Consider the following 55174-nt stretch of genomic DNA (forward strand, 5'->3'; position numbering starts at 1 on the left):
CCCCGGTAGAGTTCGAGACGCTGCACTACGAGGCCCTCACCCGAGAGCCCGCACCCACAAAGTAGCGGCAGAGAACCCGGGCCGATTCAGAGCGGTCACGAACCCGACCCACCGGTACGCCTTGAGGCCGGTGACGAGCACCAGCAAGTGGTATCCGCTGCCTGCGACGATCACCGGAACCACGCCGAAGGCCCAGCCGGTGCCGCCGTAGGCCGAGAAGTCGGCGTTGGTGCCGTTGTACTGACTCGAGTACGCCGCAGAGATCCAGAACCAGCCAATACCGAGACCGAGCACGGAACCGACCGCCAGGACGACGAACGCTGCTCGCCAGGCGCTCAACGATCGCCCCAGTGGCAAGAGGACGGCCGCGGGGCGGGAGGATGCCTCGGTCATGCGGGCATGATTCCACACACGACTCACGCGAGTAGCAGCCCGGTCTGACGCCGCCACCGACGTCCGTGTCGGAGCTTGTGCACACCGCGAGCTGCTGGGACTCGGAAACAGGTTGTCGTAGACACGCGACCTTCGGGCCCGACTTGCCAAGTCCGTCAATACTGGCAAGCGCTCGGGCGTGAGCCGGCGGCTGAGGAATCTGACAGCTCAAAGAGAATCTGAGCACGCCTCCCACCCATTACACCGCAGGTAACAGAGCCGTAGGTCTGACAGAACGCGCGAGAACCTACAACACCGGATAAACCGCGATTCGACTCCGAGCAACTCGCTCTCGAGGGCATCGCCCCGTCGATCAGGACCGTCGGCGACGCCTGCAACGCGCTCATGGAGACCGTGAACGGGCTCTCCGGCCGGAGATGTTCCGGTCCACGGCGGCCGCGGGCACTCACCCGAACACCCTTACAGGAAGCTCACCAACACACTCGCGATCACGACAGAGCCGGCGCTCACGGAGGTGAAGCCGCCCACCAGCATGGCCGGCAACATCGCGTCCGTCAGCTGCTTGCGCTCGGTGTCGTCGCGGCCCACCGAGCGGGCGACCTCGCTGGTGAGCAGGTAGTCCGCGGGGAACCCGTACATCGCGGTGAGCGCCACGGACATGCCCAGGCCTGGCTTCCACCGCAGCAGCTTCGTGGCGAGGTAGCCGCCCAGCATGATGCCCGACCCGCCGACGACCAGGATGACGACCATCGGGAGCAGCGCGGCGAGGACGTCGGACATCGACGCGCTGACCAGCGGCGCCATGACGATCGCGACGACGGCCGCCATCGCGAAGCCGAAGGAGCTGGCTTTCTCCAGCGCACGCTCCGGCGTGAGACCGATCGCGGTCGATCCCACGCCCAACAGCAGCGCCACGATCGAGGACGGGATGTGCGTGGGGATCGAGATGAGCGTGGCCACGGAACCACCGACCAGCACCATGAAGAGGGTGAAGAGCTGGTTCTCCCTCAGGAACGACGGCAGGGTGATGAGCTTCTTCCCCTTTCCCCTGGCCACAGCCTCCTCGGCCGCATGGGCCTTCTCCGCGAGCTCTGCCAGCTCTCCGCTCTCCCGCAGGCGGATGGCGTAGCGGCGCAGCAGGAAATTCGTCATGGGCATCGACGGCAGCGACTGCATCATCAGGACCAGGGCCGGCAGCACGATGATGGTGGAGGTGATCCCAGCAGTGATCAGCCCGTCCGTGGTGAGACCGGTGGCAACGATGCCGCCCGCCAGCGGGCTGGCGCCGGCGACGAAGTGGGGGAAGCTGAACAGCGGGATGACGACGGCCGCCAGCAGCAGCACCGCGACGAGCATCCCCGACAGCGCGATGATGACCGACCGCCACTGCTGCAGGAGCGTGGGCAGTGGGATGAGCGAGCCCATGTGGAAGAGGATGGGCCCGACCAGGATCATGTAGGCGGTCGGCAGCAGGGAGTCCTCGACGATGGTCGAGGGGATGAGCCCCAGCTGGGCGACGATGAAGATGCCGAGCATCGCCACGAGCAGGCTGGGCACGCGCGCCCTCGACCAGATCGAGATGAGCTCGCCGGCCGCGATGAACGCGAGCACGATCGAGACGGCATAGACCGGATTCATGGTGGCTCAGCTCTCGCTGTCCAGCGGCGCTGGAGTGGGCCGGGCATTGTGCTCCCAGGCGAGTGCCGCGAGGGATGCGGCCTGGTCGGCGAGGACCGCATCGTCGAACCGGACGTGTGGCGAGTGGTTCATCGACGCGGTCTCCGGGTCGATCCCCTCCGGGGTGGCGAAGAGGAAGTAGTATGCGCCGGGGACCTCGTTCAGCACGAACGAGAAGTCCTCCGACCCCATGAGCGGGTCCTCCGGTTCGACGACGCGGTCCGCGCCGAACAACCGAGTCAGTGTGTCACGGGCGAAGCGCGCCTGCTCGCGGTCGTTGACGGTCGGCGGGTACTGCGTATGCCAGTGGACCTCGGCGGTGCACCCGAAGCCGGCGGCCACCGACTCCGCGAGCGTGCGCGCATGGACCGGGAAGTCGCGCGTCGTCTCCGCGGACAGCGTCCTGACGCTCGCCCCCATCGACGCGGACGCCGGTATGACGTTCACCGCCTCGCCCGCAGACAGGTTGGTGATCGCCGCGACGACCGGGTCGAAGACACTGAATCGGCGGGTGATCATGACCTGCAGCGCCTGGCAGAACTCGACCAGCGGCGGGACGGGGTCCAGGGCCCTCTGCGGCTGCGAGCCGTGCCCGCCGGCCCCATGGAAGGTGACGCGCAGGACGTTGGAGCCGGCCATCGCCGGGCCGGGCCGGACGGTGAAGACGCCGCGCTCGCCCGGCAGCACGTGGACGGCGAAGGCGGCGTCGACCCGGACGCCCGCGGCATCCAGCACGCCCTCGGCGACCATCGGCTCCGCCCCACCTGGCCCCTCCTCACCCGGCTGGAACATGAGGACGACGTTCCCGGCCAGTTCGTCGCGGTGCGCGCTCAACAGACGGGCGGCTCCGACGAGACCGGCGGTATGGAGGTCGTGGCCGCAGGCGTGCATCGCGTCGTTCGCGGAGCGGTACTCGAGGTCGTTGTCCTCACGCACCGGAAGGCCGTCCATGTCTCCCCGCAGCAGCACGGTCGGACCGGGCCGGGAGCCGCGCAGGACGGCGACGACCGAGGTGAGCGACTCGCCGGTCGTGATCTCCAGGGGAAGGCCCTCCAGGGCCTCGAGCACGCGCGTCTGGGTCCGGGGCAGGTCGTTGCCCACCTCCGGGTCGCGGTGCAGCGCGCGCCGCAGCGCGACGAGGTCGGCCCCGATCTCGTCGGCCTCGCGGGGAAAGTCCAGTGCCATGGGTCGGCCTCCTCGAATCGTCCTCGCGTCCACGCGGTTGCGGCAGGCCCCGCGGTCAGGCTCGTCATCGAGCATCCTCGCGTGGCCCGTGGTCCGCGTCATGCTATCCGCAATCGCAGGGACCAGGACGACCAGTCGCGATGCCGAGACGAGTCGTGGGCCCTGAATCAGCGGCCTGCTCCCACGAGAGATCGCGTGAGAACTGACAACACCCGCCATTGGCGGGATCGAGTCATACCAAGGAGGTCGGCCATGACGGTGCGCAATGTGGCAGTGACGCTCCCCGAGGAGCTGTACAACATGGTGGAGAAGGCCCGTTCGATCGAGCATCGGAGTCGTTCGGAGGTCATCCAAGAGGCCCTGCGCAGTCACTTCGGCGAACCCACCTACCGGCCGACGCACGAAGAACGAGCAGCCCTGGTGGCAGCACTGGATGCCGCGCAGTCCGACCCCGAGTCGCTGCAGGAGTGGTCCGACGTCCGTCAGACGCTCCGCGGTCGGCGACGGTGAGGGTCCTCCTCATCCAGCACGCGGTGGGCGATGTCGACGATGGCGACATTCCCCCACGGGGAACCGGCGGTCGAGGGGTTCGACCGGCTCCGCAGAGCCCGGATGCGCCGCTTCCCCTACGGCATCTCCTATCGGCAGCCCCCGGTGACCTGCTCATCGTCCGGGTGCTGCGCTCCCGGCGCCGCCACCCCGGCGCCCGTCGCTGACGGCGCGCCCTGCTGCCGGAACCGAATCTGCCCCTCTATCATCGACGCTCCGGGACGAGTGACGGAGCGCGGGTGACCACAGGAACCACCACATCCGCATCACCGTCGGCACCGCCGCTGGATCGCGATTTCCAGCTGCTGTGGTCCGCCCGGGCAGCCTCCGACGCCGGGACCGCGATCGCGATGGGCGCGCTGGCGCTGATCGCCGTCCGCACTCTTGAGGCATCGACGTTCCAGGTCTCCCTGCTCACCGCCGTCGCCGGACTGGTCGGCGCGGTCCTGGCGCTCCCGCTGGGGCCCTTCCTGGAAGCACGGCGGAAGCGGCCGGTGATGATCACGGCCGATCTCGTGCGGGCGGCGCTGTTCGTCTCTGTGCCGGCGGCCGCCGCGCTCGGGATCCTCTCGTTCTGGCAGCTGCTCGTCGTCTCCGGGGTCGGTGCGCTCGGCGGCATCGTGTTCGGCGGCGCGTCCGCCGCGCAACTGAAGAACCTCGTCCCGCGGGAGCGGCGCACAGAGGCGCTGGGCAAGCTGGAATCGACGTTCTGGCTGTTGACCACCCTCTGCCCTGCCCTCGGCGGGGCGATCATCCAGCTGCTGGGCTCCACCGTCACCCTCGGTGTGCAGGCGCTGGGGCTCCTCGCCTCCGCCCTCGGGATCAGCCGGATCCGACGCCCGGAGCCCGCTCCCCCGCCGCCGGGGACCCGGCACTTCCTGGCGGAGGCCGGTGCCGGATTCACCCTCGCCCTCCGGGACCGACGACTGCGCCCGCTGCTGCTGAACTCGACGCTGTTCGCGGCCTTCGTCGCCTGGATCGGGCCGCTCGAGCTCGTGCTGCTGCTGCGCGGTCTGGACCTGCCCGCCTGGCAGTTCGGGCTGGCCCTCGCGCTGCCGAGCCTCGGCGGGCTGCTCGGCTCCTGGATCGCACCGCGTGTGAGCGCGCGCCTCGGCGAGCACCACACCCTGGTGGGCTCCGCCGTGCTGCGCGGCCTGCCGCTGCTCGCCCTGCCCTTCCTCCCCGCCGGGACGCCGGGCCTGCTGATCTACGTGCTCTCGACCTTCCTGCTGCTGCTCCTGGCCGGGGTGTTCCGCCCGGTCTACACCGCCTACCGGATGGAGGCGACCGACGACTCCGTCATGACCCGCGTGACTACAGCGTTCACGCTCACCTCCCGGGGTCTCGCCCCGCTCTTCGCGCTCGCCGGCGGCCTGGTGGCCACGGGGATCGGGGTGCGCGGCGCGCTGCTGGTCGGGGTGATCGGTCTGGTGCTCTCCGGACTGTTCCTGCCATGGCGGGCCCCGGCCGCCGACACCGGGACGACCGCCGACGACGGCTGACATACTGCGCCCATGGACGATGTCGCCCGCATGCTCCAGGAACACATCGACGCCGGGACCCTGCCGGGCGCGGTCGCGCTGCGCCTCCGGGACGGACGCACTGAAGCAGTCCTCCTCGGCGTCCAGGACCTCGGAACCGGCGCCCCCATGTCGCGCCGCACCCTGTTCCACTGGGACTCCCTGGGCAAGCCGCTGACCACCGCCCTGGCCCTGACCTTCGTGGCGGACGGCTCCCTCGCCCTCGAGTCCCCCATCGCGCGCTAGCTGCCCGAGCTCTCGAAGCCACGGGTGCTGGCCGATGCGAGCGGGCCGCTCACGGATACGGTGCCCGCGGATCGTCCCGTCACTGTCCGTGACCTGCTGACCCTGCGCGGCGGTCTCGGATTCACCACGGATTTCGAGTCCCCGTTCACCGCCGCCCTGTTCTCTCGCCTCCAGGAGGGTCCTGCCCCTCGTACCCTGAGCCGGGAGGACTTCCTGCGGGCCGCCGCCGAGCTCCCGCTCGCGCACCAGCCGGGCGAGGGCTGGACCTACAACACCGGCAGCACCCTGCTGGGGCTCCTGCTGGAACGCGTCGCGGAGCGTCCGCTCGACGAGCTCATGGCCCGCCGCCTCCTGGAACCGCTCGACATGACCGACACGATGTGGTCGGTCCGCGCCCCGGAGCTCCCACGCTTCGCGAGCCGCTACGCCCCGAGCGGGGATCCGCAGCAGCCGCTCTCCCTCGTCGACCCCGCCGACGGGCAGTACGCCCGTCCCCCGTCGTTCCCGGACGGTGCCGGCGGCCTGATCGGCACCGCCGAGGACTGGATAGCCTTCGCCGCGATGCTGCTCGACGCGGGCACCCACCGCGGCCGGGAGGTCCTGCCCGCGCCGCTCGTGACCGCGATGATGACCGATCACCTCACCGCCGCGCAGCGCCGCCAGGCCGGGATCTTCCTCGAGGGCGGTGAGGGCTGGGGCTACGGCGGCAGCGTCCGGAAGGACGGCACCTACGGCTGGAGCGGAGGGGCCGGGACCACCACGCGCGTGGATCCCCGCCAGAGCTCGGCGCAGCTGCTGTTCACGCAGGTCGCGCTCGACGGACCGGAGGGCTCCCCAGTGCTGGCCGCCTTCGAGGACTGCTTCTCCTCGGACGGTTCCTGAGATCCGTCCGCTCTCCCTGTCGAATCCGGCCCTCCTCGCCCGTCGTGGGGAAGAGGCCGCACTCGCGGCCCGGGCACGGCCTGGACGGGTCGGCCCCCAGCAGAGAGGATCTGAGCCATGAACGAGCACAGGGTCGAGGACGACCTGGACCGTGCAGCACCCGAGAGGAGCACGTCATGAAGTACGCCCTGTTCCTGATGTCCCAGGGGGATCTGCCGCCCTGGGAGGAGATGAGCCCCGAGGCGCAGGCCGCGGCGATGGCACAGCACGACGACTTCGGCGCCGCCTGCGCGGCCCGCGAGGGCGTGGAGATCCTCGCCGGCGAGGCGCTGGACGGCACCCCGACGGTGGTGCGGGTGCGGGAGGGCCGGCGCAGCGTCAACGACGGGCCGTACGCCGAGGCGGTGGAGCAGCTGGGCGGCTTCTACCTGATCGAGACCCCGGATCTCGACACGCTCCTGGAGCTGGTCGAGCTGCTGCCCCCGTACGACCTGCAGTTCAGCCCGGTCGGGGAGGTGTGAGCGATGGCGCGCTATCTCATCCTCATCGCCTACGAGCCCTGGGACTGGTCCACCGCCTCCGCGGAGACCCGCGACGCGTTCTTCGCCCAGCACGGCGCCTTCTCCGCCTACGTCACGGAGCACGGGACGGAGGTGGCGAGCGCCGCGCTCGGCGACACCGGTACAGCCACCACGGTGCGCCACGTCGACGGCGAGGTGGTGCTCACGGACGGCACGTTCGCCGAGACCGCCGAGATGATCGGCGGCTACTACGAGGTGGAGCTGCCGGACCTCGATGCGGCGATCGCCGCGGCAGCGCTGCTGCCGCCGTCCTACACCCTCGAGATCCGTCCCGTCGTCTCCGTCGAATGAACTCGGCGTGAGCGACGAGGCCGTCGCGCAGGTGGTGCGCGAGGAGTGGGGGCGTCTGACCGCCCAGCTCCTCGCGCGCTTCCGGCGGCTCGACCTGGTCGAGGACGCCCTCGGCGACGCCGTCGAATCAGCGACGCGCACCTGGCGGGAGCGCGGCGTGCCCGACCGTCCCGGAGCCTGGCTCCTCACCGCCGCCTCCCGGCGGGTGCTGGATCATCTGCGGGCCGAGGCCGTGCACCAGCGTCGCGCTCCCCTGCTGGTCACCGAGGCCGAGCAGAACGGAGACCGGCGCTCGCCGATGGTCGATCCGGGCGGCCTCGTCGAGGACGACACTCTCCGACTGGTCCTGATGTGCGCCCATCCGGCGCTGAACCCGGAGGCGGCCGCCGCCCTGTCCCTGCGACTCGTGCTCGGTGTGAGCACCCACGACATCGCCCGCCTGTTCCTGGTCCCGGAGCCGACCATGGCCGCACGCATCACGCGCGCGAAGAAGAAGATCGTCGGCGCCGGCATCCCCTTCACCGTGCCAGACCAGGCGGTGCTCCCCGAACGTCTCGACACCGTCGCCCAGACCGCGTATCTCGCGTTCACCGCGGGATACGCCCCCGGCAGCGGCAGCGATCCGCTCCGCGCCGATCTCGCCGGGGCGGCAGTGCGCCTGGCGCGGGTGACGCTCGCCCTGCGACCCGGGGCGGCCGTGCTGCGGGCCCTGCTCGCACTCCTGCTGTTCCAGCACTCCCGCCGCGACGCCCGCAGCGGACCGGACGGCGAGCTCGTGCTGCTCCCGGAGCAGGACAGGACCCGATGGCACCGTGAGGAGATCGCGGAGGGGCTCGCCCTTCTGCGGTCGATCGCTCCCCGCGACCCCGTCTCCCCGCAGACCGCCGCCTTCTGGCTGCAGGCGCGGATCGCCGCCGAGCACGCCACGGCGCCGACGTCGGCCGAGACCCGCTGGGAGCGGATCCTCGCCCACTACGACGCCCTGCTGACCGTGATGCCCTCCCCCGCCGCCCAGCTGGCGCGCGCCGTGGCAGTCGCCGAGGCCGCGGGTCCCGAGGCGGGACTGCGGGCGCTGGCGGACATCGCGGAGGTCGGCAGCCACCGCCCGTCGGCCGTGCGCGCCGAGCTGCTGCGACGCGCGGGGCGGACGGCGGAGGCACGGGAGTCCTACCAGGAGGCGATGCGCCGATGCCGCAACGAGGCCGAGATCGCCCACCTCGCGGCTCGGCTCGACATGCTCACGCACGATGCGGGGTGAGCACGGAGACGACGCACCGGCCCGGTGCTCGGCGTCTCCGGGCGCTCCGATCCCTTAACCTCGCAGCATGCCCGCGACCGCCCGCCCGTCGGCCCCTGAGCCCCGCCCGGAGGACCACTCCGACGCCCCGCCCTCCTCGAGCCGCTTCCAGCGACTGGACGGGCAGGCGGTGCGGCGCTCCGCCGCCGCGCTCGAGCACCGGATCTCGACGCGCTTCCCGGACCGGAGCCTGTGGGAGGTGTGCCGCGAAGTGGTGGGGATCGTGGACGAGATCAACGCCGGCACCGGCATCAGCCGCCGCCGGGTGCGGCTCGCGCGCGTGCTCTCCCGCCTCGGCGTGGTCGCGATCGTGCTGTTCCTGGGCGGCGCGGTCGCGCTCGCGGCCGGGGACCTGCTCGAGGAGCGCGATTCGATCGGGCCGCTGGACATGCTGCCGCTGCTCGAGACCATCATCAACGACCTCGTGTTCGGGGCGATCGCGGTGTTCTTCCTGCTGCGGGTCCCGGAGCGGATGGAGCGGGCGCGCGTGCTGCGGATCCTGCACCGACTGCGCTCCCTGGCGCACGTGATCGACATGCACCAGCTGACCAAGGTGCCCGAGCGCCTCGAGCGGGGCTCCCGGGAGGACGGCGGGCTGGACCTGGACCGCACGGAGCTGACCCGCTATCTCGACTTCTGCACCGAGATGCTCTCGCTCGTGGGCAAGAGCGCGGCCCTGTTCGCCGAGCACACCACCGACGGCGACGTGCTCGACGCGGTCGAGGGGATCGAGGCGCTCACCTCGGACATGGCCCGCAAGGTGTGGCAGAAGATCGGGATCATCCAGCAGCAGGGATGAGAGGGGACGACATGGACGGGACCACCTTGCAGGAGATCGCGCACGCCCGTGCGCTCGAGCTGCCCGCGAGCGGCATGGAGTGGCCCTTCGGCCCGGGCGCCGAGGTCGCGAAGGTGCTCGGGAGGATGTTCCTGCTGCTCACCGAGGTGACGGGCGAGCATGTCGTGGTGCTGAAGGCGGAGCCGCGCGACGCCGAGGTGCTGCGCGCGATGCATCCGGAGATCACGCCCGGCTATCACATGAACAAGCGGCACTGGATCACGCTGCACCCCGGCGGCGCCCTCGAGGCGGAGTTCGTGCGCGAGCTCGTGACGGACTCCTACCTGCTGGTGGTGGAGTCGCTGCCGCGGGCGCGGCGGCCCGTGGACCCAGCGACCTTCCTGGCCGCTGAGTCCGGCGCATGATCCGCACCGCGCTTTGGGCGCTGGGCTGGGCGCTGCTGCTCGGCGGACTGCTCGCCGCGACAGCGCTGCTGGTGCTGCGGCAGGTCACCGTGCTGCACACCTGGCACGAGTACCTCATCGCCGCGGCATCGTTCATCCCGATGCTCTGGGTGCCGCTGCTGCTGGCCGCGCTCGGGCTGGTGCTGCGGCTGCGCGGCCGGTGGCGGCTGCTCGCCGCGACACTCACGCTCGCGGTCACGGCGGTGACGGCCTGGCCGATGCTCCCCGCCCCGGAGCGGTCGGACTCCCCGCAGCTCGCCGCCGAGGGCTCGCTCACGGTGCTCTCGTCGAACGTCGAGTACGGCGGGGCCGACGTCGACGTGCTCACCCGGCTCGCGGGTCCGGAGGTGGACGCGATCGCGATCCAGGAGATGACCCCCGACTTCGAGGCGTTCCTTGCGGAGGCCGGGCTGTTCGAGCGGTTCCCTCATCGCGTCGGCACCGCGCGCGAGGACGCGGGCGGCTCGATGCTGCTCTCCCGCACCCCGCTCGAGCTGATCGACCGCACGGAGGGCACCGCCTTCGACAACCTCCTGGCCACCACCACCCTCGACGGCACGCTCTGGCACCTCGCGGTGGTCCATACGGCGCCGCCCCAGGTGGGGGCCGAGGCGTGGACCGCGGATGCCGCCGCCGTCGGCGCGATGGTGGCCCCGTACACGCACGGCAACCTGCTGCTGGTCGGCGACTTCAACGCGATCGCGCAGCATCACACGATGCGGCAGCTCACGGCCGACGGGTCGCTGCGCTCCCTCGCCGCATACGGGCGGGGCCGCGGGGAGGGGCTGTGGGAGCCGACCTGGCCCGTCGGCCACCGCATCCCGCCCTTCGCCCGGATCGACCATGCGCTCGCTGGTCGGGAGGTGAGCGGGCCGCGTCCCGTCTATGAGACTGTCCCCGGCACCGACCACCGGGCGCTCATGGTCACCGTCTCCCCGTCGGCCTGAGCAAAAAGGCGCCGGGCAGGCGGAGCGGGGCTCAGCGCTGCTCGGCGCGGCGCACCATCTCGTCGATCCAGACCGGAGCAAAGGGCGAGGTGCAGTTCGGCGGGGTCGGGTAGTCCTTCAGCACCTCGAGCCGCTCGCCGATGTCCTTGGCGCGCTCGCGCCGGGCGGCATCGTGGATGCCGATCTCGGCGAGGCACTGGTTCATCGCCCACTGCAACCGCTCCGGGGCGTCCTTCATCTCCGCCTCGATCTGCTCGAGCAGCGCGTCGAGGTCGATCCCGTCGGGCGCCTCGCCGGCGGGTGCCTTCGCGATCCGGTCGCTGGTAAGCGCCCAGCCCGCGCTCGTGACGACGGGGTCGGCGTCGACGAACCAGGCCTCGCGCAGCGCCTCGCGGTGCGGACTCTTCTTCACCATGTAGCTGACCAGCCAGTCGTGGACCTTCGGGGTCGGGGCCTCGCGCAGCATCGCGTCGAGCTCGGCTTGGTCGTATTGCTTGGGGCGGGAGATCAGCAGGGCGAGCAGCTTCGGGGTGGAGTCCTTCGCGGGGGTGGACCACAGGGCGCGGGCGAGGTCCGGCCGGGTCTTCAGCCGCTTCGCGATCGCGCGGAGCTTCGTGAGGTTCACGGCATGGTCGTCGCCGTGCTTCCGGTTCACCGCGCGCATGCGGTCATCGGCGAGTGCGGCGAGCTCCTCGTGGAGGGCTGCGACCTCTGCCTCGAGCTCGGCGTCGGTGCGCTGCGTGGCGGCGGTGGTCATGGGAGGCGCTCCTTGCTCGCGGGGACGTCCAGGATACGACCGGGCGCCCGGGCCGTCGGCGCGTCTCAGCTCCACCCGGTCAGCTGGGCGAACACCAGGAAGCCGATCGAGAGCAGCACCCAGATGCCCAGCAGCGGCAGGTAGAAGCGCACCCAGCGGTTCCATGGCACGCGGCCCACGGCGAGCGCGGCCATGAAGTACCCGGAGGTGGGATAGATCAGGTTCGTCATGCCGTCACCGGTCTGGTAGGCGAGCACGGCGGACTGCCGGGTGACGCCCAGGAGGTCGGACAGCGGGGCGAGCACCGGCAGGGTCACCAGCGCCTGCCCGGAGCCGGAGGGGACGATCAGGTTGAACAGCGCCTGGGCGAGGAACATCCCGACCACGAACAGCACCGGAGGCAGGAAGCCCACGGACTCGCCGAGGCCGAACACGATGGTGTCCAGGATGCTGCCGTCCTCGAGCACGATCGCGACGCCGCGGGCCACGCCCACGATGATCGCGCCCGCGAGCACGTCGCGCAGCCCCTGGTCGAACGCTTCGGCCATGTCCCGGGTGCGCATCCCGGCGACCAGGCCCACCACGATGGCGATGAGGATGAACATCCCGGCGAACTCGGGGAAGAACCAGCCCTGGGTGATGATCCCCCACACCAACAGGCCCGCCAGCAGCAGCAGAGCGATGCCGGCGGCCTTCTGCCGCCCGGTGAAGCGCGGGGTCGCCTCGAGGTCGAGGACGTCCTTCTCCCGGACGGAGGTGTCCGCATGGCCGTGCAGGACGGAACGGGTGGGGTCGGCCTTGACCCGAGTGGCGTACCAGATGACGTAGCCGGTGCCGGTGGCGAGATACGCGATGTACAGCGCGATCCGCAGGCCGACGCCGGAGAACGGCTCCAGCCCCGCGATCTGCTGGCCCAGGCCCGTGTTGATCGGGTTGAGGAACCCGGCGGCGAACCCGGCCCCCGTGCCCAGCAGGGCGACGGCGGCGGCCACCACCCGGTCGTAGCCGAGGCTGAGGATCAGCGGCAGGATCGCCGGGATGTAGACCAGCGACAGTTCGGGCACCCCGATGAAGCTCGCGATGAGGGAGAACACCACCATCAGCACGGGGATGACGGCGATGCCGCGACCGGCGAAGACCCGGGCGATCGCGGCCAGGGCCACGTCGATCAGGCCTGTGCGCCGCACCACCTCGAACATGCCGCCGATGGTGAAGACGAAGAAGACGATCGCCCCGGCATCCACCAGGCCGCGCGGGATCGCGGTGAGCAGCTCGATCGCGGTGACCGGGGATTGCTCGACGAAGGTGAAGCTGTCCGGGTCCACGACCTCGCGGCCGTTGGGCCCCGGCACCCGCTCGTAGCGGCCCGCGGGGACCAGCCAGCTCAGCACCGCCGCGAGCAGGGCGAACAGGACCAGGATGACGTAGACGTGGGGGAAGCGGTCCTTCGGCGCGGACGGGTCGGTGACCGGCGCTTCAGAGGAGGGGGTGGTCATGGTTCTCCAAGACCTCCGAACAGAGGTGCATAAGTACGCCTACATGCTTGAAAAAGAACTCGTATGGGGCAGGAGTTTTCGGTCAGGTCCCGGGAAGTGGCGTAGCGATCGGATCCTTCGGTGTCGGCAGTTCAGGCGGTCAGGGATGGGGCCGTGTGGTCGGGGGTGGTCACTTCCTGGACGGCGGTCTCGGTGGTGGTGAGGTGGAGATGGGCGCGGCAGCGAGGTGGTCAGCGACCTCGGGCAGACGCTCATCAGGGTCGCCGCGATCGCCTCGACCAGACCCCGGTGGGCATCAGAGGCGAGCAGGCGCACCCCGGTCAGGCCGCGAGCGACGAGATCGACGAAGAACGTGTTCCACGCCGCGGCGACGAAGGTCAACGGGCCGGCGCGTGGTCAGCGGGTGCGAGTCAGGACGTCGACTTTCACGGACGCGCACAGATCCACGAGCCAGTCACGATCGGGCCCGGTGACGAAGACACGGCCATAGCTCGTCACCACGCGCAGATCGTCCTCGCGCACCCGGTCCCCGAAGAAGATGTACGCGCGGTCGGTGTCGAGGCGTGCCGACATCCATTCTGCGCCGTCCAGGCCGGCAGCATGCGCGGCTCGCGCCCACGCGACCGTCGCGCGGTACGTCCGGGCAGGGGAGGCGGTCAGCTGCACGGGCTCGACGCCGAGGCGGCGCAGCCCGAGCCCATGGAATACGGCCAGGCGGAGGTCTCGGGTGGTTTCCAATGCTCCGGTCACAGAGCGCTCGTAGTGCTCGGGCATGATCCGGCCACCGGTCAGCGGCACGTCGTGCAGCAGTGACTCGCACACCGCCGCGATCTCACTCTGGGCGGCATAGAGCACCGGCACGGGCGGGTCACCGAAGAAGGAGAAGCGGTGCGGGCCGCCGTATCCGGGGTTGAAGGTGGTGACATGCCGGTCGGGCGCCGCGGAGAATGTGCGGTACAGGCGGGAGCCGGCGGGCAGCACGTCGACGAGAGGGTCGAAATGCTCGGGCGGCGCCGGCACTGCCACCTCGAACCAGGTGTTCCGGTCCGGCGCCGAGGGAGGGTCACTCACCATTGCGGCGCCATCGCCAGCTCGGCCGAAGCGCGCACCGCGTCGGCGTCCTCGCGCAGGAACTCCACAGGTCGGCGGCCCTCCGGCATCCAGCCCGACGGGGAGCACAGCCACAGTACGACGGACTCATCACTCCAGTCGTGCTCGCGCGCGAGGGCGACGAGCTCAGCGATCAAGGGCATGACCTCGGGATCGAGCTGGAAGGCGGGGTAACGGTACGCCCCGCCACGCCGGACCCCGACCAGTTTCCCGGCCCTGCGCTGGGCGGAGGCCCAGGCACGGTTGCCGCCATAGCCCATACGCTCGGCCGCCTCAGTGCTGGTGAACAGGCCGAACTCATCCTCGATCTCACGCCAGACGTTCTCCGTGGCCTGGGCAGACCGGGCCAGCTGCGGCGACACCGCGATTTCTGCCCCGGCCATGGCAGGGGCGAGCGAGGACAAACCCTGAGCAGACTCACGGGCCCACCTGCGATACAGCTGAGCGACGCGGTCTCGCTCGTGCGCGGCCGAGGGGCTCTCGACGTCGGGAGCAGACATCACACACCTCCTTGACGCTTCTTACGTTACGAGGGGGCGTAAGAACTGTCAACAGATCCTGAAAGTTCGTCAGCGAGCAGGAAGATCGCCGCGCCACGTGCCGCCCATTCATCAGCCAAAGTCGGAGAGACCCCGGGCGGTTCTCGGCGAGGCGACCCTGCAGGTCGGCCGAAGGGTCCCAGGCCGTCCCGATCCGCCTCCCCGGCGGACGGGAACCGGGGACGCGCCCGTCCCGAGCCGGCTCACAGGCCGAACGCCCGCGACGAATCAGTCAGGATCCGCTCCCACTGCTGCGGTGACGGATGGTGGCCCATTCCTCCGATCTCCAGGAGCTCCGCATTCGGTGCCGCCGCCGCCAACCGCCGCCCTTGCTCCGGCGGCGTCATCGAATCCTCGGTGCCGACCACCACGAGCATGGGGTGCTCCAGGTTCGGCGCATGCGTCAGCGGGGACGACTCTCGCCACTGGTGCGCCTGCAAGGTGGCATCGAGATATCGCCGCACGCCCCCGAAGGCGGTATCGCGTGAGAACGAGACGAGATCGCTCGGAGCGCTCACGACTGTCAGCCCCGCCAGTTCGCCTCGCCGTTGATCCCGAGCAGCCAGGCTGGCCATGAGACAGCCCATCGAGAATCCCACCACCGACAGAGAGGAAACCTGCGGTCGTCCTCTGATCCAGGCCAGAAGGCGCCCGATGTCCTTCGACGCGCTGAGACCGTAGTCATCGACTCCGCTCGACCCCGGCCATCCACGCAGGGAGAAGCTGACGGCATGCCAGGCACGTGAACGAATCTGTCGAGCGACCGGCGCCATGGTCGATGCGTCCTCGCCCCAACCGTGCACCAGCAGGACCGCAGGGGCCCCGCAGTCGCTCCACCACGTGTACCCGCCCAGCTCCACATCGCCCATTGCGAGCGACATCGGCCGGGCGCCGTCGATGATGGGCAGACGATTCACCGCCGTCATCGGGCCCTCCCCTCCGGCGGTCGCTCGGGATCGAGGCTCTCACGGATGGCCTGCGTGACTCGGGTCGGCCCCCACATGAGCCGCGGTGAGAGCTCGTGGCCGGAGTCGAGGAGCTCGCTCACGATGGCATCACCGACCCAGTACCCGGCCCTGCTCGGCCACGGATGCTGGTCCGTCACGCCGCAGAACGAGTAGCTGATGACTGGATCGGTGGTATCGAGGTGGGGCAGGAGTCCCCCGGCGAGGCGGGGAAGTGCGGCGCGGCAGGCGTCGCCCCAGCCGTCGTCCGGGATGAAGAAGTAGGCCGAATCCGGCAATCCGGGGCGCAGTCGTCGTGTCCCCGCCACAGCGACGCCCTCGAGCCACACCCGCATTCCCACGTGGTGCTCCAGACCCGGATCGGCCTGGAGACGGGGAAGGAGTGCTCGGACGTGCACGACGTGGACGAGCTCGTGGAGCACCAGCAACGTATCCCGCTCCGGGTCTCCCAGCATCTCCAGCGCCACGAAGAGCACCGGCCTGTCGCCGACCACCGATACCCACGCGTCCGAACCGCCGGTGCCCACCATCAGCACCACGTCCAGGTCGTGATCCGCCCGCATCAGGCCGTGGGCCGTGAACTCGGCGGCGGCTTCCTCGAGCGCCTCACGGACGCGCTGCTCTCGCGCACCGATCTCCAGGACGAGGTCAGGTACGCGGGCTGCCGCCGCCTCCCGGCCGCCAGGACTCCCGTACCCGGCGTAGTAGACGTCGAACAGCTCAGCGTGGGCAGCTTCTTACTGATCGGCCCAGGCCTCCGCACGCGCTGCCGACGCGATATTCCGCAGCTGCAGATACTCCGGAACCGTCGACGTGATGTGCAGCATGCGACAACTGTAGGCAGTGCGACGGCGCGGCGCCGTCGCGCTCTGCATCTGCCCGCAGGCTGTTCCCGGCGCCTACGGCGGTCGGGTCGACGCGAAAGCGTGCGTGCCGATGGGAACGGACGGGCGGACGGAGGACTCATGGACCGTGACCAGCTCCAGCAGTGCGCCATTGACCGCGGCCTCGCGCTGCCGGAGGCGGAGGTGACTCACCCCGTCGGGCCGGAGTACGACGTGGCGAAGGTCGTCGGCAGGATGTTCCTGCTGTTCGTCGGGGTGCGCGTCCGGAGGAATCCTGCGCATAAGGTTCTCCCGTGGCATCTCTTCACAGCACAGACTCCCCCGATCGGGCCTCCGCGCTCGTCGCGCGGGACGCGCTCGCCTTCGTCCGGATCGGCGGCCCCGAAGCCGTCGCCTTCTTCCGCGCCGACGATCAGGAGGAGGCCGCCGCGGCCCTGGTGACATTCTCTGCGGCCCCGGCGAGCGAGCAGGACGAGGCGGATCTGTCGCGCCGTGGGCTGGAGTGCTCGACCGCCCTGCGCGATCAGGGCATCCCGGGGGTCGAGGCGTCGGTCCGGGCCGCCACGTGGCTGCTGCGACTCTTCGTCGCCTGCATCGTCGGTGCGGCGGCATGGGTGCTCGTCGCCTTCTTCGCGGGCGACCCCGACCGCGCCCCTCTCCTGCTCCCGCCCGAGGTCATCTTCCTCCCCTCCGAGGAGATCCTGCTGCTCGCCCCGATCGTCCTGATCGCGGTGTACGCCCCTGCCCACCTGGCCGTGATCTGGCGGGAGCGGACCACCGCGCGGGCGGTGCTGCGATGGGCGGCCGACGATCACGCGAGCAGGCAGCTCGGGATCCCTGCGATGTCCCCGTTCGCGGGGATCATGACCAGCTGGGAGCGGCTGAGGTTCTGTGCGGGCGGCGTCCTGATGATGGACGGCTTCCTGACCGTCTTCCTCTTCCTCGTCCGCCGACCCGATGAGCCCTACGGCCTCTTCCTCGCCCCCGTCATCTGTGCGCTGCCGATCCTCGCCGTCTACCTGCTCAGCGGTGCCCGGTCCCGCCTCGCCCAGCGCCGCCACGTGCTGGTCGTCGAGCGACTGTTCCGGATGCCCACCGATGACGCGGACTCCGCATGGACGGAGGACGAAGAGAACGTCGAGGAGTCCGTGGACGGGGACACCGAGTGGCGGACGAGCTTCTGATCCGGCGCGCCCCCGGCGCCCCATCACGTCGATCCAGAACAGCGCGAACGGTGAGGTGCAGCTCGGGGGCGTCGGGTAGTCTTTGAGCACTTCCAGACGCTCCCCGATCTCTCGTGCCCAGCCGGCGCTCGCGACCTCCGGATCGGAGTCGGCGAACCAGCCCTCGCGCAGTGCCCCGCGGTGCGGGCTCTTCTTCACGAGGTAGTTCTCCAGCCAATCGTGGACCGTGGGCGCGGCGATCGTCGCGGTGGGGCCGGTCGCCTCCTGCGCGGTGCCTGTCATGGTGCGTCCTTCGTCGTCGGTGCGATCACGACGAGTCAACGGTGCGCGCTCGCCCCGTCGGGGCGGACGCGGAAGCACCCGGTCCGACGCTCCCCCGTCGGCCCGGGCGCTGCGCTCTCGGGATCTGCGCGCTCAGCTCACGCTCGCGCGTGGCGCCCCGATCCCCGGATCGATCCTCGGCACCTCGCCGCTGCCGGGGCGGATGTCGATGTCGAAGATGTCCAGCGGCAGGTACACCGTCGCGCAGGCGTTGGGGATGTCCACCACACCAGAGAACCGTCCCTCGATCGGTGCGGCGCCGAGCAGCAGGTAGGCCTGCTCGGCCGACCAGCCGAAGGTGGTCAAGTACTCGATCGCGTGCAGGCACGCCCGCTGGTAGGCGAGATGGGAGTCGAGATAGCGCTGCTCCCCGTCGAGCGTCACCGAGGTGCCGGAGAAGCTCAGCCACTGACTGTGCTGCGGCGCAGTGTTGCCCGGCATGAAGATCGCGTTCTCGGCGACGTTGTACTTCTCCATCCCGCCGGGGATCACGTCGACGTGCAGGTCCAGGAACCCGCCCATCTCGATGCCGCCGCAGAAGGTGATCTCGCCGTCGCCCTGGGAGAAGTGCAGGTCGCCGACGGAGAAGTTCGCCCCGTCCACGAACACGGGATAGAAGATCCGCGTGCCGCGGGTGAGGTTCTTGATGTCCTGGTTGCCGCCGTTCTCGCGCGGCGGGGCGGTGCGGGCCCCCTCCCCCGCGACCCGGTCGAAGTCCTCCGCGGGCACACCGCCGAGGACCGCGCCGTCCGGCTCGGGCGGCAGTGCCAGGGCCGGCACCCGGTCCGGGTCGGTCGCGATGAGCGCCGCCTCGCGGGAGTTCCACTTCCCCAGCAGCCCCGGGGAGGGGGCCGTGCCCATGAGACCGGGATGGATCATGCCGGTGAACTCGACGCCGGGGACGTGGCGGGAGGTGGCCTTCTCCCCGCGGAAGTCCCACACGGCCTTGTAGGCGTCGGGGAACTCGTCGGTGAGGAAGCTGCCGCCGTTGCGCTTGGCGAAGATGCCGGTGTAGCCCCAGCCCTGCCCTGCCAGCGGCCCGTCGTCCTCCTGCGGGATGGGGCCCACGTCGAGGATGTCCACGATCAGCAGGTCCCCGGGCTTCGCTCCCTCGATGCGGAACGGGCCCGACAGGGTGTGGACGGTGTGGAGCGGGGCGGTGGCGATGTCCTCGGCGGAGTCGTCGTTCTTGATGTAGCCGTCGAACCATTCGCGGCAGTCGACGCGGAAGGTGTCGCCGGGCTTGACACTGACGGCCGGGGGGATGTCCGGGTGCCAGCGGTTGTGACCGAGGATGTTCTGCTCGGTGAAGGGTTTCGCGGAGTCGAGGGGGAACACGTTCTTCGGCATGCTTCTCCTTCCACAGCGACGGGTCCTCTGCACGGCCCCGCCGGGTCCTGGGCCGGTCTCAGGGACGCGGCAGCCGCGCGTGGCGCGGGTCGGTGGTGGTGCGTGCGGCGGTGGGACGGGCCCCGGGGATCCGGTCGACGACGCCGGGTTCATGGGCGCTGTGCGCCGTCCGGTCCAGCAGCCTCCCGGCGCTGCTGCCGAGGCGGCTCAGGCGCGGGGCGCTGATCCGGCGGCGGGCGGTCGCCCCGCAACGCGGGCAGGTGAGGTCCTGGTCGCGGGCGCTGATTGGCACGGAGCGCTCGTACTCGTGGGCGCTCTCGCAGCGGAACTCGTAGATCGGCATCCCACGCTCCTTGTCACCTGCGTCACATCTCGCGATGGGGCCACCCTAGGACGGGGGCGACGGGCGCGCCGGGGAATCCGGGAAGTGCCCTCCACAGCGGGCCGAGGGGAATACTCGGGGCATGCCGGAGCACTCCCCCGCCCTCGCCTATCGCGGCACCGATTTCTACTGCGACGTCGCGATCCCGAACCCTGACGCGCTCGAGGTGGTCCACGAGGACGCGCGGGTGCTCGCCTTCCATCACACCCGGCCGTTCTGGCAGGTGCACCTGGTGGTGGTGCCGAAGCGGCACATCGCCTCGCTCACGGCGGCCGGCCCGGAGGACGAGGCCGATCTGCGTGCGCTGCTGAGAGTGGTGGCGGACGTGGCGCGGGCGGTGGAGCGCGAGCACGGTGCCGCGGCGGTGCTCACGAACCTCGGCGCGTACCAGGACTCGAAGCACCTGCACGTCCATGTGCACGCCGGCGCGCGGCGCTGAGGGTTCGCCCCGGCTCACAGCGACAGTTTGAACCCCACATGGCTCGGGACGTAGCCGAGGCGCTCGTAGAAGCGGTGCGCATCGACCCTGGAGCGGTCGGTGGTGAGCTGCGCGAGCGAGGCGCCCTGCGCCCTGCCCCAGTCATGAGCCCAAGAGAACAGGGCTGCGCCGAGACCGCTGCCGCGGGTGGAGGCCGCGACCCTCACCGCCTCGATCTGGAGGCGGATCGCACCGCCGCGGGACAGGGACGGCATGAGGGTGAGCTGCATCGTCGCCGCCATCACCTCCTCCTCGTCGCGGACCGCCAGCAGCAGCTGCTGCGGATCACGATCGATGAGAGCGAAGGCGCGCTCGTACGGGGCGAGGTCGGCGCTCTCCCGCTCCCTGCCCATCACGTCGTCGGCCAGCAGCGCGACCAGCTCCGGCAGGTCGCCCGCGACGGCGCGGCGGAGGACGAAGCGTCGGCCTGCGAGATCGAGGGTGTGCATGGCGACATTGTCCCCGGCGTTCGCGGTCGCGCCCGGCACCGCACCCGGGATACGTCCCGCACAATGAGCTCATGGCCTCCCACGACTTCCTCCCGGGCGCGCAGCGCAGTGCCCGACTGCGCCACTCCGACCAGTCGGCGTGGATCGTGAAGGACGAGGTGTCCGGCGGATGGGCGCTGCAGATCGGCGGCGTCGAGCAGTCGCACGTGGATCTCGAGGACCCGACGCGCATCGTGCACGAGTACCTGCGCCGAATGGCCAATGTGCTCGACGAGGTCTGGCCGCGGGGCGCTCCGATCAGGATCGCGCACCTCGGCGGCGGGGCACTCACGCTGGTCCGGTACGTGCAGGCCACGCGACCGGGCTCCTCCCAGGTGGTCGTCGAGATCGAACGCGAGCTGCCCACGCTAGTCACCACCGCGCTGCCGCTGCCGGAGGGCACTGTTCTGGAGATCGTGATCGGCGATGCCCGGGAGGAGCTCGCCGCGATGGAGGACAGGCGGTTCGATGCGATCGTGCTGGACGTCTTCTCCGGTGAGGAGTCCCCCGAGCACCTGGCCACGAAGGACTTCTATCGCGAAGCGATCACGCACCTCAAGCCCGACGGCCTACTGCTGGTGAACGTGGGCGACGACGCCGGTCAGCGTTTCCTCACCGCCCAGGTGCGAGAGCTCGAGGATGCCGCGGCCGAGGCCGGTCTATCGGGGGTGTGGACCCTGACCCATGCCTCGCTGCTGACCACTCCGGCCGACGGGAACATGGTTCTGATGGTGGGCGGAGCGCTCACCTCACCCGAAGTCGAGCAGTGGCGGGAGGCCTGGGTGAAGGCCGGTCCGCATCCGGGGGCGGTGCTGGATCCGACCCAGACGGCGGCAGCGTTCGGCCGCTGAGGTTGTCCACAATCCCGCCGAACGGATGCGCGGCTGGGTGAACCCTGGATACCGTGTCCGTGATCTGACGCACTCCCGGAAGGCACACCCATGCCCCGCCGCCTCCTCAGCGCCGCCGCGACCGGCGCACTCCTGCTCGGCCTCGCCGCATGCGGCGACGAGACCGACGGACCGGTCACCACTCCCCCGCCCAGCATCGACGTCGCGGGCCCGAGTGACAGCGGCGGTGACACCGAGCCCAGCGACGGAGGCGGCGAGGCGACGACAGAGCCGACTGCCGAGGCGCCCGACATCCCGCCGCCGGACCCGGCGGACTTCGCGGGGATGGATGAGCACACACCGGAGGGAGCGGAGCAGGCTTTTCGGTACTACATCGCGGTGCTCTATTGGGGTTACCAAACCGGCTCCCCTGCAGAACTCGAGGCCCTCCAGGGACCCAGCTGCAGCGAATGTAACGAACTCCTTGATGAGATCAAGGCAATACAGGATACGGGAAACTATTGGGTCGACGTGTCAATCTCTGACAAAGGTAGTATCACATCGGAGTCTGACAATTACGATATTGAAGTCGGATATATCTACATCGTGAGTGAGCACACCGAGCAGCCAGTCGAATCCGGAGAGACCACAACGGTACCCGCAGATGCATGGACCGCAAGAGGTGGCATGTACTGGATCGATGACAGCTGGCGAGTGGGCGGAATCGACATCGCGGAAACCGATCATGAAATCTAAGCAAATCGCACAGCGACGAGCACTTCGGGCCTCTATCTACGCAACCCTAACCGCCCTCACGCTCCTATTTTTTCCACTACTCGAGACGGCTTCCGCCGAGAATTCTGATAACACAACCCAAGAGGCGAGTACGGACGGATCAACAAGCGAACAAGCTCAAGAATCAAGCACCGAAGAGCAGGCAGGCGAGCAGCCAGCTTTCAATTTAGGCAAATCTGAAACCGAAAGAGCCATTCTTGATGAAGATAGGAAGGGGAAGAGCGGAGCTCCAGCCGCGCCGCCCCCTCCCCGCTATAACTACATCTGGGCCCCTGTCTCCGAGTTCGCGGGCTGCGGCGCAGACCTCGATGGCGGCTCATGGTCCTGCACCCCGCACCCCGACTCCTGCGAGGCCGGCAATGGCAGCCAGTTCGCAGGCGAGGGGGATGCCCTCCAGATCGGCAACGTCTCCAACACCTCCGTCGAAGGCGTGACCCAGCGCGGCACCCGCATCAACACCGAGACCGGCGAGAAGACGGACCTCGGGATCCGCTGCGCCATGCCCGGCACTCCCGAGTACGAGGAAGCACCGCCCGTCGTCATCGTCGTCACCCAGGAGGACTTCGCACGACTCCCGGTCAAACCGCTCGAGCCCCACGCCGGCCCCGCAGAGGGCTGGCTGCCGGTGAACATGGTCAACGTGCTCTACACCGAGCCCGACACCCAGCTGCTCACCACCGAGCTGCTCGGCACCCCCGTAGCGATCCGCGCCACCCCGGTCTCCTATCACTGGGACCTCGGCGACGGGAACACCATCACCACCACCACCCCCGGCAAGCCGTACCCCTCCGAGGAGGTCTCCGCGACCTATACCCAGGAAGGCTGGTACGACATCACCCTGACCACCACCTTCTCGGGTCAGTTCTCCGTCGACGGCGGCGAGTGGCAGGACATCGACGGCACCATCGAGGTCACCTCCGACCCCGTCCCGATCTACTCCAAGTCCCTCGAATCACGCCTCGTGGACGGCGACGTCCCGGTCGACGAGGACGAGGACCCCTGGATCCCCGAACGCAACCCCGAGACCGAAGGGCCCCAGGACCCGAACGCGCGGCACCGCGAGATCTGACCGCGGACCATGCCGAGGATCACCACCCCACATCCCGGGTGTATACACAACGGCCGGTCCCGATGAAGGACCGCCGCATGACCTCGTCACGAGAGACGTGACTGTATACACTCACACCATGCGTGCCAGTGATCGCGCCTACTCGAGGCTCCGTGAGGAGATCGTCGACGGCGCCCTCCAGCCCGGCACCGTGCTGGGCGAGGTCGAGCAGTCCGCGCGTCTGGGCATCTCTCGCACCCCTTTGCGCGAGGCCCTCGCCCGTCTGGTCGCCGACGGTCTGGCCGAGACCTCCCGCGGCCGCGGACTCGTGGTCACCGCCGTGTCCCTCGCCGAGGCCCCGCGAATGTTCGACCTGCGCATCGCCCTGGAGACACTCGCCGCGCGCCGCGCCGCGGAACGGATCGCCGATCCCGAGGACGGCCCCGCGCCGCGCACCCGCTTCGCCCACCTCGCCGACCGGTTCGAGGAGGCCATCGCCCCACTCTCCTCCGGCACCGACCCCAGTGGCTACTACGCGCTGACCGTCGAGCTCGACGCCGCCCTCGATGCCGCCTGCGGCAATGCCTACCTCGCCGAGTCCCTGCGGGGGCTGCGCCTGCACCTCGGCCGGCTGCGACGCCTGGCGCGCAACTCCCCCGGCCGCCTCGCCGACTCCGCCCGGGAGCACGCCGCAATCTCCCGCGCCGTCGCCGCCGGCGATCCCGATCTCGCCGCCGCCACCGCGACGGTCCACCTCCGCCATGCCCTCGCCCACCTGCAGGGCGCCGACCACCCAGCATCTCCCCCGAGCACCCAGGAGTCCGCCTCATGAGAGACCACGCCGTCCGCGTCCACCGCTCCGACGAGAACCTGCCCCGCGAGGGCCAGCTGGCCTGGAAGATGGCCGAGGTCGCCGTCGATCCGGTCGAGGTCGAGGCCGATGTCCAGGAGATGATCATCAATCGGATCATCGACAACGCCTCCGTCGCCATCGCCTCCCTGAACCGCGCCCCCATCGTCTCCGCACGCGCCCAGGCGCTCAGCCACCCGGTCTCCACCGGCGGCGTCGGCGCGAGCATCGTCGGGATCCCCCAGGTCACCTCCCCCGAATGGGCCGCCTGGGCCAACGGGGTGGCGGTGCGCGAGCTTGACTACCACGACACCTTCCTCGCCGCCGACTACTCCCATCCCGGGGACAACATCCCGCCGCTCCTCGCGGTCGCCGAGCACACCGGCCGCTCCGGCCACGACCTGATCCGCGGCATCGCCACCGGCTACGAGCTGCAGGTGGACCTGGTGCGCGCGATCTGCCTGCACGAGCACAAGATCGACCACGTCGCCCACCTCGGCCCGTCGGCCGCCGCGGGCATCGGCACCCTGCTGGGCCTGGACACCGAGACCGTGTTCCAGGCGATCGGCCAGGCCCTGCACACCACCACCGCCACCCGTCAGTCCCGCAAGGGTGAGATCTCCACCTGGAAGGCGCACGCCCCCGCCTTCGCCGGGAAGCTCGCCGTCGAGGCCGCGGACCGGGCGATGCGCGGCCAGACCTCCCCGGTCCCGATCTATGAGGGGGAGGACGGCGTGATCGCCTGGCTGCTGGACGGCCCGGGTGCCCGCTACACGGTGCCGCTGCCGCAGTCCGGAGAGTCCAAGCGCTCGATCCTGGACACCTACACCAAGGAGCACTCGGCGGAGTACCAGGCCCAGGCCTGGATCGACCTGGCCCGCAAGCTTCACACCGAGCACCCCGAGGCGACGGATCCCGCCAACGTCGCCTCCGTCCTGATCCGTACCTCGCATCACACCCACTACGTGATCGGCTCGGGCGCGAACGATCCGCAGAAGTACGAGCCGACCGCCTCCCGCGAGACGCTCGACCACTCGATCCCGTACATCTTCACCGTCGCGCTGCAGGACGGCTCCTGGCACCACGCGAGTTCCTACGCCCCCGAGCGCGCGGCCCGCGCGGACACCGTTGCGCTGTGGCACAAGGTCACCACCGAGGAGGATCCGGAGTGGACCCGCCGCTACCACTCCCTGGACCTGACCGAGAAGGCCTTCGGCGGCGCCGTGGTCATCACCCTGACCGACGGCACCGTGATCGAGGACAGCATCGCGGTCGCCGACGCCCACCCCCAGGGCGCTCGCCCCTTCGCGCGCGAGCAGTACGTGCACAAGTTCCGCTCCCTGGCTGACGGGCTGGTCGCCGACGCCGAGATCGACCGCTTCCTCGAGACCGCGGCGCAGCTCGCGCAGCTGCCCGCGGGCGAGCTGGGCAGGCTGAACATCCGGGCCGCCCCCGGCGTGATCGACCCGTCGGCCGGCCCGAAGGGACTGTTCTGATGCTGTCGAGCACGAAGACCCCCGCCCAGAAGCGCCAGGACCTGCGCACCCTGCTCACGCCCGGGGCGGCGCAGCCGTTCCCCGGCGCGTTCACCCCGTTATCGGCGAAGCTCATCGAGGAGAAGGGCTTCCCCGGGGTGTACATCTCGGGGGCGGTGATCGCGAACGAGCTGGGCCTGCCGGACATCGGCCTGACCACCCTCAGCGAGGTCGCGACCCGTGGTGCCCAGATCGCACGCTCCACCGACCTGCCCTGCCTGATCGATGCCGACACCGGATTCGGCGAGCCGATGAACGTGGCCCGCACGATCCAGGAGCTCGAGGACGCGGGCCTGGCCGGCTGCCACATCGAGGACCAGGTCAACCCCAAGCGCTGCGGCCACCTCGACGGCAAGTCCATGGTGGACCTGCCCACCGCCGCCCAGCGGATCCGTGCCGCGGCCGACGGCCGACGGGACGAGGACTTCCTGGTGATGGCCCGCACCGACCTGCGTGCCACCGACGGCCTCGATGCCGCCATCGACCGGATGAAGGCGCTGGTCGACGCCGGGGCCGACGCGATCTTCCCCGAAGCGCTGAAGGACCTCTCCGAGTTCGAGCAGGTCTGTGCGGCGCTCGAGGTGCCGGTGCTGGCGAACATGACCGAGTTCGGGAAGTCCGAGCTCTTCACCCGCGAGCAGCTTGCCCAGGCCGGGGTCGCGATGGTGATCTACCCCGTCACCCTGCTGCGCGCCGCGATGGGCGCGGCCGAGCGGGTGCTCGAGACGATCCTCGAGACCGGCACCCAGGAATCCCGGGTTCCCGAGATGCTCACTCGCGCGCGGCTCTACGAACTGGTGGACTATGAGTCCTACAACCGCTTCGACACCTCGGTCTTCGACTTCGAAGTCCCCACCGCCCACCGCAGCACCCCGGACATCCCCGCCGCCTCCGGCACCGCCGCCGACCCCAGGAGTGAGTCATGAGCACCGAGACCAGTGACATCCACAAGGGCCTGAACGGGGTCGTCGCCGACGTCACCGCCATCTCCAAGGTCAATCCCGAGACCAACTCCCTGCTCTACCGCGGCTATCCGGTGCCGCAGCTCGCGGCGACCCAGCCGATCGAGGCGGTCGCGCACCTGCTGTGGACCGGCGAGCTGCCCGACGAGCAGGAGCTGGCCGAGTTCCAGCGGCACGCCCGCTCCCACCGCGCCCTGCACCCCGAGGTGAAGGCCGCGATGGACATGCTGCCGGTCACCTGCCACCCGATGGACTCCGTGCGCACCGCCGTCTCCCTGCTGGGGGCCCTGGACCCCGCTGCGGAGGACTCCTCCCCCGAGGCGGAGCTGGAGAAGGCCAAGCGGCTGTTCGCCCAGCTGCCGGCGGTCGTCGCCTACGAACAGCGCCGCCGACGGGCCGGCGGGCCGACTGAGCCGATCACGCCGCGCGAGGATCTGGACTACTCCCAGAACTTCCTGTGGATGACCTTCGGCGAGGAGTCCGCCCCCGCGGTGGTCGACGCCTTCCGCACCTCGATGGTGCTGTACGCGGAGCACTCCTTCAACGCCTCGACCTTCACCGCGCGCGTCATCACCTCGACGCTGTCGGACATGCACTCGGCCGTGACCGGTGCGATCGGCGCGCTGAAGGGCACGCTGCACGGCGGGGCGAACGAGGCCGTGATGCACACCTTCGACGAGATCGGCATCCGCCCCGAGGAGTCCGAGGTCGAGGCGAAGGCGCGGGCGAAGGCCTGGATGGAGGACGCGCTCGCGCAGAAGAAGAAGGTGATGGGCTTCGGGCACCGCGTCTACAAGCACGGCGACTCCCGGGTGCCCACCATGAAGCAGGCGATGGACGCGATGATCGCCCACTTCGACCGTCCCGAGGTGCTGGGCCTGTACAACGGCCTGGAGCAGGCGATGGACGAGGCCAAGGGCATCCTGCCCAACCTCGACTACCCCGCCGGCCCCACCTATCACCTGATGGGCTTCGACACCGAGCTGTTCACCCCGCTGTTCATCGCCGCTCGGGTCACGGGCTGGACCGCCCATGTGATGGAGCAGCGCGCCGCGAACGCGCTGATCCGCCCGCTCTCGGCCTACGTCGGCCCGGACGAGCGGCCGGTGCCCGGCGCGTGACCCGGCGCGCGCAGGTGCACCGCCACGACGGATCGCAGGAGGAGCGATGAGCGCAACGGGACCCCGTCACTTCACGCAGCCCGCCGCCTATCAGTCCGTGGCCGGCGGGCCGCTCGATCTCGACACCGCCCTGTACGACCGCATCGCCGGCGCGGATCGCACCAGCATCGAGCAGTTCGAGATCCCTGTCCGCTCCGGCAGGGCCTGGGAGGTGCCGGCTGGTGCGATCGTGCGCCTCTCCTCGGTGGAGGGCCCGCAGGTCGGCGACCTCAACATGTGGAATCTGCACGATCCGCGAGAGCGCTTCTGGGCGGCCCGGACGCGACAGCTGCACCGTTCCTCGATGACCACGCACGACCGCTTCTGGTCCACGCTCCCGTCCCTGCGTCCGCTGGCGACCGTCGTCGCCGATACGCTGGCCGAGCATCCTGACGCCGAGGTCATCCATGACCTTCTGGGGACTCGCTGCGACCCGTACATCAACCGATTGCTCACCGGTTCCGATGTCGACTACCACTGCCACTCGAACCTGACCCGCGCGGTCCAGCAGCATGGACTCACCGAACTCGATGTCCATGACGTGCTCAATGTCTTCCAGTTCGCCGGGCTGAATGCCGACCATGAGTACTTCATGGACACGTGCCCTGCCGGTCCCGGAGATCATTTCGAGTTCTTCGCCGAGATCGACCTCCTCTGCGCGCTCTCCACCTGCCCGGGCGGCGATCTCTCGGTGCACATGTGGGGGCCCGAGGCGGCGAGCACCGAGGAGCAGCTCGAGCACTGTCACCCGCTCGGCGTCGAGGTCTTCACGGTCGACGGGGCGGCGCTCGCCGGCTGGCAGCAGCCGGAGATCGCGGCGTACGACGGGGTGAACGGCCGGCACGGCCTCAGAGCCGTACCGTTCCCTCAGGCCTGAGGCATCTCGCGCCCCTGCTGTCACAGCGGACGTCGCTCAGCTGCCGGCTCCGTCCGTGCCCAGCTCCGGCAGCGCGGCGGCGGCATGGCGGATGTGCGCGGCGGTGAGCTCCGCGGCCTCATCCGCCCTGCCGTCGCGGATCGCGCGGAAGATCCCACGGTGCTGTGCGCGCAGGGAGTCGGCGATGGGCTGCCAGTCGGCGATCTTGGTGAACGACTCCATGATCGGGCCGCGCAGGGAGGCGCGGATCGCCCCGGTCATGTCGGAGAACAGTGCATTGCCTCCGGCCTGGGCGATCGCGACATGGAAGGCGGTGTCCGCGTCGTTGAACTCCTCGCGGCTCACGCCGGGGTCATCCATCACCTCCAGCAGCCGCTCGAGCTCGGCGAGGGCGTCGGCGTCGGCGCGCTCCGCGGCGAGTGAGGCACTCGCCTGCTCGAGCAGGATCCGCGTCTCGATGACCTCGTGCCGGCCGAAGTTCGACAGGGCCACATGCAGCCGGAGGAATCGCTCGAGGGCGGCGCTGGGCATCGCGGCGACGAACGTTCCGGCGCCGCGACCGGATCCCACCTCGGAGCGGAGCACCCCGTAGGCCTGGAGGACCCGGATCGCCTCGCGCACTCCCCCACGGCTCACCTGGAGCCGGGCGGCGAGCTCGCGCTCGGGCGGCAGGAGGTCGCCGACGGCCAGGGCACCGCTCATGATCTGGTCCTCGATCGCGTCGATGACCAGCTCATAGGTGCTGCTGCGGGTCACCGGTGCCCAGACGGCATCCGACGCTGCAGAACGATCATCCTGCGGTCGGACCTCATTGCCACTCGTCATGTCGACCATTGACCTGTTCTAGCACAGGTGGCACCGAAAAGCTTCGGGGATCTTGCCCCCGGCCGTCCGAGGGATTAATATTCCAGCTACTCATCATGTGGTCAGACCACAGCACGGTCTGCCATACCTTTCCTCACCGATTCACGAGGCACGACGTCGACGGCGATGCAGTGCAAGCACCGCGGCTGATGTGTGTCGGAGGTTCCCATGTACACCCCTGACCTCGCACCACTCGCGGGCAGTCTGCTGCTCTCCTCGCTTGTGGCACTCCTGCCACTGCTCACCATCTTCGTCACGCTGGGCGTGCTGCGCTGGAAGGCGCACTGGGCCGGCCTCGCCGCCCTCGGCATCTCGATGCTGGTCGCCGCCGTCGCCTATGGCATGCCGGTGGACCTGGTCGGGCTCTCGGCCACCGAGGGGCTCGCCTTCGGCCTGTTCCCGATCATGTGGATCGTGCTGAACGCGATCTGGCTCTACGAGCTGACCGTGCGCAGCGGCCGCTTCGAGGATCTGCGCAGCGTCATCGACGCGCTCTCGGATGATCCTCGCGTGCAGGCGATCATCATCGCCTTCTGCTTCGGTGGCCTGCTCGAGGCTCTCGCCGGATTCGGCGCCCCGGTCGCCATCACCGGTGTGATGCTCATGGCCATCGGCTTCACCGCGATGCGCGCGGCGACCGTGGTGCTCATCGCCAACACCGCTCCGGTGGCCTTCGGTGCCATCGCCATCCCGATCATCACCGCCGGCAACCTCACCGGAATCCCCTTCGAGCACATCGGTGCCATCGTCGGTCACCAGACCCCTTTCATCGCCGCCGTCGTCCCGCTGTTCCTCGTCTTCCTGGTCGATGGCAAGCGGGGCGTGAAACAGCTGTGGCCGCTCGCGCTGGTCGTCGGCGTGGTCTTCGGTCTCGCTCAGTACATCTCAGCGAACTTCATCTCCGTGCCGCTGACCGATATCATCGCCTCACTGGCCGGGCTCGCCGCGGCCGTCATCATGCTCCAGGTGTGGAAGCCGACCGGCGGCCAGGACGCACTGGACAAGATGGAGCTCGAGCGCAGGACCGAGAACACCAGTCCGGTGGACGCCAGCGGCACCGGTGGTGCCCTCGCCACCGCCGAGCGCACCACGGTGCGTCTCACGCCGAGCCGGGTGTTCATGGCCCTGTTCCCGTACCTGCTGGTGATCGTGATCTTCTCGGCCTCCAAGCTGGTGCCGGTGCTGAGCAGCGTCCTCGCCAAGACCGACGTGAAGCTCCCGTGGCCCGGCCTGGACGGCAACGTCTTCACGACAGACGGCGAGGTCGCCGGAAGCACCGTCTACAACTTCCAGTGGCTCTCCTCCCCCGGTACGCTGTTGCTGATCACCGGCATCATCGTGGCGATCGTCTACCGGATGTCGCTGCGGGAGGCGGTGGATGTCTACCTCACCCACCTCGTCAAGCTCCGCTACTCGATCCTCACCGTCGCCTCCGTCCTGGCCCTGGCCTACGTCATGAATCTGTCCGGCCAGACGATCACCATCGGCACGTGGATCGCCGGCACCGGGGCGGCCTTCGCCTTCCTCTCCCCGATCCTGGGTTGGCTGGGCACCGCGGTCACTGGTTCGGACACCAGCGCGAACGCTCTGTTCGCCACCCTGCAGCAGACCGCCGCCCAGGAGGCCGGTCTGGATCCGGCTCTGCTGGTGGCGGCGAATACCTCCGGCGGCGTGGTAGGCAAGATGATCAGCCCCCAGAACCTGACCATCGCCGCCACCGCGGTCGGCATGGTCGGCCAGGAGTCGGCGATCTTCCGCAAGGTCATCTGGTGGAGCCTCGGCATGCTCCTGGTCATGTGCCTGCTGGTCGGCCTCCAGTCCACCGTGCTGTCGTGGATGATCCCGACGCTCTGATCCAGCAACGATCCCGACTACCCACCGACCGTCTAAGGAGCACCCCATGGTCCAGCGTCAGGTCCCCCGCCCCGCCGAGCTCTTCGAGCTCATGAAGTTCAAGAAGCCCGACCTCGATCCCAAGCGCCGCCGCCTCTCCGGAGCGCTGACCATCGACGATCTGCGCACGATCGCGAAGCGCCGCACGCCCGCCGCCGCATTCGACTACACCGACGGCGCCGCCGAGGGCGAGATCTCGATGGCGCGCTCCGTCCAGGCCTTCGAGGACATCGAGTTCCACCCCTCGATCCTCCACGACGTCTCCCAGGTGGACACCACCGCCCAGATCCTCGGCGGCAGCTCGGCGCAGCCCTTCGGCATCGCCCCGACCGGCTTCACCCGCCTGATGCAGACCGAGGGCGAGATCGCCGGGGCCGGGGCCGCCGGAGCCGCCGGCATCCCCTTCACCCTCTCCACCCTCGGCACCTCCTCGATCGAGGACGTGCAGGCCGCGAACCCGCTCGGCCGCAACTGGTTCCAGCTGTACGTGATGAGGCAGCGGGAGATCTCCTACGGTCTCGTAAAACGGGCGGCGAAGGCGGGCTACGACACGCTGTTCTTCACCGTGGACACCCCGGTGGCAGGAGCCCGACTGCGCGATGCCCGCAACGGCTTCTCGATCCCGCCGCAGCTGAGCCTGGGCACGGTGGTCGATGCCATCCCGCGTCCCTGGTGGTGGTGGGACTTCCTGACCACACCGAAGCTCGAGTTCGCCTCGCTCAGCGAGACCGGCGGCACCGTCGGCGAGCTGCTGAACTCGGCGATGGATCCCAGCATCGACTTCGACGACCTCGCGCAGATCCGTGAGATGTGGCCCGGGAAGCTGGCGATCAAGGGCGTCCAGACCCTCGAGGACGCGAAGAAGCTCGCCGATCTCGGGGTCGACGCGATCGTGCTGTCCAACCACGGCGGGCGCCAGCTGGACCGCGCCCCGGTGCCCTTCCACCTGCTGCCCGAGGTGGCCCGCGAGGTCGGCCAGGACCTCGAGATCATCCTCGACACCGGTATCCGCAGCGGCGCGGACATCGTCGCCGCGATCGCCCTCGGTGCCGACTTCACCCTCATCGGCCGGGCCTACCTCTACGGCCTGATGGCCGGGGGCCGGCAGGGCGTGGACCGGACGATCGAGATCCTCTCCGACGAGGTGGAGCGGACGATGAAGCTGCTGCAGGTCCAGACCCTGCAGGACCTCACCCCCGAGCACGTCACGCAGCTCAGCCGGTTCACGCCGCAAGGGGCGAGTCGTCTTCCACGCCGCGTGGCCGGGGCATAGAGTCGATCCATGAGCGCTGACGATTCCTCTGCCCCCGCCCCTGCTGCCGATGCCACGTTCTCGGCCCCGGACATCAAGCCCCGCAGCCGCCAGGTCACCGACGGGCTCGGCGCGACCGTCTCCCGCGGCATGCTCCGTGCGGTGGGGATGGGGGACGCGGACTGGGACAAGCCCCAGATCGGGATCGCCAGCTCCTGGAACGAGATCACCCCCTGCAACCTGTCGCTGGACCGCCTCGCGCAGGCGGCGAAGGAGGGCGTCCACTCCGGTGGCGGGTATCCGCTGCAGTTCGGCACCATCTCCGTCTCCGACGGGATCTCGATGGGGCACGACGGCATGCACTACTCGCTGGTCTCCCGGGATCTGATCGCCGACAGCGTCGAGACGGTGATGAGCGCGGAACGACTGGACGGCTCAGTGCTGCTGGCCGGCTGCGACAAGTCCCTGCCGGGCATGCTGATGGCCGCCGCCCGCCTCGACCTGGCCAGCGTGTTCGTCTATGCGGGCACGATCATGCCGGGCCGGGCGAGCCTCTCCACCGGCGAGGAGAAGGAGGTCACCATCATCGACGGCTTCGAGGCCATCGGCGCGTGCGCGCGGGGGCTCATGAGCCGTGAGGACCTCGGCCGCATCGAACGCTCCATCTGCCCGGGCGAGGGAGCCTGCGGCGGCTACTACACCGCCAACACCATGTCGACGGTCGCTGAGGCGATCGGGATGTCGATCCCCGGCTCGGCCACTCCCCCGTCGGCCGATCGTCGCCGAGACGCGGATTCGCGCCGCGCGGGTGAGGCCGTGGTGGAGATGCTGCGCCAGGGCATCACCAGCCACGACATCATGACCAAGGCCGCCTTCGAGAACGCGATCGCAGTGGTCCAGGCCTTCGGAGGCTCCACCAACGCGGTGCTGCACCTGCTGGCCATCGCCCACGAGGCCGATGTCGACCTCACCCTGGGCGACTTCGCCCGCATCGGCGCGAAGGTGCCCCATCTCGCGGACCTGAAGCCCTACGGCCGCTACGTCATGAACGACGTCGACCACGTGGGCGGCATCCAGGTGGTGATGAAGACCCTGCTGGACGAGGGGCTGCTGGACGGGGACTGCCTGACCGTCACCGGCTCCACGATCGCCGAGAACCTCGAGGTGCTCGCCCCGCGCCCGGCCGACGGGAAGGTGCTGCGCCCCGCCTCGGCACCGATCGCCCCCACCGGCGGGATCACCATCCTGCACGGCTCCCTCGCCCCGGAGGGCGCAGTGGTGAAGTCCGCCGGCTTCGAGGCCGACGTCTTCGAGGGCACCGCCCGCGTCTTCGAACGGGAGCAGCACGCGCTGGACGCCCTGAACGACGGCACGATCACGCACGGCGACGTAGTGGTGATCCGCTACGAGGGCCCCAAGGGCGGGCCGGGCATGCGCGAGATGCTCGCGATCACCGGCGCGATCAAGGGGGCGGGGCTCGGCAAGGACGTGCTGCTGATGACCGATGGGCGCTTCTCCGGCGGCACCACCGGGCTGTGCGTCGGCCACATCGCCCCGGAGGCGGTGGACGGCGGACCGATCGCCTTCGTACGCGACGGGGACCGGATCCGGCTCGACGTGGGCACGGGCGCACTGGATCTGCTGGTCGACGAGGAGGAGCTGGAGAGCCGGCGCGAGGGTTGGGAGCCGCTGCCCCCGAAGTTCACCAAGGGCGTGCTCGGCAAGTACGTGAAGCTCGTGCAGTCGGCCTCGACCGGTGCGATCCTCGGGGACTGAGGGCCCGGGCGGCCTCCGGCTCAGGTCCCGGCCCCGTGGACTGTCGCACCTCGTCCCTAGTCTCGGGACATGTCTTCCTCGGGTTCGATCCTCGCGCACCCCGCCTCGGGCGGCACCGCCCACACCGAGCGGGAGACGATCCGCACCCTCCTGCTGGCACGACGGCCGGATCTCGACCGTCGACTGCTGGTCGGCCCGAGCGGCGCCCTGTTGATCCCGCTGCCGACGGGCGGCAGCATCGAGATCGGGCGGATGCGCCGGCGCGGGGAGCCCCGCTGGGTGGTGGTGTCCCCCTCTGCAGACGGCGCGATGCTGCGGGAGCCGGCGAGCATCGGTGCCGTGGTCCGCACTGCGCTGGGCGCCCTGCGGGAGGCCGAGGCGCAGCGCTGACGCCCACCCGTCGGCCACCCCTGCTAGCGTCGCCGACATGAACGACAGTGCACAGCAGATCGACGACGCGACGGGCTCGGCCGGCGCATCCCGCCATCTCGACATCATCATCGACCGCCCCTGGCGCCGGGTGTACGAATTCGCGAGCGACCCGCGGAACCTCCCTCGCTGGGCCGCCGGGCTCGCCGGCGGGGAGGTGCAGCGCGAGGTCTCCCAGTGGTCGATGAACTCCCCGATGGGGCGGGTGCTGATCAGCTTCGTCCCGGAGAACGAGTACGGGGTCATGGACCACACCGTCACCCTCCCCAGCGGGGAATCGGTGCTCAACCCGCTGCGGGTGCTGGAGCTGGACGACTCCCGCTGCGAGGTCGTGTTCACCCTGCGCCGGGGCACGATGTCCGAGGCCGAGTTCGCGGAGGATGCGGAGGCCGTCGCCGAGGACCTCGCCACGCTGAAGGAGATCTGCGAGCAGGGCTGAGCAGGCGGAGCACCACCGACGTCGGGCCAGCCCGACATCGTCCGTCCCGGTGCCAGGATGGGACGCGCGGCCTCGCACCCACAGAGTGGAGACATGACCACCGTGACCGTGCCCGAGTCCCTCGAGGGGCAGTCCCCGCCCTCCTCTGCTCCCGCCGCGCCTGCTCAGCCCTGGTCGATCAGCCGCTGGGCCTCCCGGATCGGGCGGTTCCTCGCCTATGGCTTCCTCGCCATGGTGCTGGGAGCTGTCGGCTTCTCCCTCGTCCTCGGCCTGCTGTCCGCCGGCGCGGCCACCATCGTCATCTGGATCGGGCTGCCGATCCTGGTGGCCGGGGTGCTGGTGGCGCACGGTTTCGCGAGGGTCGAACGAGCCCTGCAGTCCACGATCCTGGGCACCACCCTGCCCACCCCGGCACCGGTCCGGGCTCCGGCGGGCGCCGGCAGGGCGCGCCGCCTGCTCACCCCGCTGACGGACCCCCAGAACTGGCTGGATTCACTCTGGGTGCTGGTCAACTTCCTGCTCGCCCTGATCACTTTCCCGCTGGCGCTGGCCTGGATGGTGGGCGCTCTCGCGACGGTGGGCGGGCCGGTGGCGACCCTGGCGCTGGAGCAGACGCTCCCACCCGCGGAGGGCAGCGGCCTGGCTGCGCTGATGGGGGTTGCTGAGCCGTACACGCTCGCGGTGGATGTGAGCCTGCAGGTCCTCGCGGGGCTGCTGTTCCTGCTCACACTCGGTCCGGTGGTGCGCGGACTCACCGCGCTGCACCAGGCGGTGGCGCGCGGGCTGCTGAGCTCGCGGTACCGGGACCAGCAGCGCCTGCTGCGCACCGAGCAGTCCCGCGCCGCGGGCCGCTCGGCGGAATCCGCCGCTCTGCGGCGACTCGAGCGGGATCTGCACGACGGGCCCCAGCAGCGCCTGGTGCGCGCCTCGATGGACCTCGCGCGAGTGGAGTCGCTCGCCCGGAAGGATCCCGAGAAAGCACGGGCGGTGCTGCGGGAGACCCGTGAGCAGCTGGGCCTCACCCTCGATGACCTCCGCCGCCTCTCCCGCGGCATCGCCCCGCCGGTGCTGGTGGACCGCGGGCTCGCCGCCGCTCTCACGGAGCTCGCGGCGATCTCCCCGATCCCCGCCACGGTCGAGGCCCCCGAGCTGGAGCTGCCCGAGCATGTCGAGATCGGGGTGTACTACGTCGTCTCCGAGTCGCTGACCAATACCGCCAAGCACTCCGGGGCCCGGAGCGTCCGGGTGGAGCTGGCCCGGATCGGCGATGAGGCGCGGGTGAGGATCGAGGACGACGGGCGCGGCGGCGCCGAGATGCGCGCCGACGGGGGCCTGGCCGGCCTCGCCGGCCGTGTCGCCTCCCTGGAGGGCCGGCTCACGGTGTCCTCGCCGCCGGGCCGCGGAACGCGGATCGAGGCGGTGATCCCGTGCGCGTCGTGATCGCGGATGACTCCGCATTGATCCGGGAGGGCCTGCGCCTGGTGCTCGAGGAGGCCGACCACGAGGTGGTCGGCACCGTCGCGACCGGTACCGAGCTGGTGGCGCGTGCGCTGGAGCTGCGTCCGGCGCTGATCATCTCCGACATCCGGATGCCACCCACCCATACCGATGAGGGGCTGCGGGCAGCCCAGCAGATCCGCGCGCAGTGGCCGCAGGCACCGATCGTTCTGCTGAGCCAGTACGTGCTGGTCGGCTATGCGACCGAGCTGATCGAGTCCGGGGTGCAGTCCACGGGCTATCTGCTCAAGGATCGCGTCTTCGACATCCGGGCCTTCCTGGAATCGATCGAGCGGGTGGCCGCCGGCGGCGTGGCGATCGACCCGGACGTGATCGCGCAGGTGATCTCCTCGCGTCGGCGCACCCCGCTGGACGAGCTCACACCGCGCGAACGCGAGGTCCTGGAACTGATGGGCGAGGGGCTGACCAATGCCGGCATCTCGCAGCGGCTGTACATCAGCGGCGGCGCGGTGGAGAAGCACACGCAGCGCCTGTTCGCGAAGCTCGGGCTCGACGAGGATGCAGGGGTGCACCGCCGGGTGACCGCGGTGCTGACCCTGCTGGCTCGCTGAGAGGCTGCTCGGCCGGAGCGTGCCCGGTGGGAGATCGAACGACCAACCCTCCCCACACCTTCATCGTCCACAATCCTTACCGGCATTCTTGACGGCGCCCCGAAACGAGTCTTCTCGTCTGCATTCGCGCTGCTCCGCGTGTCCGGGGCTGCGACGCGGAGGCGATCTCCCGCATCGAGCAACCCTGCGGACACCGTGCCCACCGATATGACCGTTCCTCCACCGAGCATATTCATCCACATTTTCTTCCACATTCTGGGGTGCCTTGCAGAGTTATCCACAGATTCCGCGCCAGGGGTGACAGCGCGTATCGAACGTGACTACGATTCCGGGTATGGAATCGACGACACCGAGCGACGACGGGGACCGCCCCGGTGAGGCTGCTCCTCACCGGGACGGCGCCTCGCCCTCGGTGGACGTCCTGGCCTCCGCGGCGTCCACCCTGATCGAGGTCGAGGCGAGCCCGGCGGCGCGAGTCGTGCTCGCACAGGTGCTCAGCGCCACGCTCGTGGCCTTCACCCGCACCAGATCGGTGCGCGACCCCCTGCCCGACACCGCCGCCGGGTCCCCCGAGGAAGCACTCGCTGTCCTCTCCGGGATCGACCAGCTGCGCTCCTCGCTCTCCGCGATGGATGCGACCTGGCAGGTCGCCGCGGAGCAGCGCATCCGTCGCGCAGATGCACAGCGCGGGCTCCCGGCCTCTCGGCAGGGCAGAGGTGCCCACAGCGAGATCGCACTGGCCCGCCGCATCTCTCCCGCCGCGTCCTCCTTCTCCCTGGCCTCCGCTCGGCGACTCCTCCAGCACATGCCCGGCACGGTCGACTCCCTCCGGGAGGGCGCCGTGACCGCACAGCAGGCCTCCGCGGTGGCGGGCGCGCTCTCGACGGCCTCGCCCGAGACCTGCCGCCGGATCGACGAGCTCATCCAGCAGGATCCGCAGACCCTCCAGGGGAAAGGGCACAAGCGCCTGCGCTCGGACATCGAGGAGATGGTCCAGCACCTGGAACCCGAGACCTCGCAGGTACGCGCGGAGCGCGCCGCGCGGGCGCGGCACGTGACCATGGCACCGCTGGCGGACGGGATGGCCCGGGTCACCGCCGTTCTGCGCGGCATCGATGCCGTCGGGATGATGCAGGCCCTGCATTCCGGTGCCGGTTCCCTGCGCGCCGCCGGGGAGAAGACCTCCGCCCCCGCCCTCGAAGCGGACCTGCTGGTCGACGCCGTGCTCGCCCGTGATCCCTCCGCAGTCCGGGTGACCACACAGGAGACTCCGCACGCTCCTCGCCGACCGCGGACGCAGCCAGGACTCGACGTCGGCATCGTCATCTCCGACACCGCCCTGCTGGGACGTGACGACGACGCCGAGAGCGCCCACCTCGAGGGGTACGGCACCATCCCGGCGCACATCGTCCGTGATTCCCTGCTCGGCAGGCCTCCGGGACACCTGCGCCATGGTGAGGACGAGCATCCCGACGAACAGGTCTCCGCGTTCTACCGGCGCCTCTACACGAACCCGACCACCGGAGAACTGGTCGCGATGGAGTCCCGCTCCCGGGCGTTTCCCGCCGGGCTGGCCCGCATGATCCGCTGGCGGGATACCACCTGCCGCACCCCATGGTGCAATGCGGTGATCCGGCAGAGCGACCATGTCGTCCCCTTCCACCGCGGCGGGTCGACCAGCTATGCGAATGGTCAAGGGCTGTGCGTGCGCTGCAACCTGCTCAAGGAGCACGGGCTGTGGGTGCTCGCGCCCCTGACCGGCGAGAGCGCACCGAGCACGGCATCGACCCCGACATCCGACGGCACGCCGGGCACGCCGGGCACGCCATCGTCGCCACCCCCAGCGCCATCCCCACCCACGGCCTGGTTCTGGACCAGTCCGCACGGAGCGCAGGGCCTCTCCTGGACTCCCCCGCTGCTCGCCCCGCCACCACCGGAGGTGCCACCGGGCCCGGCACCGTCCTCCGATCCTCCTCCGGATCCGCCACCGACATCGGGTTGATCACCACCGACGTGGCGATCTCTCCCCGCCCGCGCAGTCCGTGCCCGCTCGCCTCGGAGTGCTCACCTCCCGCTGCGAGCCGGTACGCATCCTCCTGGACACGCCCCCAGGTCCCGTCGTCATCACCAGGCGACACATCGAGGACATCCGTCCCCTGCGGGAGGGGGCGGGCTGTTCGGCATCACTCTCCTGGCCGGGACACCAACTGATTCGCCTGCGTGCCCGAGCTCCGCACCGAGACCTGGTGCGGGCACCTCGCACATCTGCGACGCACGGTGAGGCCGGTGCGGCCCGTCCGGCAGAACGTCGTGCTGCCGGACGATGCGGCGCATGCGCTGGCACCGAATGTGGGACACGGGGCGAACACGGCCCTCCAGGATGCGCAGTCCCTGGTCCTCGCGGTGCGAGAGCAGCGGAGGTGCGGATCCGGCCCCGTGCAGGTCCGGTCCATGCAGAACTGCGGCAGGAGCGCGCCGTTCGCTGCGGAGGCATGCTGCACACAGCACCCGGCCCGATCAGGGGTGGCAGCTGGCGTCGGAGACGACGCTGCCAGTGGCCATGGCGTCATCGGCCGCCGGATGGCGCGATCGGATGCTCACCGCGAGCCGGGGGCGGCGCGGCCCGCAGTCCGGATGCGAGGTAGGACGGGCCCGCTCAGCGGAGCTTGCGCGCGAGGGTGGAGATGACGTGCCAGTGCTTCTTCTCGGACAGGAAGCGGCCGTCCTCGTCACGCGTCGAGCGATCGAGCACCTGGAAGTCGCTGAACATCGCGTCGATCTCCTCGAGCGGCAGGGTCGCCACGTCGGGACGCTCCGCCCAGGAGTCATTGGTGCCGAAGAAGTCCACCGCCATCACGCCGCCGCGCGGCAACGAGGCCACGAGCTTGCGCCAAACCTCGGGCAGCGCCGTCGGGCCCAGCAGGCCCAGCGTGTAGGTCGAGTACACGATCTGCGCAGCGGGGAAGACCGGGACGTCCGCGATATCGGTGTGGTGGAACTGGACCGAGCCGGACATCCGCTCGTTCTCCACCAGGCGCGCGGCGAGGGTGTCATCGCTGTCGTAGGCGTGCACCGTCCAGCCGTGACGAGCGAACTGCAGGGAGTCGGCGCCGGCACCAGCGCCGAGGTCGAGCACGACCCCCGGCTGGCGGTCGCCACCGACCGCTGCGATCGCCTTGGTCACCAGGCGGCGAGCGGGGCGGCCCGCCGCATGGGCGTTCAACGCTGCCCAGTCAACTTTCTCCGCCGTCTCCATGCGATTCAGGCTCTATCATGCAGGTGCCCATTTCAACTTCCCGTGACGCAGGACGCCTCAAGTTTCGTCACCGGCGAACACCAGGGCATACTGCGCTATCCCCTGGGCCCGGACAGCCTCCGGATCGCCACCGTGCCGACCCGTGGTCGCGCCGCCCGCCTAGGATGACGGGCATGTCCGTCCCCTCCCTGCGCATCGCTGCGGTCTCCCTGCACACCTCCCCCCTCGAGGATCCGGGTGGGGCCGACGCCGGTGGCATGAACGTCGTCGTGCTCGAGCAGTCCCTCGCGCTCGCCCGCCTCGGGCACCGCGTCGACCTCTTCACCCGGCGCAGCGATCCCCTGGCCCCGGACATCATCGAGATCGCCACCGGGGTGCGGCTGCACCACCTCGACGCGGGTCCTGCTGCCCCGTTGGCCAAGAGCGCGATGGAACAGGCGATCGCACCTTTTCGCACCGCCCTGCACACGGTGCTCACCGCTGACGACCCCGCCGGGGGCTGGGACCTCGTCCATTCCCATCACTGGTTCAGCGGGGTCGCCGCGCTCCCCGTCGCACGCGAGCTCGGCGTCCCGCACCTGCAGTCCTTCCACTCGGTGGCGGCCCCGGAGGGCGCCGGGTCGCTCGATGCCGGGGAGCCCGCCGAGTCCCACGGCCGCATCCCGGGCGAGCAGTTCGCCGCCACCGGCTCCGACCTGGTGGTCGCGGTGTCCGAGGCCGAGGCCCGCACCGTCGGCGAGCGGTACGGGGTGCCGGGCTCCCGGCTGAGCGTGGTCCGTCCCGGCGTGGACATCGAACGCTTCAGCCCCTGCCCGGACGTGGAGGACCGCCGGATCGGACCGACGCTGCTGTTCACCGCCCGGCTGCAACCGTTGAAGGGACCCGATCTCGCCCTCGAGGTCCTCTCCCGCCTCGACCCGGCGCTCGGTGCCCGACTCGTGCTCGCCGGCGGCACCTCCGAGGACTTCGCGGAGTACCTCGAGGAGCTGCGGGCACTGGCGGGCGAGCTCGGGGTCGGGGACCGGGTGGAGTTCGTCGGCGCCCTGGGCCGCGACGAGCTGGCCGAGGCGATGCGCTGCGCGGGGGCGCTGCTGCTGACCAGTTGGTCCGAGACTTTCGGACTGGTCGCCCTGGAAGCCCAGGCCAGCGGTACCCCGGTGCTCGCCTGGCGCTGCGCGGGCGGGGTGCAGGAGGCCGTCGGTCCCGAGGGGCTAGTGCTCGAGAGTCGTGACGCCGACGTCTGGGCCGAGGCGCTGCAGTCCCTGCTCGGTGACGCGGACCGCTACCGCACCGCGGTGCATTCCGCACGGGAGTTCGCTGCGACCCGCACCTGGGATGCCGCCGCGGAGTCCCTCGCCGGACTCTATGCCGCCGTCGTCTCGCACCCCGCGATCCCGGCCCCGGTCCCGGTCCCCGACCCCTGGCGGGTGCTCGATGACGCCACGACGGTCCTGGCCGTGCACGCGCACCCGGACGACGAGTCCCTCTCGACCGGCCCCCTGATCGCGTCGCTGACGTCGGCCGGGACCCAGGTGGTGCTGGTGACGGCGACCCGCGGGGAGGAGGGCGAGATCGTACCCGGAGCGCTCGATGTCGGGGAGTCACGGCCTCTCGAGGAGGTCCGCGAGGCGGAGATCGCCACCGCCGCCTCCGCACTGGGCATCACCGAACGGCACTGGCTCGGCACCGCCCCGGCCCTGGCCCCCGGTGCCGCGCCGCGCCGGTACCGGGACTCGGGCATGCGGTGGGTGCAGGAGGGGCTCGCGGGTCCCTCGGAGAGCGCCGGGCCCGACAGCTTCTCCCTCCGCCCGCTCGAGGAGGCCGTCGCCGACCTGGTGGCCCTCCTCGAGGCGGTGCGGCCGGATGCCGTCATCGGGTACGACGACGAGGGGACGTACGGGCATCCCGACCACGTCCGGGCGCATCACGTCGCCGTCACGGCCTGTGCCCGCGCCGGGATCCCGCTGGTCCAGATCGCCAGCGTGCTCCCGGACGGCCCCGGGACCGGGGCAGGTCCAGGGTCAGGGACCGAGTCAGAGTCGGGGACCGAGACGGGGTCCGGCTCCGACATCCGGGAGCGCGGCCACCCTGGCACGGCCGAGGTCGTGCTGCGCGCGGTGGACTCCTACCGCACCCAGCTCACCGTCGTCGGTGAGGAGCCGGGCGGCACCGCGATCCGCCATGTCGGCGGGCAGGACGACGTGGTGCGGCTGCGCACCGGACTGCACGTGCGGGGCTGACGGGCCGACGCTCAGAGCGAGACGTCCAGCAGCGTGGGCAGATGGTCGGAGGCCCCGGGGAGCCGCTCCCCCGCGACCGTCCGGGTGGAGCGCACGGCGCGGGCGTCCAGCACCCGAACCCCGTCCGTGACCAGCACCGCGTCGATGCGACGGCTCGGGGACGCGGCCGGGAAGGTGTGCCCTGCGGGATCTGCACCGTCCACCGGATCGCTGAGCAGCGGCGCGAGCAGGCGCCGCGCCGCACCGTCGGCCGTCTCGTTGAGGTCCCCGCCGACGATGACCGGCGCCCCGGCGCCGCGCACCAGCGCAGCCAGGTGCTCCGCGTGCCGCAGCCGGTTCTCCTCCTGCAGCGCCAGATGCGTCGAGGCGACCACCACGGCGCCGCCGCCGGGGATCGAGAGCCGCACCGCGGCGACCCCGCGGGGATAGATCGAGTTCAGATCCGACATCGTCTGCGTCACGGGATGCGTGCCGCGGCGGATCACCTGGGCCGCGACCTCCTCGGTGGCGAGGATCGCCAGGCCGCGACCGCCGGCGCCGCCGAGGAGCACCCGTCGGCCGGTGCGGCGGGCCAGCCACTGCAGCCGGGCCGTGGACAGCACGAAGCGCGGCGCCTCCTGGATCAGCAGCACGTCGGGCCGCAGGTCCCGGGCGGCCTCGATCAGCGCGACGAGATCCCCGCGCAGCTCCCACAGGTTCCAGCTGAGGATCCGCAGCTCCCACGACGTCCGCGTCACGCGCGATTCCCCCCGCCATCCTGGCGGACCATCGGTGCGATCACGCGCTCGACCAGGCCCTTGAGCTCGTCGACCTCATAGCTCGGCCACCCGAAGAGCATCCGTCGCCACTCCGGCAGCACCGCCTTGGGGCCGAGCGCCGCCCCCATCAGCGCACCGGTGATGCACGCGATCGTGTCGGTGTCGTAGCCGGCGCGCACCGCGGATCGCAGTGCCGCGCCGAGCGCATCCCGCTGGGCGAACTTGCCCTCCGGGATCGGGCTGACGCCGGCGATCGCCGCCCAGGCGGCCTGGAAGGCACTGACCACCCAGCCGTTGCGACGGAACCTCACCGGCGTCGAGAGCTCCGCCTCCTCGATCCGCTCGAGCCACAGCGCACGTCGGTCGGCGGGAAGCTGCCCCAACCCCACCCGCACATCGATCTCACCGGTGAGGACGGCGTGGCGCACGGCCAGCCCCCACAGGACGTTCGCCTCGATCGTCTCCGGATGCACGTGTGTCAAGCGGCACACCGCGGTGATCGCCTCGACCGCGTCCTCCACGGGCGAGCGCAGGTACGGCAGCACGGCCACGTGCACCCGCATCAGCGAGCCGTTGCCCGCGGAGGCCGGCAGCCGCTCATGGGCGGTGGCCGCGGCGCTCCGGAAATCCTTCGCCCGCGGGGCGTAATGACCGTCCTCCCGGGCCAGCTCGGCCGCGGTGCGGATCACCTGCGAGGTGAGCGTGCCGATGTCCGGAGTGCCCAGCGACCACGAGTACCACTCGCGTGCGATGTGGTCCTGTGCTGTCTCGACCCGCAGGTCATGCCCGTCGGAGGCGGCGAGGGACGCCTCCAGCACCACGACCGCCATCGCGGTGTCGTCGGTCCACTCCCCCGGCTGCCAGTCGAGGACCCCGCCCCCGATCATGTCGATGTCCTCGGAAGCGGCCACCGGCGGCTGGAACTCGTAGGGGGCGCCCAGTGCATCTCCTGCCGCCGCTGCCACGACGGTGCCGACGGCACGCTGGCGCTGGAGCGGAGAAAGGCCCTCCGAGGGGGAGTTCATGGCATCCGTCGTCACGCGCCCATGGTTCCACACCGGTGGCAGCACACTGCACACAGTCCAGCCCCGGTACCCTGGTGAGGACCCAGAAGGAGCTCCATGACCGACACCCCCGCGGCCTCCGCACCGCACTTCGACGACCCCCACGACCACACCGGCCACGACCATCCGCCCACCGGCGCGGACCTGGTCCGGGACCTCGTCAAGGGCCTGTCGATCCAGGCACTGCTGATCCCCGTGCTGGCTGTCGTCCTGGTGCTGGCGATCCTGCCCTTCGCGCCCCTCACCCCGGTCCCGCTGCTGCTGGGCATCGGGCTCGGCGCCGCGCAGCTGATCTCACTGGTGGCCACCAGTCTGTTCGTGGCTCGCACCCGCACCCAGCTGGCGGTGAACCCGGGCCTGCTGGCGGTGCGCAGCGTCGTCGAGGAGCTGCTGCGGGTCGCGGCGGTGCTGCTGGCGATCCTGCTGTGGCCGGCGGATGTCCGCCCGGAGCTCGGCATCTGGGTCGGTGCCGGCTGCGCGCTGGTCTGGCTGATCCTCGCGACCGCCCAGACCATCGCCACCCGGCAGCGGATCGCCCGTCCCGGCGAGTGGTCGAAGGAGGCGGTCTCCACGATGCTGGCGCACCGGATCGGTGCCCGCTCCACCGTGCTGATGCGCCTGCTCGACGTGGCCGGCACCGTGATGTTCCAGGTCGGTGCCACAATCCTGGTGATCCTCTCGCCGGTGCTGGCGATCGGCACCATCGTGCTCTCGATCGGTGTGGGGCTCTCCACGCTGGTGCTGCACCGCCGCGCGCCGGCCGAGCGCTCCCGCAGCCCGTGGGCCTATGTGCCCGTCGGCCTGGGGCTGCTCACTCTGGCGCTCGCCGCCTTCGGGCTGCTCGCCCTCTGATCCTTCCCGTCCGCACCCCACCCCGCAGGAGCCGATGATGACCACTGCCCCCACGACCGCCCGCCGCTCCGGCCTCTGGCTGGACCAGGTCGATACGTCCGTCCGCCTCCAGGACGATCTCTTCGGCCACGTCAACGGCCGGTGGCTGCGCGAGCACGAGATGCCCGCGGACCGCTCGAGCGATGGCGCCTTCCACGCCCTGCGCGACCTCTCCGAGGAACGGGTGCGGGAGATCGTCGAGGAGGCCGCGGCCGACGAGGAGGGCCGCGATCCGCACGGTGAGATGGTCCCCACCACCGACCATGCGCGAGTGGGCGCCCTGTACCGGATGTTCATGGACACCGAGGCGATCGAGCAGGCCGGCCTCGCCGTGCTCGAGGACCCGCTGAGCACCGTCACCGCCACCACGGATCTCGAGGGGATCGTGCGTGCCATGGCCGCCCCGGACTCGGGCGCCTCCGCGCTGCTGGCCTACGTCTGGACGGACGATATGGACTCCACGAACTACCAGGTGAAGATCCACCAGGGTGGGCTGGGCCTGCCGGACGAGTCCTACTACCGCGAGGAGCGCTACGCCGAGATCCGCACCGCATACGCCCGGCACCTCGCGAACCTCGCCCGTCTCGCCGCGCTCCCCGGACGCGACGGCCTGGTCGCCGGGAGCCCCGAGGACCTCGCCGCCGCCGTGATGGACTTCGAGACCCGCCTGGCCGCGTGCCATCTGGACGTGGTGCGCGTGCGCGATCGGGAGCAGTCCTACAACCCGATGGATGCCGCGCAGCGCGACCAGCTGGCCCCCGCCTTCCCCTGGGACGCCTATCTCGAGGGCACCGGCGCTCCGGCCCCGGCCCTCGAGGTGATCTCGATCGGTCAGCCCGAGTTCGTCACCGCCGCCGCCGAGCTGCTGGCCGGGGAGGACCTCGCGGTGCTGCGCTCGTGGCTGGCCGTCCACGCCGTCTCCTCCTACGCCCCCTACGGTCCGGCTGCCCTGGTCGACGAGGACTTCGCCTTCTCCGGGAAGATCCTCTCGGGGGCTGAGGAGCTGCGCGAGCGGTGGAAGCGCGCCGTCGCCTTCGTCGAGGGTGCCGTCGGATTCGCGGTGGGCCGCGAATACGTCGCCCGCCACTTCCCGGCCGCCCACAAGAAGCGCATGACCGAGCTGGTCGACGCACTGATGGACGCCTACCGCGACTCCATCGAGAACCTGCCGTGGATGACCCCGGTCACTCGCCAGAAGGCACTGGCCAAGCTCGAGAAGTTCACCCCGAAGATCGGCTATCCCGAGCAGTGGCGCGAGTACGACGGCCTCGAGATCGTTCCCGGAGACCTGGTCGCCAGCGCCCGCGCGTCCCGCCGTTTCGAGGCCGCCTTCGAGTTCGCCAAGGTGGGGGGACCGATCGACGAGACCGAGTGGCACATGACCCCGCAGACGGTCAACGCCTACTACAACCCCGGCGCGAACGAGATCGTCTTCCCCGCCGCGATCCTGCAGCCGCCGTTCTTCGACGCCGAGGCCGACGATGCCGTGAACTTCGGTGGGATCGGCGCGGTGATCGGGCACGAGGTGGGCCACGGCTTCGACGACCAGGGCTCGAAGTACGACGGCGACGGCAACCTGCTCTCCTGGTGGACGCCGGAGGACCGCGAGGCCTTCGACGCGCGCGCCGCGCAGCTCATCACCCAGTACTCGGCCCTCTCCCCCCGGGAGCTCGATGACGCCCACCGCGTCAACGGTGCGCTGACCATCGGTGAGAACATCGGCGACCTGGGCGGGCTGTCCATCGGGGTGAAGGCCTACCTGGCCAGCCGCGACGCCGCCGAGGTGGAGACCGAGATCGACGGCCTCACCGGCCTGCAGCGGGTGTTCTGGTCCTGGGCCACGGTGTGGCGCGGGAAGCATCGCCCCCAGGAGGCGATCCGTCGCCTGGCGGTGGACCCCCATGCCCCGATGGAGTTCCGCTGCAACACGGTCGCCGGCCACCTCGAGGAGTTCCACGCCGCCTTCGACGTCCGCGAGGGTGATGCGATGTACCGCGCCCCCGAGGAGAGGGTGAGCATCTGGTGAGGCCGGAGCCGCCGTTCTACGTGGGCCGCACCCGGCCCTCCTCCATCGGCTGGACCCGCATCGCGATCACGCTGGTGGCCGGGGCCGTGCTCGCGTTGCTGATGGCTCAGCGCTCCACGCCGACGGGCGTCCTGCTGGTGGCGGTGCTGTTCCTGGGGCTCGCCGTGTGGACCTGGATGGGGCAGTGGACCCGCTTCATCGTGGACGAGCACGGCCTGTCGGTGAGCCTGGGAGGGTTCCTGCCTCGCCGGCCCTGGCCGCTGGCGGATTTCCGCACCGTCCAGCTGCGCGAGCTGCCGCGCTCGCGGGTGGGTGTGACCCTCGGCGGCTATGGATGGCGTCGCAGCCGGGCGACGACTCCGCGGCCCGCGGAGCTGACCCCCGTCGGGGCGCGGAAGATCTTCACCCTCGACCAGGTCCAACAGCCCTACCGGATGCTGGTCACCCGGTCGGGGACGATGGTCGAGATCATCGGCCGCGGCTCCACCCACTACATCCTCTCCCCCGAGGACCCCCGCGCCACGGCAGCCGCCGTCGACCAGGCGATCCGCGCCCGCCGCTGACCGGGTAGACTCATCTCTCGTCATCCACTGACAGGGGAGCACCGCGAGGTGCTGAGAGTGCGCATCCTGCGCAGACCCTCGAACCTGATCCGGCTCGCACCGGCGTAGGGAGTCGGGATATCCGTGGAGCGCCGCCGGTGCCCGCGCCCCTTCCAGAGGGAAGGAGAAGTGATGACTCGTTTCCGCACCGTGGACCTGCTGGTCACCGTTCTGATCGGCGCCGCCTTCGGCGTCGCGTACCTGGGCTACGGCCAGCTGTACACGCTGATCGGTCCGCTCACCGCGGCGTTCAAGCCCGCCGAGGGCCTGCTGGCCGGGATCTGGTTCCTGCCGGCGATGCTCGCGGGGCTCATCGTGCGCAAGCCGGGTGCCGCCCTGCTGGCCGGGATGCTCGCCGCCGTGCTCTCGATGCTGCTGGGCAGCCAGTGGGGCTGGGGCACCGCGATCTCCGGTCTGATGCAGGGCGGTGGCGTCGAGCTCGCGTTCCTGCTGACCCGCTACCGGCGCTTCACCCTGCCGGTCGCCGTGCTGGCCGGCGTACTCGCCGCGCTGCTGGAGTGGGGATGGGAGAAGTTCGCCTACTACCCGGAGATGAGCTGGGCCTTCTCCGGTGTGATGCTCGCCTGCTTCGTGCTCTCCGGGGCGCTGCTGTGCGGCGGGCTCGGCTGGGCGGCGACCCGGGCGCTGGTCTCCACCGGCGCGGTGGACGCCCTCGCCGCCGGTCGGGAGCACGCCCGGGTCGCCGAGGCCTGAGCAGGCGGCCACGATCACCCGTCCCCGCTCCCCCGCCACCACCGGTCGGCAGCTGACCGGTCTGAGCTGGCGGCCCCTGACCCGCTCCCGGCCCACGATCGCCTCGCTGGACCTGTCGATCCCGGCCGGGCAGCGAGTGCTGCTGACGGGTGCCAGCGGCAGCGGGAAGTCGACCGTGCTGCGTGCCCTCGCCGGGCTGCTGGACGAGGAGTCCGGCGAGGGCACCGGCCTGCTGTCCCCGCCGTCCCGGCCCGGGGAGGCCGGGCTGCTGCTGCAGAACCCCTCCCATGCCCTGGTCGCCGCGACGGTCTTCCGTGAGGTCGCCTTCGGGCCCGAGAACGCGGCGCTGCCCCGCGCACAGATCCGTGAGCGGGTGGCCGCGGCCCTCGCAGCGGCGCAGGTGGGGCTGGATCCCGAGCGGGGGCCGCTCGAGGTCTCCGGCGGGCAGCAGCAGCGCATCGCGCTGGCCGGCAGTCTCGCTCTGGGACCCGAGCTGCTGCTGCTGGACGAACCCACCAGCATGCTCGATGCCGAGACCGCGGAGCTGGTGCGCGTGGCGATCCTCGCCGCCGCCGACGGTGCCGGACTGGTCGTCGCCGAGCACCGGCTGGGGCCCTGGCTGGCTCATGTGGACCGCTTGGTGGTGCTCGGCGAACAGGCGCAGATCCTCGCCGACGGGGCACCGGGCGAGGTGCTGCGCGAGCAGCGCGAGCTGCTGCAGGAGATCGGGGTGCTGGTCCCCGAGGGGACGAGCGCGGCGCGACCGGTCGCGACACGACCGGTCGGGCCGGAGCCGGCCGTCGCCGCGCTGTGCGGAGTCACCGTCCCCGCCCGCGGGCTGACCACTCCCCTGGACCTCGAGGTGCGCGCCGGTCGCCTCAGCGTGCTCACCGGTCCCTCCGGGGCAGGGAAGACCACCGTGCTGCGCACCCTGCTCGACGCGGACGCCCCGGCGACCGGCCAGGTGCAGCGGCCGGAGCCCGCACGGATCGCGGCGGTCCCCCAGAACCCCGAGCACTCCTTCGTCGCCACCACCGTGCGGGCGGAGCTGAGCGCCTCCCCCTGGGCCACTGATCCCGTCCTCGCCGAGGAGCTGCTGGAGCGAGCGGGGCTGGCGCATCTCGCCGGTGCCCACCCCCATCGCCTCTCCGGCGGGGAGCAGCGCCGCCTCGCGACCGCCGCCGCCCTCGCCCAGTCCCCGGACCTGCTGGTGCTGGACGAGCCCACCGTCGGCCTGGACGCCCGCCGGCGCCGGGACGTGCTGGCGCTGCTCGCCGACGCCGCGGGGCGCGGCTGCGCGGTGCTGGTCGCCACCCACGACCCCGAGCTGATCGCGGCCGCCGCCGACCGGTGCGAGCTGCCGGCCCCGGATCCCGCCGGGCCGCCCCCTGCCCCGCGGCGCCGGATCCCGGCCGACGCCCTGAACCCGCTGACGCTGTCGCTGATCGGGATCCTCGCCGCGATCGGCTCCTTCGCCGTCCAGACCTGGCAGGGCGGGCTGCTCGCCCTGCTCCCCACGGTGCTGCTGGCGCCGCTGGCGGTGAGGACGCTGCGCGGCGGCGCGCTGCGGCTGCTCCCGATCCTGCTCTCGGCGGCGGGACTCGCCTGGACCACGGCCCTGCTGGGCGACGCCCCACCGCTGTCGACGGAGGCGTGGCTGCTGGGCCTCAAGGAGGCCGCCCGGATCACCGCCTTCGTGGCCCCCGGGGTGCTGGCGCTGGGCAGTGTGGAAGCCACCGCGCTCGGCGATGCGCTGGGGCAGCGGCTGCGCCTGCCCGCCCGGCCGGTCGTCGCCTCGGTGACGGCACTGGTGCGGGTCGGTCACCTGGGCCGGCAGTGGGACATCATCTCCCGGGCGCGGAGGCGGCGGGGCCTGGGCGGCGCGCGGTCCCCACGGCTGCTCGCCGGGACCACACTCGCACTGCTGGTGGACACGCTGCGGGGCGCGGAGCAGCAGGCGCTGGCGATGGATGCCCGCGGGTTCGCCGGGGCGGACCACCGCACCTGGGCCGCGCCCAGCATGCTGGGCCGCGCGGACCTGCTCGGCGCGCTGATCGCGGGAGGCTTCCTGGTCTGGCCGCTGCTCGCGGAGATCCTGGCGGGATGAGCACGTCGTACCCTGGAACGGTGAACGAGGACACCCCGCCCCAGCCCCCCAGCCCCGAGAACCCCGCCGGCGCCGAGGACGAGGCCGTGATCGCCCTGGCGCACTCGCTGCTCGACGCCGCCCGCACCGGTGACGCCGCCGCCCTCCTGTCGCTGGTCGACCAGGGCGCCCCGGTGAACCTGCGCGACGGGGCCGGGAACTCCCCGCTGATGCTCGCCGCCTATCACGGGCACGCCGAGCTGGTCCGCGAGCTCTCCGCCCGCGGGGCCGACGTCGACCTCATGAACGACCGCGGCCAGACCCCCCTCGCGGGCGTGGCCTTCAAGGGCTTCACCGACGTCGCGCGGGTGCTCCTGGAGGCCGGGGCCGATCCGGACCTGGGCCACCCCAGCGCACGGGAGACGGCGACGTACTTCGAGCGCACCGAGATCATCAGCCAGATCGAGGCGCGCCGGGCATAGTCCGGGTTCTCGGCCCGCGTCAGGCCCGGGAGGGCCTCAGCACCATCGCGACGTGCTCGATCCCGGCCTCCATGAACAGCTCCCCCACGGTCTCGAAGCCCATCACCGCATACCACTGCTCGAGGTAGGCCTGGGCATCGATGTGCACCACGGCGCCCGGCGCCGTCGCCCGGAGGTGCTCGAGCGCTCCCGTCATGAGCTGCCGTCCGTATCCGCTGCGGCGGTGCGCGCCGTCCACCGCCACCCGACCGATCCGCACGATGCCGTCCGGCTCTTGCAGCATCCGCAGATGCGCGACCGGGGTGCCCGCCAGGCCCAACGACGCGGCCTCCGCGCTGGGCAGCTCGAGCCACATGAGCGTCGTGCCGGACTCGAGGTCCCGGCCGTCGAGATCCGGATCGGTGGCCCTCTGCTCCATCGCGAAGACGTCCTGGCGCAGCTTCGCCAGCAGGTAGAGGGTGCGCGGGTCGATCTCGGCGAGGGCCGCCCGACGAAGCACCGGGCAGGCGCTGAGGTCCGTGTCGTTCATGCGGTCGTCGTTCATGCGGTCGTCGTTCATGCGGTCACGGTACGGCACCCCGCCCCCGGACGTATCCTGCTCGGACGCCGCTCCACCGTCGAGAGGACCCTCATGGCCCGGACCCCCACCGTCGAGGACGATCAGCGCTTCCTCGACCTCGCGATCGAGCAGGCTCGCCTCAGCTGGCACGAGGGCGGGGTGCCGATCGGTGCCGTCCTGGTCCACCGGGGCAGGGTCCTCGCGGCCGGGCACAACCAGCGGGTGCAGAAGGGGTCCGCGATCCTGCACGCCGAGACCGACACCATCGAGCGCGCCGGACGGCTCCCCGCGGCCGTCTACCGTGACAGCGTCCTGTACACGACCCTCTCGCCGTGCCTGATGTGCGCGGGCACCGCACTGCTGTACGGGATCCCCCGCGTCGTCGTCGGCGAGAACCGCAGCTTCGAGATGTCCGAGGCGCTGCTGCGTGAGCGCGGGGTCACCGTCGATGTGCTGGATGATGGGCGCTGCCGGGCGCTGATGGAACGGATGATCGCGGAACGTCCGGAGGTCTGGAGCGAGGACATCGGCGTCGAGAGCACAGAGCTGGATCGCTGAGCAACGGGCGGCCGCGGGCTGCTCACGCGGCCTCGTCGGCCCGGCCGGGGGCCAGTGCCCAGGGCGCTGCCGGATGCTCCCTCGTCCAGCTCGCGCGGCGGCTGCGCCGGCTCTGGCAGCGCGGGCACCAGAACACGGTGCGGGCGGAGAGGTCCGCCGAGCGCACGGTGGTGCCGCACAGCCGGCAGGGCAGGGTCTGGCGGTGGTAGACGTAGAAGGACTCCTCGCGGGGCACCACGTCCGGGTCCTCGTCCCCGTTCTGGCGGGTGCCGCGGGAGCGCTCGATGATCCGCGCCTCGATCTCCCGGTGCTCCGGCTGGGTGGTGACGATCCTCCCGGTGCGAGCGCCGTAGGTCATCAGCGCGACCAGGTCCTCCCACATCTGCTCGAGCATCCCGGGGCTGAGGTCCCTCCCGGGCACGAGAGGGTCCAGGCGGGCCCGGAACAGCAGCTCGGCGCGAAAGATGTTGCCGATCCCGGCCACGACCCTCTGGTTCATCAGCAGCGCGCCGATGCTGGTGCGGGAGCGGCGCACGGCCTCGACGAAGCGGCGGCGCTCCCGGCCGGCAGGATCGGGGCGCAGCGGGTCCGGTCCCAGCCGGTCCAGCACGGCCTGCCGTCCGGCGCCGTCGAGGATCTCGCAGGCGGTGGGACCGGTGAGGTCCGCGAGGCCGCGCGCTCCGGCGATGCGCAGTCGCACCGTCGGCCGTGGCACGATGCGGCGCCAGTCGGTGACTTCCGCCCCGTCCAGCTCCTCCTCCTGCTCCCCCCTTCGCAGCCGCGGCGCACCGATCGCGTGGGCGTCGACGAAGCCGGGGTCGCCGGCGAAGGTCCAGGAGCCGTACAGGCCCAGGTGGATGTGGACATGTCGCACCACCGGTGCGTCCCGGTCCACGTCCGCCGAGGGCGCGAAGGGCAGGAGCAGGTGCTTGCCGACCGCCTCCGCGCCCAGCAGGACCGTCCCGTCCAGCTGCGTCGCCTCCCCGAAGCGCCCCTGCGGGCTCGAGGTGCGCACCCGCTGCCCGCCGAAGGCGCGCTCGAACGCGCCGGCCAGCCGGTGGACGGTATGCCCCTCGGGCATCAGTCTGTCGTGCTCGCGCTGTATCCGCCGGTGCGCTCGTAGAGACCGACCAGGTCGATCCGGCGCTGGTGGCGCTCCTCGCCCGTGAACGGCTCGGCGAGGAACAGATCGATCAGTGCCTCGAGCTCGTCCTCGGAGTGCTGGCGGGCGCCGACGGAGAGGACGTTGGCGTCGTTGTGCTGACGCGCCAGGCGGGCCGTGTCCTCGTTCCACACCAGGGCCGCACGGACTCCGGCGACCTTGTTCGCCGCGATCTGCTCGCCGTTGCCGGAGCCGCCGATCACGATGCCGAGGGATCCCGGGTCCGCGACCACGGCCTCCCCGACATCGGTGCAGAACGGCGGGTAGTCGTCCAGGGCGTCGTACTCGTGGGCGCCGTGGTCGGTGACCTCGTGCCCCTTCTGCTGCAGCACCGCCACCAGGCGGTTCTTGAGCTCGAAGCCGGCGTGGTCGGTGCCGATGTGCACGCGCATGTCAGGGGTCTCTCTCTCGGGGGCAGGAACGGGCGCGGAGGCGGGGCGGTCAGCTGAAGTCGACGCCGTCGCCGCGGGAGCGCTTGAGCTCGAAGAAGCCGTCGAGCGCGGCCATGGTCGAGAGCGCATCGAGCAGCTTCCCGGCCTCCTCGCCCTTCGGGGCCGGCGAGACCACCGGGCCGAAGTACGCGGTGCCGTCCCCGAAGGAGATCACCGGGGTGCCCACGTCGTTGCCGACGCGCGAGATCCCGTTCTCGTGGGAGGCGCGCAGCGCGACGTCGGTCTCGTCGCCGGCGACCGGGTCGTAGGCCTCGATCAGGGACGCGGGCAGTCCCGCGTCCGCGAGCGCGGCCACTGCCGTCGCCCCGCGGTCACGGTGCTCCCCGCCGACGTGATAGCGCTCGCCCCAGGCGGTGTACCAGCGGGCGAACGCCTCGTTGCCCTCGACGCGATCGATCTCGATGGCCAGGCGGGCCGGGCCCCAGGAGTCATCGAGCATGGCGCGGTAGCCCGCGTCGAGCTCGGCGCCCTCGTTGAGGACGGACAGGGACATCACCGAGTACTTCGGGGCGATCTCGCGGACCTCCGCGGCATGCAGCAGCCAGCGGCTGGTCATCCAGGCGTAGGGGCAGACGGGATCGACGAACAGCTCGACAGTGCGCACAGACAAGGGGAACTCCTCGGCTCGGGGGTGAGGCGTCCATTCTGTCACTGGCCGCCGCGGGGCGGGCCGCCGTCTGCGAGGTGACCGGGCCAACACCACCGGGAGGTAAAAAGGATTGCACTGCACTGGTGGGACGGGTTGGATCATCAGGTGCTCGATTCTCGCTCCACCGCCGTCACGGCGCCCGCTCCGCCCCGCGCCGCCGCACCCGGGGTG

General features: G+C 70.8%; 56 protein-coding genes, 3 pseudogenes and 1 riboswitch (1 of these 60 cut by a window edge). Of the genes and pseudogenes, 37 read left to right on the forward strand and 22 right to left on the reverse strand.

Going from position 1 to position 55174, the window contains the following annotated elements; all coding sequences use genetic code 11:
- Positions 1–36: 36 nt before the first annotated feature.
- The 3 genes from ACHUEU_RS02740 to ACHUEU_RS02750 all read right to left on the reverse strand — a co-directional run bounded on the left by ACHUEU_RS02740 (position 37) and on the right by ACHUEU_RS02750 (position 3255).
- The gene (locus tag ACHUEU_RS02740) at positions 37–393 is read right to left on the reverse strand and encodes a hypothetical protein (protein WP_394214359.1); all 357 of its coding nucleotides are present in this window, start codon (positions 391–393) and stop codon (positions 37–39) included.
- Between the two features lie 459 nt (positions 394–852).
- On the reverse strand, positions 853–2031 hold the full coding sequence (locus tag ACHUEU_RS02745) for a hypothetical protein (RefSeq protein WP_394214360.1): 1179 nt from the start codon (positions 2029–2031) through the stop codon (positions 853–855).
- Between the two features lie 6 nt (positions 2032–2037).
- On the reverse strand, positions 2038–3255 hold the full coding sequence (locus tag ACHUEU_RS02750; protein ID WP_394214361.1) for a M20 metallopeptidase family protein: 1218 nt from the start codon (positions 3253–3255) through the stop codon (positions 2038–2040).
- Between the two features lie 252 nt (positions 3256–3507).
- On the opposite strand from ACHUEU_RS02750, the gene ACHUEU_RS02755 reads away from it, so the two are divergent.
- The 9 genes and pseudogenes from ACHUEU_RS02755 to ACHUEU_RS02795 all read left to right on the forward strand — a co-directional run bounded on the left by ACHUEU_RS02755 (position 3508) and on the right by ACHUEU_RS02795 (position 10810).
- On the forward strand, positions 3508–3765 hold the full coding sequence (locus ACHUEU_RS02755) for a hypothetical protein (RefSeq protein WP_394214362.1): 258 nt from the start codon (positions 3508–3510) through the stop codon (positions 3763–3765).
- A gap of 278 nt (positions 3766–4043) precedes the next feature.
- A complete protein-coding gene (locus tag ACHUEU_RS02760) occupies positions 4044–5306 on the forward strand; it encodes an MFS transporter (protein WP_394214363.1) in 1263 nt (420 codons plus the stop codon).
- A 30-nt stretch (positions 5307–5336) separates the two neighbouring features.
- A pseudogene (locus ACHUEU_RS02765) lies at positions 5337–6452 on the forward strand (serine hydrolase domain-containing protein).
- A gap of 176 nt (positions 6453–6628) precedes the next feature.
- Entirely contained in the window at positions 6629–6973 is a 345-nt protein-coding gene (locus tag ACHUEU_RS02770) for a YciI family protein (protein ID WP_394214364.1), read from the forward strand.
- A 3-nt stretch (positions 6974–6976) separates the two neighbouring features.
- On the forward strand, positions 6977–7324 hold the full coding sequence (locus ACHUEU_RS02775; RefSeq protein ID WP_394214365.1) for a YciI family protein: 348 nt from the start codon (positions 6977–6979) through the stop codon (positions 7322–7324).
- A 7-nt stretch (positions 7325–7331) separates the two neighbouring features.
- Positions 7332–8582, forward strand: a complete 1251-nt coding sequence (locus tag ACHUEU_RS02780; RefSeq protein WP_394214366.1) for an RNA polymerase sigma factor — start codon at positions 7332–7334, stop codon at positions 8580–8582.
- A 67-nt stretch (positions 8583–8649) separates the two neighbouring features.
- Entirely contained in the window at positions 8650–9420 is a 771-nt protein-coding gene (locus ACHUEU_RS02785) for a hypothetical protein (protein WP_394214367.1), read from the forward strand.
- An 11-nt stretch (positions 9421–9431) separates the two neighbouring features.
- Positions 9432–9824, forward strand: coding sequence for an MmcQ/YjbR family DNA-binding protein (locus tag ACHUEU_RS02790; RefSeq protein WP_394214368.1), 393 nt, complete (start codon positions 9432–9434; stop codon positions 9822–9824).
- Positions 9821–10810, forward strand: coding sequence for an endonuclease/exonuclease/phosphatase family protein (locus ACHUEU_RS02795; protein WP_394214369.1), 990 nt, complete (start codon positions 9821–9823; stop codon positions 10808–10810). The genes ACHUEU_RS02790 and ACHUEU_RS02795 overlap by 4 nt, the downstream gene beginning before the upstream one ends.
- Before the next feature lie 31 nt (positions 10811–10841).
- Here ACHUEU_RS02795 and ACHUEU_RS02800 read toward each other — a convergent pair whose 3' ends face one another.
- From ACHUEU_RS02800 to ACHUEU_RS02830, 7 genes and pseudogenes are all read right to left on the reverse strand, one after another.
- A complete protein-coding gene (locus ACHUEU_RS02800; protein WP_394214370.1) occupies positions 10842–11567 on the reverse strand; it encodes a DNA alkylation repair protein in 726 nt (241 codons plus the stop codon).
- A gap of 65 nt (positions 11568–11632) precedes the next feature.
- Positions 11633–13063 (reverse strand): YfcC family protein, encoded by a 1431-nt coding sequence (locus tag ACHUEU_RS02805; RefSeq protein ID WP_394214371.1) that lies wholly within the window; start codon positions 13061–13063, stop codon positions 11633–11635.
- A 255-nt stretch (positions 13064–13318) separates the two neighbouring features.
- A pseudogene (locus ACHUEU_RS02810) lies at positions 13319–13429 on the reverse strand (transposase); the annotation flags it as partial.
- A 30-nt stretch (positions 13430–13459) separates the two neighbouring features.
- A complete protein-coding gene (locus tag ACHUEU_RS02815; RefSeq protein ID WP_394214372.1) occupies positions 13460–14137 on the reverse strand; it encodes an RES family NAD+ phosphorylase in 678 nt (225 codons plus the stop codon).
- Complete coding sequence (locus tag ACHUEU_RS02820) at positions 14131–14673, reverse strand: hypothetical protein (RefSeq protein WP_394214373.1); 543 nt, start codon at positions 14671–14673, stop codon at positions 14131–14133. Before ACHUEU_RS02820 ends, ACHUEU_RS02815 begins: the two co-directional genes overlap by 7 nt.
- Positions 14674–14915: 242 nt before the next feature.
- Positions 14916–15638, reverse strand: a complete 723-nt coding sequence (locus tag ACHUEU_RS02825; RefSeq protein WP_394214374.1) for an alpha/beta hydrolase family protein — start codon at positions 15636–15638, stop codon at positions 14916–14918.
- Positions 15635–16240 (reverse strand): hypothetical protein, encoded by a 606-nt coding sequence (locus ACHUEU_RS02830; RefSeq protein WP_394214375.1) that lies wholly within the window; start codon positions 16238–16240, stop codon positions 15635–15637. Before ACHUEU_RS02830 ends, ACHUEU_RS02825 begins: the two co-directional genes overlap by 4 nt.
- 575 nt (positions 16241–16815) lie before the next feature.
- Here ACHUEU_RS02830 and ACHUEU_RS02835 point away from each other — a divergent pair.
- Entirely contained in the window at positions 16816–17706 is an 891-nt protein-coding gene (locus tag ACHUEU_RS02835; RefSeq protein ID WP_394214589.1) for a hypothetical protein, read from the forward strand.
- A gap of 12 nt (positions 17707–17718) precedes the next feature.
- On the opposite strand, the pseudogene ACHUEU_RS02840 reads toward ACHUEU_RS02835, so the two are convergent.
- The 3 genes and pseudogenes from ACHUEU_RS02840 to ACHUEU_RS02850 form a co-directional block, all read right to left on the reverse strand.
- A pseudogene (locus ACHUEU_RS02840) lies at positions 17719–17937 on the reverse strand (DNA alkylation repair protein); the annotation flags it as partial.
- 183 nt (positions 17938–18120) lie between these two features.
- Positions 18121–19377, reverse strand: a complete 1257-nt coding sequence (fmdA, locus tag ACHUEU_RS02845) for a formamidase (protein WP_394214376.1) — start codon at positions 19375–19377, stop codon at positions 18121–18123.
- A gap of 58 nt (positions 19378–19435) precedes the next feature.
- Entirely contained in the window at positions 19436–19720 is a 285-nt protein-coding gene (locus ACHUEU_RS02850) for an FmdB family zinc ribbon protein (RefSeq protein ID WP_394214377.1), read from the reverse strand.
- 121 nt (positions 19721–19841) lie between these two features.
- Here ACHUEU_RS02850 and ACHUEU_RS02855 point away from each other — a divergent pair, with 121 nt between their 5' ends.
- Positions 19842–20198 carry an HIT family protein gene (locus ACHUEU_RS02855; protein ID WP_394214378.1) on the forward strand — a complete coding sequence of 119 codons (357 nt, stop codon included), beginning with the start codon at positions 19842–19844 and terminating at the stop codon, positions 20196–20198.
- A 14-nt stretch (positions 20199–20212) separates the two neighbouring features.
- Here the strand turns inward: ACHUEU_RS02855 and ACHUEU_RS02860 are convergent, their stop codons facing one another.
- Positions 20213–20686 (reverse strand): GNAT family N-acetyltransferase, encoded by a 474-nt coding sequence (locus ACHUEU_RS02860; protein ID WP_394214379.1) that lies wholly within the window; start codon positions 20684–20686, stop codon positions 20213–20215.
- A 71-nt stretch (positions 20687–20757) separates the two neighbouring features.
- Here ACHUEU_RS02860 and ACHUEU_RS02865 point away from each other — a divergent pair, with 71 nt between their 5' ends.
- The 8 genes from ACHUEU_RS02865 to ACHUEU_RS02900 all read left to right on the forward strand — a co-directional run bounded on the left by ACHUEU_RS02865 (position 20758) and on the right by ACHUEU_RS02900 (position 28782).
- Positions 20758–21576: a spermidine synthase gene (locus tag ACHUEU_RS02865; RefSeq protein ID WP_394214380.1), complete on the forward strand. Its 819-nt coding sequence runs from the start codon at positions 20758–20760 to the stop codon at positions 21574–21576.
- A gap of 90 nt (positions 21577–21666) precedes the next feature.
- Positions 21667–22311, forward strand: coding sequence for a DUF6318 family protein (locus ACHUEU_RS02870; RefSeq protein ID WP_394214381.1), 645 nt, complete (start codon positions 21667–21669; stop codon positions 22309–22311).
- Between the two features lie 469 nt (positions 22312–22780).
- Complete coding sequence (locus ACHUEU_RS02875; RefSeq protein WP_394214382.1) at positions 22781–23419, forward strand: PKD domain-containing protein; 639 nt, start codon at positions 22781–22783, stop codon at positions 23417–23419.
- A gap of 118 nt (positions 23420–23537) precedes the next feature.
- Complete coding sequence (locus ACHUEU_RS02880) at positions 23538–24230, forward strand: GntR family transcriptional regulator (protein WP_394214383.1); 693 nt, start codon at positions 23538–23540, stop codon at positions 24228–24230.
- The gene (locus ACHUEU_RS02885) at positions 24227–25744 is read left to right on the forward strand and encodes an MmgE/PrpD family protein (RefSeq protein WP_394214384.1); all 1518 of its coding nucleotides are present in this window, start codon (positions 24227–24229) and stop codon (positions 25742–25744) included. The genes ACHUEU_RS02880 and ACHUEU_RS02885 overlap by 4 nt, the downstream gene beginning before the upstream one ends.
- Complete coding sequence (gene prpB, locus ACHUEU_RS02890) at positions 25744–26709, forward strand: methylisocitrate lyase (protein ID WP_394214385.1); 966 nt, start codon at positions 25744–25746, stop codon at positions 26707–26709. The genes ACHUEU_RS02885 and prpB overlap by 1 nt, the downstream gene beginning before the upstream one ends.
- On the forward strand, positions 26706–27866 hold the full coding sequence (locus ACHUEU_RS02895; RefSeq protein ID WP_394214386.1) for a bifunctional 2-methylcitrate synthase/citrate synthase: 1161 nt from the start codon (positions 26706–26708) through the stop codon (positions 27864–27866). The genes prpB and ACHUEU_RS02895 overlap by 4 nt, the downstream gene beginning before the upstream one ends.
- 46 nt (positions 27867–27912) lie before the next feature.
- Positions 27913–28782 (forward strand): urea carboxylase-associated family protein, encoded by an 870-nt coding sequence (locus ACHUEU_RS02900; RefSeq protein ID WP_394214387.1) that lies wholly within the window; start codon positions 27913–27915, stop codon positions 28780–28782.
- 36 nt (positions 28783–28818) lie between these two features.
- On the opposite strand, the gene ACHUEU_RS02905 is transcribed toward ACHUEU_RS02900, so the two are convergent.
- On the reverse strand, positions 28819–29538 hold the full coding sequence (locus ACHUEU_RS02905) for a FadR/GntR family transcriptional regulator (RefSeq protein ID WP_394214388.1): 720 nt from the start codon (positions 29536–29538) through the stop codon (positions 28819–28821).
- A gap of 276 nt (positions 29539–29814) precedes the next feature.
- On the opposite strand from ACHUEU_RS02905, the gene ACHUEU_RS02910 reads away from it, so the two are divergent.
- The 9 genes from ACHUEU_RS02910 (at position 29815) to ACHUEU_RS02950 (ending at position 40192) form a co-directional block, all read left to right on the forward strand.
- Positions 29815–31500, forward strand: a complete 1686-nt coding sequence (locus ACHUEU_RS02910) for an L-lactate permease (RefSeq protein ID WP_394214390.1) — start codon at positions 29815–29817, stop codon at positions 31498–31500.
- Between the two features lie 46 nt (positions 31501–31546).
- Entirely contained in the window at positions 31547–32812 is a 1266-nt protein-coding gene (locus tag ACHUEU_RS02915) for an alpha-hydroxy acid oxidase (RefSeq protein ID WP_394214391.1), read from the forward strand.
- A 9-nt stretch (positions 32813–32821) separates the two neighbouring features.
- The gene (gene ilvD / locus ACHUEU_RS02920) at positions 32822–34567 is read left to right on the forward strand and encodes a dihydroxy-acid dehydratase (RefSeq protein WP_394214392.1); all 1746 of its coding nucleotides are present in this window, start codon (positions 32822–32824) and stop codon (positions 34565–34567) included.
- Positions 34568–34636: 69 nt separating this feature from the next.
- A complete protein-coding gene (locus ACHUEU_RS02925; protein WP_394214393.1) occupies positions 34637–34957 on the forward strand; it encodes a hypothetical protein in 321 nt (106 codons plus the stop codon).
- A gap of 37 nt (positions 34958–34994) precedes the next feature.
- Positions 34995–35435 (forward strand): SRPBCC family protein, encoded by a 441-nt coding sequence (locus tag ACHUEU_RS02930; RefSeq protein ID WP_394214394.1) that lies wholly within the window; start codon positions 34995–34997, stop codon positions 35433–35435.
- 93 nt (positions 35436–35528) lie between these two features.
- Positions 35529–36875 carry a sensor histidine kinase gene (locus ACHUEU_RS02935; RefSeq protein WP_394214395.1) on the forward strand — a complete coding sequence of 449 codons (1347 nt, stop codon included), beginning with the start codon at positions 35529–35531 and terminating at the stop codon, positions 36873–36875.
- Positions 36872–37504, forward strand: a complete 633-nt coding sequence (locus ACHUEU_RS02940; protein ID WP_463454935.1) for a response regulator transcription factor — start codon at positions 36872–36874, stop codon at positions 37502–37504. The genes ACHUEU_RS02935 and ACHUEU_RS02940 overlap by 4 nt, the downstream gene beginning before the upstream one ends.
- Before the next feature lie 334 nt (positions 37505–37838).
- Positions 37839–39506: an HNH endonuclease gene (locus ACHUEU_RS02945; protein WP_394214397.1), complete on the forward strand. Its 1668-nt coding sequence runs from the start codon at positions 37839–37841 to the stop codon at positions 39504–39506.
- 308 nt (positions 39507–39814) lie between these two features.
- A complete protein-coding gene (locus ACHUEU_RS02950; RefSeq protein ID WP_394214398.1) occupies positions 39815–40192 on the forward strand; it encodes a hypothetical protein in 378 nt (125 codons plus the stop codon).
- Here the strand turns inward: ACHUEU_RS02950 and ACHUEU_RS02955 are convergent.
- Positions 40161–40760, reverse strand: coding sequence for a class I SAM-dependent methyltransferase (locus ACHUEU_RS02955; RefSeq protein WP_394214399.1), 600 nt, complete (start codon positions 40758–40760; stop codon positions 40161–40163). The two genes, ACHUEU_RS02950 and ACHUEU_RS02955, sit on opposite strands and share 32 nt — an antisense overlap.
- A 173-nt stretch (positions 40761–40933) precedes the next feature.
- Between ACHUEU_RS02955 and ACHUEU_RS02960 the strand changes: the two genes are divergently transcribed.
- Positions 40934–43000 carry a glycosyltransferase gene (locus ACHUEU_RS02960; protein ID WP_394214400.1) on the forward strand — a complete coding sequence of 689 codons (2067 nt, stop codon included), beginning with the start codon at positions 40934–40936 and terminating at the stop codon, positions 42998–43000.
- An 11-nt stretch (positions 43001–43011) separates the two neighbouring features.
- Here the strand turns inward: ACHUEU_RS02960 and ACHUEU_RS02965 are convergent, their stop codons facing one another.
- Entirely contained in the window at positions 43012–43737 is a 726-nt protein-coding gene (locus tag ACHUEU_RS02965; RefSeq protein ID WP_394214401.1) for an endonuclease/exonuclease/phosphatase family protein, read from the reverse strand.
- Entirely contained in the window at positions 43734–44798 is a 1065-nt protein-coding gene (locus ACHUEU_RS02970; RefSeq protein WP_394214402.1) for an ADP-ribosylglycohydrolase family protein, read from the reverse strand. Before ACHUEU_RS02970 ends, ACHUEU_RS02965 begins: the two co-directional genes overlap by 4 nt.
- Before the next feature lie 81 nt (positions 44799–44879).
- Here ACHUEU_RS02970 and ACHUEU_RS02975 point away from each other — a divergent pair, with 81 nt between their 5' ends.
- The 6 genes from ACHUEU_RS02975 to ACHUEU_RS03000 all read left to right on the forward strand — a co-directional run bounded on the left by ACHUEU_RS02975 (position 44880) and on the right by ACHUEU_RS03000 (position 51623).
- A complete protein-coding gene (locus tag ACHUEU_RS02975) occupies positions 44880–45674 on the forward strand; it encodes a hypothetical protein (protein ID WP_394214403.1) in 795 nt (264 codons plus the stop codon).
- Positions 45675–45711: 37 nt separating this feature from the next.
- Entirely contained in the window at positions 45712–47739 is a 2028-nt protein-coding gene (locus ACHUEU_RS02980; RefSeq protein ID WP_394214404.1) for a M13 family metallopeptidase, read from the forward strand.
- Positions 47736–48302 (forward strand): hypothetical protein, encoded by a 567-nt coding sequence (locus ACHUEU_RS02985; protein ID WP_394214405.1) that lies wholly within the window; start codon positions 47736–47738, stop codon positions 48300–48302. The genes ACHUEU_RS02980 and ACHUEU_RS02985 overlap by 4 nt, the downstream gene beginning before the upstream one ends.
- 22 nt (positions 48303–48324) lie before the next feature.
- Positions 48325–48430, forward strand: a riboswitch (TPP riboswitch).
- 43 nt (positions 48431–48473) lie between these two features.
- The gene (locus ACHUEU_RS02990; protein ID WP_394214406.1) at positions 48474–49055 is read left to right on the forward strand and encodes an ECF transporter S component; all 582 of its coding nucleotides are present in this window, start codon (positions 48474–48476) and stop codon (positions 49053–49055) included.
- Positions 49056–49161: 106 nt separating this feature from the next.
- On the forward strand, positions 49162–51162 hold the full coding sequence (locus ACHUEU_RS02995) for an ATP-binding cassette domain-containing protein (protein ID WP_394214585.1): 2001 nt from the start codon (positions 49162–49164) through the stop codon (positions 51160–51162).
- 20 nt (positions 51163–51182) lie between these two features.
- Positions 51183–51623, forward strand: coding sequence for an ankyrin repeat domain-containing protein (locus ACHUEU_RS03000; RefSeq protein WP_394214407.1), 441 nt, complete (start codon positions 51183–51185; stop codon positions 51621–51623).
- Positions 51624–51642: 19 nt separating this feature from the next.
- Here ACHUEU_RS03000 and ACHUEU_RS03005 read toward each other — a convergent pair whose 3' ends face one another.
- Positions 51643–52182, reverse strand: coding sequence for a GNAT family N-acetyltransferase (locus tag ACHUEU_RS03005; protein WP_394214408.1), 540 nt, complete (start codon positions 52180–52182; stop codon positions 51643–51645).
- Positions 52183–52254: 72 nt separating this feature from the next.
- Between ACHUEU_RS03005 and ACHUEU_RS03010 the strand changes: the two genes are divergently transcribed.
- Positions 52255–52740, forward strand: a complete 486-nt coding sequence (locus tag ACHUEU_RS03010) for a nucleoside deaminase (RefSeq protein ID WP_394214410.1) — start codon at positions 52255–52257, stop codon at positions 52738–52740.
- A gap of 22 nt (positions 52741–52762) precedes the next feature.
- Here the strand turns inward: ACHUEU_RS03010 and ACHUEU_RS03015 are convergent, their stop codons facing one another.
- Genes ACHUEU_RS03015 through ACHUEU_RS03025 form a run of 3 tightly spaced genes read right to left on the reverse strand, consistent with a single transcriptional unit; the run spans position 52763 to position 54964 of the window.
- The gene (locus ACHUEU_RS03015) at positions 52763–53821 is read right to left on the reverse strand and encodes an Fpg/Nei family DNA glycosylase (protein WP_394214411.1); all 1059 of its coding nucleotides are present in this window, start codon (positions 53819–53821) and stop codon (positions 52763–52765) included.
- The gene (locus ACHUEU_RS03020; protein ID WP_394214412.1) at positions 53821–54294 is read right to left on the reverse strand and encodes a ribose-5-phosphate isomerase; all 474 of its coding nucleotides are present in this window, start codon (positions 54292–54294) and stop codon (positions 53821–53823) included. The genes ACHUEU_RS03015 and ACHUEU_RS03020 overlap by 1 nt, the downstream gene beginning before the upstream one ends.
- A gap of 49 nt (positions 54295–54343) precedes the next feature.
- On the reverse strand, positions 54344–54964 hold the full coding sequence (locus ACHUEU_RS03025) for a mycothiol-dependent nitroreductase Rv2466c family protein (RefSeq protein WP_394214413.1): 621 nt from the start codon (positions 54962–54964) through the stop codon (positions 54344–54346).
- Positions 54965–55108: 144 nt separating this feature from the next.
- On the opposite strand from ACHUEU_RS03025, the gene ACHUEU_RS03030 reads away from it, so the two are divergent.
- Positions 55109–55174, forward strand: the start of a protein-coding gene (locus ACHUEU_RS03030) for an ABC transporter transmembrane domain-containing protein (RefSeq protein WP_394214414.1). 1698 nt of this gene lie beyond the right edge of the window; only the first 66 of its 1764 coding nucleotides appear in the window; the start codon lies at positions 55109–55111; its stop codon lies off the right edge, out of view.

Source organism: Brachybacterium vulturis (genome assembly GCF_043641765.1).
Lineage (GTDB): Bacteria > Actinomycetota > Actinomycetes > Actinomycetales > Dermabacteraceae > Brachybacterium > Brachybacterium vulturis_A.

Bases quoted from the DNA above. Each gene is read 5' to 3' on its own strand.
- ACHUEU_RS02775 (WP_394214365.1), top strand. From the start codon at position 6,977: ATGGCGCGCTATCTCATCCTCATCGCCTACGAGCCCTGGGACTGGTCC.
- ACHUEU_RS02925 (WP_394214393.1), top strand. From the start codon at position 34,637: ATGTCTTCCTCGGGTTCGATCCTCGCGCACCCCGCCTCGGGCGGCACC.
- fmdA (WP_394214376.1), bottom strand. From the start codon at position 19,377: ATGCCGAAGAACGTGTTCCCCCTCGACTCCGCGAAACCCTTCACCGAG.
- ACHUEU_RS02885 (WP_394214384.1), top strand. From the start codon at position 24,227: ATGAGAGACCACGCCGTCCGCGTCCACCGCTCCGACGAGAACCTGCCC.
- ACHUEU_RS02895 (WP_394214386.1), top strand. From the start codon at position 26,706: ATGAGCACCGAGACCAGTGACATCCACAAGGGCCTGAACGGGGTCGTC.
- ACHUEU_RS02815 (WP_394214372.1), bottom strand. From the start codon at position 14,137: ATGGTGAGTGACCCTCCCTCGGCGCCGGACCGGAACACCTGGTTCGAG.
- ACHUEU_RS02930 (WP_394214394.1), top strand. From the start codon at position 34,995: ATGAACGACAGTGCACAGCAGATCGACGACGCGACGGGCTCGGCCGGC.
- ACHUEU_RS03005 (WP_394214408.1), bottom strand. From the start codon at position 52,182: ATGAACGACGACCGCATGAACGACGACCGCATGAACGACACGGACCTC.
- ACHUEU_RS02960 (WP_394214400.1), top strand. From the start codon at position 40,934: ATGTCCGTCCCCTCCCTGCGCATCGCTGCGGTCTCCCTGCACACCTCC.
- ACHUEU_RS02900 (WP_394214387.1), top strand. From the start codon at position 27,913: ATGAGCGCAACGGGACCCCGTCACTTCACGCAGCCCGCCGCCTATCAG.
- ACHUEU_RS02880 (WP_394214383.1), top strand. From the start codon at position 23,538: ATGCGTGCCAGTGATCGCGCCTACTCGAGGCTCCGTGAGGAGATCGTC.
- ACHUEU_RS02935 (WP_394214395.1), top strand. From the start codon at position 35,529: ATGACCACCGTGACCGTGCCCGAGTCCCTCGAGGGGCAGTCCCCGCCC.
- ACHUEU_RS02770 (WP_394214364.1), top strand. From the start codon at position 6,629: ATGAAGTACGCCCTGTTCCTGATGTCCCAGGGGGATCTGCCGCCCTGG.
- ACHUEU_RS02855 (WP_394214378.1), top strand. From the start codon at position 19,842: ATGCCGGAGCACTCCCCCGCCCTCGCCTATCGCGGCACCGATTTCTAC.
- ACHUEU_RS02975 (WP_394214403.1), top strand. From the start codon at position 44,880: ATGACCGACACCCCCGCGGCCTCCGCACCGCACTTCGACGACCCCCAC.
- ACHUEU_RS02790 (WP_394214368.1), top strand. From the start codon at position 9,432: ATGGACGGGACCACCTTGCAGGAGATCGCGCACGCCCGTGCGCTCGAG.
- ACHUEU_RS02750 (WP_394214361.1), bottom strand. From the start codon at position 3,255: ATGGCACTGGACTTTCCCCGCGAGGCCGACGAGATCGGGGCCGACCTC.
- prpB (WP_394214385.1), top strand. From the start codon at position 25,744: ATGCTGTCGAGCACGAAGACCCCCGCCCAGAAGCGCCAGGACCTGCGC.
- ACHUEU_RS02910 (WP_394214390.1), top strand. From the start codon at position 29,815: ATGTACACCCCTGACCTCGCACCACTCGCGGGCAGTCTGCTGCTCTCC.
- ACHUEU_RS02955 (WP_394214399.1), bottom strand. From the start codon at position 40,760: ATGGAGACGGCGGAGAAAGTTGACTGGGCAGCGTTGAACGCCCATGCG.
- ACHUEU_RS02785 (WP_394214367.1), top strand. From the start codon at position 8,650: ATGCCCGCGACCGCCCGCCCGTCGGCCCCTGAGCCCCGCCCGGAGGAC.
- ACHUEU_RS02805 (WP_394214371.1), bottom strand. From the start codon at position 13,063: ATGACCACCCCCTCCTCTGAAGCGCCGGTCACCGACCCGTCCGCGCCG.
- ACHUEU_RS02990 (WP_394214406.1), top strand. From the start codon at position 48,474: ATGACTCGTTTCCGCACCGTGGACCTGCTGGTCACCGTTCTGATCGGC.
- ACHUEU_RS02820 (WP_394214373.1), bottom strand. From the start codon at position 14,673: ATGTCTGCTCCCGACGTCGAGAGCCCCTCGGCCGCGCACGAGCGAGAC.
- ACHUEU_RS02945 (WP_394214397.1), top strand. From the start codon at position 37,839: ATGGAATCGACGACACCGAGCGACGACGGGGACCGCCCCGGTGAGGCT.
- ACHUEU_RS03015 (WP_394214411.1), bottom strand. From the start codon at position 53,821: ATGCCCGAGGGGCATACCGTCCACCGGCTGGCCGGCGCGTTCGAGCGC.
- ACHUEU_RS02870 (WP_394214381.1), top strand. From the start codon at position 21,667: ATGCCCCGCCGCCTCCTCAGCGCCGCCGCGACCGGCGCACTCCTGCTC.
- ACHUEU_RS02915 (WP_394214391.1), top strand. From the start codon at position 31,547: ATGGTCCAGCGTCAGGTCCCCCGCCCCGCCGAGCTCTTCGAGCTCATG.
- ACHUEU_RS03020 (WP_394214412.1), bottom strand. From the start codon at position 54,294: ATGCGCGTGCACATCGGCACCGACCACGCCGGCTTCGAGCTCAAGAAC.
- ACHUEU_RS02860 (WP_394214379.1), bottom strand. From the start codon at position 20,686: ATGCACACCCTCGATCTCGCAGGCCGACGCTTCGTCCTCCGCCGCGCC.
- ACHUEU_RS02825 (WP_394214374.1), bottom strand. From the start codon at position 15,638: ATGACGGCGGTGAATCGTCTGCCCATCATCGACGGCGCCCGGCCGATG.
- ACHUEU_RS02850 (WP_394214377.1), bottom strand. From the start codon at position 19,720: ATGCCGATCTACGAGTTCCGCTGCGAGAGCGCCCACGAGTACGAGCGC.
- ACHUEU_RS03010 (WP_394214410.1), top strand. From the start codon at position 52,255: ATGGCCCGGACCCCCACCGTCGAGGACGATCAGCGCTTCCTCGACCTC.
- ACHUEU_RS02745 (WP_394214360.1), bottom strand. From the start codon at position 2,031: ATGAATCCGGTCTATGCCGTCTCGATCGTGCTCGCGTTCATCGCGGCC.
- ACHUEU_RS02795 (WP_394214369.1), top strand. From the start codon at position 9,821: ATGATCCGCACCGCGCTTTGGGCGCTGGGCTGGGCGCTGCTGCTCGGC.
- ACHUEU_RS02800 (WP_394214370.1), bottom strand. From the start codon at position 11,567: ATGACCACCGCCGCCACGCAGCGCACCGACGCCGAGCTCGAGGCAGAG.
- ACHUEU_RS02740 (WP_394214359.1), bottom strand. From the start codon at position 393: ATGACCGAGGCATCCTCCCGCCCCGCGGCCGTCCTCTTGCCACTGGGG.
- ACHUEU_RS02830 (WP_394214375.1), bottom strand. From the start codon at position 16,240: ATGCGGGCGGATCACGACCTGGACGTGGTGCTGATGGTGGGCACCGGC.
- ACHUEU_RS02980 (WP_394214404.1), top strand. From the start codon at position 45,712: ATGACCACTGCCCCCACGACCGCCCGCCGCTCCGGCCTCTGGCTGGAC.
- ilvD (WP_394214392.1), top strand. From the start codon at position 32,822: ATGAGCGCTGACGATTCCTCTGCCCCCGCCCCTGCTGCCGATGCCACG.
- ACHUEU_RS02755 (WP_394214362.1), top strand. From the start codon at position 3,508: ATGACGGTGCGCAATGTGGCAGTGACGCTCCCCGAGGAGCTGTACAAC.
- ACHUEU_RS02865 (WP_394214380.1), top strand. From the start codon at position 20,758: ATGGCCTCCCACGACTTCCTCCCGGGCGCGCAGCGCAGTGCCCGACTG.